We start from the raw sequence: 52,744 nt of genomic DNA, 5'->3' as shown, positions 1-52,744 counted from the left end.
GCTTGGATGGAGCGTTGTCAAATTCTGGTTAAGAACTTTGAACCAACCCTCGCTGGTGCCACTGCCAAACTCAACCTCTGCTTCATCAGGTTAATCATTAAAAGGCTTGCAGTCCCTTCCTAAGATGTCTAATGGGTTCTATAAGGCTAAAAAGATTTTTTCAGTTTAAGTAAGTTCAAATAAAACACGAGGTAATCCTGACTGACGAATGATAGATCGCAAAGTACCGATGCGTAACTCTTCGTAATTAGGGACAGGAACAGTAATTGTTGAGTCTTCGGTTTGCATCTGCATAATAATGTGACTACCACGCTGGCGCACTTGTATAAAGCCGTTCTATTCTAGAATGCGGCAGACTTCTCTAGCAGAAAAAACACGCAGTTTACCCAATATTTACCTCTAAGCGTGTAACAAAAACTTCTGTGTGCAGCCTTTGCTGAATTTCAGAAGGATCTGCTGTCTCAAAGAATAATTCTAATGCCTCAATTAGGTTATTCCGTGCTTCTTCAATTGTGTCACCTTGGCTAGCGATATCGAGTTCGGGACAGAGGGATACATAGCCATCCCTTTCGCGCTCAATGATAGCAGTGAATTGTGTTGTTTGCTTCATTGTCTTTAGTACAGTAGGTCTATCAATCTTGATAGTAACTGCAATGCTTGTGGTTTTTGTTAGCCTACGTAACTTTGGACAGTATATTGTCGAAAACCTTTCTTTCGAGTGGGTATTATGGGGATAACGATCGCTAGATTTTTGGATAATATAGGGTTGCCTCGTTTACCAGAGTGGGAATGGAGTGAGTGGAGTAAGTTAGTATCTTTCAATTGGGAATTTTTAAGTATATTTTACACATAGTCCTACGTTTTATTACATAGATAAATCAACTGCATTTGCCAGAAAGGGAGCGATCGCTCATAAAACCTCTAAAATCTAAGTTAAATAGCTTTGATATAGTTATGGCAGTCACTCTATGCTAGGGACCGTTTATTTAAACAACCTAAACTCTAACTAGTGCGATCGCTCACCTTATTTGGGACAGCAGCACGATAAAATTCTAAAACCATAATCGTACTAAAAGGTCTAAATGGCAGAAACACTATTCTTCAACGCCTTACGGGAAGCCATTGATGAAGAAATGGCGCGTGACTCCAGCGTATTCGTTCTCGGTGAAGATGTCGGGCACTACGGCGGTTCCTATAAAGTTACCAAAGACCTGTACCAAAAATATGGCGAACTCCGCATTCTAGACACCCCTATCGCTGAAAATAGCTTTACTGGGATGGCTGTCGGAGCCGCAATGACTGGGTTGCGTCCGATCATTGAAGGCATGAACATGGGCTTTTTACTGCTCGCCTTCAATCAAATATCCAACAACGCTGGGATGCTGCGCTATACTTCTGGCGGTAATTTTAAAATTCCGATGGTAATTCGTGGCCCTGGAGGTGTAGGACGGCAGCTAGGCGCAGAACATTCCCAGCGACTAGAAACCTACTTTCAAGCTGTGCCGGGGTTGAAGATTGTTGCCTGCTCCACACCAAGAAACGCTAAAGGACTACTGAAATCTGCTATCCGCGATGATAATCCAGTGTTGTTCTTTGAACACGTTCTGCTTTACAACTTGAAAGAAGATTTACCAGAAGAAGAATACCTACTCCCCTTAGATAAAGCAGAAATTGTGCGTCCTGGTAAAGACGTAACAATTATTACTTATTCGCGTATGCGCCATCACGTAGTGCAAGCTCTAAAAACTCTTGAAAAACAAGGATATGATCCAGAAGTTATCGATTTAATATCCCTCAAACCATTAGATTTTGATACCATTGGTGCATCAATACGTAAAACTCATAAAGTCATTGTTGTGGAAGAATCGATGCGAACTGCGGGTATTGGAGCAGAAGTCATCGCCTCAATAAACGATCGCTTATTCGATGAATTAGATGCGCCAGTACTACGACTTTCTTCCCAAGATATCCCCACACCTTACAACGGCAATCTGGAACGACTGACAATCATCCAACCAGAGCAAATAGTAGAAGCTGTGGAAAAAATGATGGCGTTGCGAGTCTAGGGACTGAAGACTGACAAGGCAGAGGGGCAGAGGGGCAAAAAGGGCAAGAGAAGAATAACGATGCCCAATGCCCCATCCCCAAACTCCTAACTCATAACTCCTCAAAAGAGCGCTATTATAGCGTTTGTCAGTTGCGAGTTATGGTATGCAAAGACAGCGATCGCTATTAATTTTGATTTTAGTCCTGATAATCGCCGCTATTACGGTGATTGCTACAATTCCGATACCTCTTGGGCTGGACTTGCGCGGAGGTTCACAGCTCACAATTCAGGTAAAACCATCAGCAGAAATTCCCAAAATCACCGACCGAGAATTGGAAGGTGTAAAGAAAGTTGTCGAAGGTCGGATTAATGGTCTAGGTGTTTCTGAGCCAGTGATCCAAACAGTCAGCTCAGATAAAATCTTGGTGCAACTACCAGGAGTCAACGATCCAGAACAAGCTGAACGGGTGTTAGGGGGTACGGCGCAGTTAGAATTTCGTACCCAAAAGCCGAATACAGAAACTCAACTGCTTGCTTTTCAAGCATCAAGAGCCGAATTGAAATTCAAGCAAGAAGAGTTGCGAAAGAGTACCGACAAAGCGGCAATTGTCAAGAACCAAGAAGATTTACAGAAAAATAATCAAGTGATCGCACAATTGTTTGAAAGTACTAATCCACCGCTCATTGGCAAATACCTCAAGGATGCCTATGGTGAACCCACTCAAGGTAACAACTGGAATGTTGCCATTCGCTTTGACCAAAAGGGTGGTGAACTGTTTGCCAATTTGACAAAAAATCTTGCTGGTACTGGACGTAGCATTGGTGTTTTTCTGGACAATGAGGTGATTAGTGCTCCTACTGTAGGTATAGAATTTGCCGCCACTGGTATTACTGGTGGCTCTGCTGTGATTACAGGACGGTTTACCGCCCAACAAGCCAATGACTTAGGCGTGCAACTACGCGGTGGAGCATTACCCGTACCAGTAGAAATAGTTGAAAACCGTACCGTCGGGGCAAGTTTAGGTAAAGATAGTATTCAACGCAGTATTTACGCTGGTATTGGCGGATTACTGTTAGTATTAATTTTCATGTTAGTTTACTACCGACTACCAGGATTAATTGCCGACTTTTCTTTAATTATCTATGCGCTATTGACCTATGCTACCTTCGCTTTGCTAGGCGTCACATTAACTCTCCCCGGTATTGCTGGGTTTATTCTCAGTATTGGTATGGCAGTTGATGCTAACGTATTGATTTTTGAGCGCACCCGTGAAGAACTACGTGGTGGTAAAAGTTTATACCGTTCGGTAGAATCAGGATTCTACCGAGCTTGGTCTAGCATTTTAGATAGTCATGTCACATCATTAATTTCTTGTGCAGCACTGTTTTGGTTAGGAGCAGGTTTAGTTAAAGGCTTTGCTTTGACATTGGCGCTAGGGTTAGGGGTGAATTTGTTTACTGCTATTACTTGTAGTCGCACACTACTGTTCCTAACATTGGGATTTCCCAACTTGCGTAAGCCAGAATTGTTTTGTCCCAATCTCTCAACGTCAATTAAGTCTGGTGCGGAGGTACAGTCATGAAATTTAGTGTCATCAAACGTCGGAGACTTTGGTGGACAATTTCTGCCACCCTGATGATCGTTAGCATCGTGGTGATGGTGATTTCTTGGCAACAACTAGGCGCACCACTACGTCCCAGTTTAGATTTCGTTGGTGGTACGCGACTACAATTTGAACGCGATTGTACACAACCAAACAGCTGTACTCAACCGATTGAAACTTCTGATGTTAGGGAAGTAGTTGACGCCGAGAAGCTAAACAATAGTAGCATCCAAGTTGTTGGTCAAAAACAACAGGGAATATCCATTCGCACAAAGACATTAAATGTCGAGCAACGCACCCAGTTGCAAACAGCTTTGAGTGAAAAAATTGGAGTCTTTAACCCGAAAGCTACTCAAATTGACATCGTTGGCCCAACACTTGGTCGTCAGCTATTTTCTCAAGGGTTATTAGCTCTGGTTGTCTCCTTTGCTGGGATCGTTATTTATTTAAGTGTGCGTTTTCAGCTGGACTATGCCGTAATCGCAATTCTTGCCTTGTTCCATGATGTTTTGATTACGCTGGGTGTTTTCTCCATCTTAGGATTAGTAGTAGGTATTGAAGTTGATAGCCTTTTTGTGGTTGCTATTTTGACTATTACTGGTTTCTCAGTAACAGATACCGTGGTCATCTACGATCGCATTCGGGAAATACTGAATCAACATCCTAATGATCGCATTGACAAAGTTGTTAATGACGCAACCAATCAAACTTTAACGCGATCGATTAATACCACGTTAACCGTTTTGCTAACATTATTTTCCCTATTCCTATTTGGCGGCGAAACTCTAAGAAACTTCGCCCTTGCCTTGATTATTGGATTTACAATGGGTGCATATTCAAGTATTTTCATCGCCAGTACTCTCCTAGCTTGGTGGCGAGAGCGCAGGAGTCAATCCCAGATACTAGACAACACAGAGCCGATTGATACATCTGCCAGCTCCCAGGATAGTTAAACTTGTGTATATTTACACAATTGGTTGAAAGCATTTTGAATTCTCACCCACGCCTTGCAATCTTATACCAATTTGAAAAAAGAATGCGACAGATACATACGGACATACCTTTGTTCTGTCTGGCTTTCTTAATGCATGAATTTTGTTAGCGCAGCGTTAGCGAGTCCGCGTACTCTGTAAGAGTTGCAAGCTACGCTTTTAGCGTCTCGTAGAGAGCGTCATTTTGAATTTTGAATTGGTATTATTCCCCTATGGATCAACCGGAAGAACCATTAAATACTGTCCCAGATTTTGAGAAATCTGACCCATCATTTGCTCAACAAGTACAAAGACTACATCAGTTGACAGTATATGGCAGGTGGCTGTTTGTCGGTTGTTTATGGCTGACCATTGCGCCTGTCTCCTTGTGGGGTCTACGTGCAGAAATTGCTCTATGGCAACAATATTTTACCTGGGTGGCAGTGAAATTTGGATTATTCTACCATCCACTGTCTACCTTCGGTCTCGCCTTTTGTCTGGGGATGACTGCTGCTGTTTTAGTTTGGCAAAGTCGGAATATTCTACTGGGACTGCCACCGCAAGAAAAACAACGTTTAGAAAAACAAGTTTATCGGATACGTCAACAGGGAGCAACTCATCCTCTATGGAAGTGGGTTTGTCATTAAATTTTCTTTCTCAACACGTACAGCAATTTATAGCAAAATATGACTTAACCTTACAAAGAAAGGCAGGAGTTAGGAGGCAGGAGGGAATGAGTATTAATTAAAACTTGCAAATGCAAAGGGTTTAAAGCCCAGTTTAAACTAATAATTATACCGAGACTGCTTGCAGCAAAGTGGTATAAAACGTCCTTGTTTCAATCCCACCTCTTTAAGGTTGGGTTCCTCCTGCCTTCTGCCTTCTGCCTCCTGAATAGACATCTACTGAAAAAGAATGTAGAGACTTAGCAGTGCTACGTCTCTACAAGATTTCTGGATAATACATATTTAATTTCACCAAATGTCTGCTCAAAGATACTGCCAAAAGTGGATGCCATACATGAACCATCTTCAGATTAAATTTAGCGATCGCAAGTCTGAAATTGACCTTTACCAACTCCAAGAACTGTTAAACGTTTCCGCTTTCTGGGCAAAGGGACGCAGTATTGAGGATTTAGGTATAGCTACTGCCAATAGTGAGCCAGTGATTTCTGTTTGCGATCGCGATCGGCTCATTGGTTTTGCAAGAGCAACATCTGATGGCATCTATCGCGCCACTATTTGGGATGTTGTAATTCATCCAGAGTATCAACATAATGGGTTGGGAAGCAATTTAATAGAAACTGTTTTGAGACATCCCCGCATGAGGTCGGTTGAGCGCGTTTTTCTGATGACTACTTACCAACAGGGTTTCTACGAAAAGATTGGTTTTCAACCCAACATTACCACTACGATGGTACTACATAACCAAGCTAACCGTACTTTCCTTGCTGCTACAGAAGTTCAGCTTCAGGAATCACCGAAACAGTTCCGAGCAATGAGTGCTGAGTACTGAGTGCTGAGTATAAGAACTGTTGTAGCAGTAGGGTGGTCAAGAAGCAAGATTTCCTCTCTACTACTTAGGACTCAGTACTACTTACTAGGGGGATAGAGATTTGTAGTCTGGTAAGCTGCTGAAGTGGTTCCTTCATAGTGGTCAAGGGCAAGATTTCTAACTTTCCTCCCATAACTTCCAGCAGAGTCTGGTTAATTAACAGCCTCATTCCTGGGGAAAGAGTAGTCTTCTTTTGGTTAATCTGAGTCAACTGATTTTCAATTTTGAGCAAATCAATCGGCTCACTCCAGGTCATAGCATGGGTTGGGATATCTAGCCAAATGTTTACAAAATTGTTTGTAGGTAGGGTGCTACTGGAAATATAAATACTGCCTTCCTCCATCTGAGTAATGGCAGTGTCTATTAAACTTATCAATACTTGGCGGAGCCAGAGGTAATCTGTCAAAACATAAATTTCTGAGTCGGCAGGTAATAACTGTAAGGGAAAATTGCGATTTGCCGCCAACATATAAGTTAAGTCATGAACCTCATCTAAAATTTGGGCTAAGGGTCTAGGCTGAATATCTAATTTATTGGTGCCGTGTTCAGTTCTAGCAACATTGAGAATTTCATCCATTAGCTTCAGCAACTTCAGCGTTCGCTCGTGAGCTTGGGCAATAAATTCTCGCTCTTCAGCTGGATTTTCACACAAATCTGACAAAATTAATTGATGTAAGCCAATCAAACCATTAAAAGGCGATCGCAATTCATGAGTAGTCCGCGCCAAAAAACCAGCTTTAAACTGGCTCATCTCCCTGGCCATCAGGTATGCCAGCTGCGTTTGCTGTAGCTGTTGCGATATTGATGGCATATCCTGTTCAGCTAATGGCGCTACTGGGGATGAGCTAGATGAAACATTTGACGAGCGCCCAAATAACTGACGGAAAACCATACCTAGTGCTATTCCTACTCCTATATATATCCAGTTGCTCCAATTCATATCTGGCAATTATTAACTTGCTAATTAAGTACAACAGTGCAAACTAAAGTTTCAGATTTCTCTGTTGTTAAAACACGAAAACAACATTATAGCTACCTATACTTGGTTATCACTCGATAAATCTAACTCAATTGCACCTTGCCGCAAAATCTGCCAATTTATCCCTGTCCATTTAACAACGGTGGAAGGTATACCCATCCCCAACATTTCACCCTGGTATTCTGTCGTTGCTAAAGTCAGAACCTTGGGAAACTGATTCTCAATTTCTGCCATTTTTTGCAAAGGCGGCTGACCAGAAAAATTGGCGCTAGTGGTGGCAAGAGGGCCTGTTTGAGCCAAAATAGTTTGAGCGATCGCACTGTTTGGTACTCGAATGCCAATTGTTGTTGGATCGATGGGATTCATGACTTTGGGCAGGCGATCTGAAGATGGTAAAACTAATGTCAGCCCTCCTGGCCAATATTTATCTGCTACTTTTTGCCAAACTTTATACTCATCGTCACTACCTTTAACATACAGCCACAAATCTTTAGCACTAGCAGCCATCAAAATCAAAGGTTTGTCTTGACTACGTTGCTTCGCCGCAAAAATTAATCCTGCTTTTTCTGGTACTACTGCAAGTGCCGGAACAGTATCAGTCGGAAAGCTCACCAAAAGACCAGCACGTGCGCCAGCTATTAAATTTGTTAGAGAAACTTGTGTCATTTTTATAGGGTTTGGCATGGGACATTTTTCCTATTCCCTATGCCCCATGCCCTATTTTTTAACTTTTATAAGCAAGGGCAAAGCGTTCAATTCCAGCTAAATCAGCGTGAATTTGAATTTTATAATAGCTACCTTGATTTTGCAAAAGTTCTTGCACTGTATCTGCCTGTCCTGCCATCATCTCAATTAGCCACACACCACCTGGTTGCAAATAACTGGGGGAGATTTCGATCAAATGGCGAATCCAATCTAAGCCATCAGCGCCACCATCCAAAGCTAGATGCGGTTCATGGTTAACTACTTCTGGTTGCAAAGTAGCTAAGGTGCTGGTGGGTATGTAAGGAGGATTCGACACCATACCACTGAACTGACCTTTTAAGAATGCCAGTGGCTCCCACCAGGAACCTTGATAAAATCGTATGCGGTTAGCAAGACCCAAATTATCGGCGTTGGCTTGGGCGATCGCCAGAGCTTCTAAACTGTAATCAACTGCATGAATTGTTGCTTTTGGCAAGACATCTGCTAATCCGATGGCGATCGCTCCACTCCCAGTACCCAAATCTGCCCAGTGTCCTGAGGCATTGCTAGCAGATGCTAAAGCTAAATCAATTAAACACTCTGTCTCTGGTCTAGGAATCAAAACTGCATTAGACACCCCAATTTTAAACTGACGCCAGGGTGTAACTCCCACAATATACTGCACTGGTAAGCGGTCATTTAATCGCCTTTGCCACAGATGTTCTAACTCTTCTAGCGGCAATTGCAGCTGGATTTGCGGCCAGTTTTTAAAAGACTCCAAACGCAGTGCCAAGCGGTCTAACCCAGCAACTTCTAAAAGCAGCCAATCTACCTCCATTGATGGGACATCAGTGGCGATCGCTGCTTTCAGAGCTACATTCCGCCACTGCCAAAGTTGTAAACCAGAGACTATTAAATGTTTCTCCCCCATACCTCAACCTTGGAGCGCATATCCGTTATTTTTTCGGAGCGGGGGCAGCTGGCTTGGCAGCTGGTGATTGATTTGGTACAAGGGAGCGAATAAAATTGATCGACTCGCGTGATGGATACAGAATAATTTTATTGATACTAGGATCGGTGCTGCTATTGAGAGCCTCCATAACACCGTACAAATCCACCACTTGAATTTCAGTGTTGTTTGCTTCCTTTGGCACGGCTTTTTTGAATTCGTCTAACAAAGCCACTGCTTGTTCTTTCTCAAAAAAGAAAGGAATGTATCGTTCATTACCTTTAGCAAGGGGAATAGTCAGATAGCTATTATCTTTCTTAAATTTGGGTACAAATAAGGGAATACCATTGAATTGCTCTACCTTTTTACCATTTTGATTGAGCATACTTGTTGCCGAGGCTACTTGCTGTTGCGTCGGAACCAAAGTATAAATTACAGAATCTGATTTCTTTTTACTTTCTTGGACTATTTTATAGTAGTCTGCCAAGGACAAAGGTCTAACCTGTAGAGTGCCTGCCAACTGGGGATTTTCTTTTTTGAGTCGATTGTCAAGAAATCTTTGAGCATCTTGCTTGCTAATAAAAAACCCTACTTGTGAGATCGTCTTTGATGCATTGTTTCTCGAAAGAACTACGAATTCGCCTTTAGGATTTGTGAGCGTGAATACAGGTACTTCTTGGAGCTTTTTCACGACTTGATCTTGTGGTAAAGCGATCGCCTCTAGATTGCCCATTCCTGGTATATTGCCTATTCCTGAAAGCCCTGCTAAAAATACACTGCCAGCTATACCCAATGTTGCGCCCAAGCGAATAAATGATTTCATGACTGCTCCTCGCATCAATAGTCCAATTAAATTAAACAAATGGTTGGATTTGCACAGCACCAACTAGCTTTAGTTATATAGCAATTCATTTTAGTTTTGAAAAATTCATTGTGCGCGTTGAAGTTGAGTGTTAAGCGTCAACGGTCAAAATCCAATGTTCCCTAACTATTTAGAGTTGCTATAGTATCGTTTTCACAAATTGGCTGTGTTAACGTTGTGTTTTTCCAGGTTTCGCTTCGCTATTGACCGCGAAATGCCGTAGATGCTTATTATATGTCTTCTCAAACAGCAAAAAGTCTCTCGATCTCTCCAACGTTGGAGATAATAAATGCCATTTTATCGGCTTTATCTAAAATTGGTTGACGCTATTACTTAATCAACGTTCCATCTGCGATTGATTTAATATCTTCTCAAATCTATACAAAGTTTAGTGTCAAAAATAACCTTACTACCTAATGACAAAATTTGCCTGTTAGGCTTCAACAGCAGAACACCCTATTAGTCTTCTCCGTAAAAATATCCAATTAAATTGCAGATTTAGCAAATCAAACCTAGCTAACTATCTTAACTGTTAACTAGATTAGTTAAATCGGGATGACAGGATTTGAACCTGCGGCATCCTGCTCCCAAAGCAGGCGCGCTACCAAGCTGCGCTACATCCCGTTATACTTAATCTACTTTTTGGGTTTGGTTTTAGTTTCCCATCAAAGCGATCGTACTTCACAAAAGCGTTAAGCCAATCATATCACATAACACCTCTCATGCCTAATATATTTATATCTTCTACAAATTCGAGCTAAATTAAATAATTACACTGATAAAGGTTTGTCTGCCGACTTCGTTTTACAAGAGATATTACTTGTGCGTTCGTCGGCTAAACCTTGTCAAACCAAATTAAAATAATAGATTTGTACTACTATACCTGATTTTATTGCGCGAATCGGGTTTTATTTGGATTGAGCATTAATGAGGATACCAGAACATACCTTTGATGCCTTCTGGATCTGCCATAAACCCCATAGTTCGGTAGAAATCTACAACATGGGGGTCGGCAAAGAGAGTGACATTACTAATTTCTTCACTCCTAAGTTTTTTGAGAACATATTTCATCAGCGCTTTACCCAGTCCTTGACTTTGAAAATCCGGGTGAACTACTACATCCCAGATAGTGGCATTAAACGCATGATCTGAAGTAGCACGGGCAAAACCAATGAGCCGCTTTTGGTTTCCTCTTACTTGCCACATTGAGGCAACGAGAAAACTATGCTCAATAGCTTTTTTCACTTTTCTTAGAGGACGACGCGACCAACCTACTGCATCACAGAGTTCTTCTAGCTCATATAGGTCAATATCTCGTTCCGTGCTGAACACGATCCGAGCCTCCTTTGAAGAAGCTTCGCTAATACTACTGGGGCTAGAGTTGCCCGCAGTTTCCGCTGTATGCTCTTCAAAGAGGTTTGTCCTAGTTGTCCCTACAGATTCAGGAGTACTAAACCAAGTTTTCCAAAAACCCATGCCAACGAGGTTCGGGTAGTATAACTGAATTGGTTTCCACTCTCAGGAGTGTTGATTCACTTTTAACATCGCTACCCCATTTACTATCCTTTACACTCAAAATTTTTCGTTTGTTTTAGGGATTTGCAATGGTAACAGCCAGTTAGAGCGTGTTTCACACCAATCATTTTCAACTTTAGCATTTTGTTGTAAAGGCTAGGAGAAATTCACCAAAAGGGAAGGATATAACTAATTCAAAATTCAAAATTCAAAATTCAAAATTCAAAATTCAAAAACCTAATCCTGGCAATTGCTCGTATAGAGCTTAAATGCACGTTAGCTTAGGAGTGTATTGTATATAAGGGATTGGGCATGAGGCATGAGACATTGGACATTGGGTATCGAGAACACTCTTCTCTTGTCCCCCTTGTCCCCCTTCGGGTTCGCCAGTCCCCCATCGTGACGGAGACCGCCAAGACGGGGGACTGGCGAACCTTGTCCCCTTATCCTCAGTCCCCAATCCTCAGTCCGCAATCCCCAACACCCATCCCCCAGATGACGAAAGCAAGCGAGTTTTACCCTTAACAATGGCTTCTGGTTTAAAATCTTCGACACTGGAACTCCTAAAGCGCTTTAACCGAGCGTTTCCCCAGTTTTATGAGCAATTCGTCAGTAGTGAAATTCAACTGCAAAATTTGCGGCTAGCCTACCGTCTCTATAAAACTAGACGCGCTGTAATTGAACTGAAACCGGAAGGTAGCAAAAGTGCCCTGCATTTTGCTTACCGCAACCAGTCTTTTCTCCTCAGCGATATTTTTGGTGTACTAGCAGCTTATGGGTTGACTATCCACGGTCTGAGTCTATATGGTCAGATCCGTCCGCCAATGTTAGTTTTTATCAAACTGTTGGTATCTCGTGGTAGTAAAGCCTTGACCGAGAAAACCGCAGAAAATGTCTGTCGCGCCATTCGCGAGGCTTTAGGAGGTCGGTTTGAGGTAGAAGAGATGCTGGCAGTAGAATTTAATCTTGACACTGGCTTAGAGCAGGTACAAACTGAGTTTTATGTCGATCCGGTATTTCATCTCCCTGCTCTAGTGATTGAAGCTGATAATCAACCAGGATTATTCTACAAAGTGATGTACGCTATCTGGCAGGAAGACCTTTTGGTAGTCAATGCCAATTTACTGGTTTGGCGCGGACGTACACGGCTAATTCTCTACTTGTTAGGGCCGAATGAAAGCCTCATTCCTGAATATCTGGGTCACAAAATTGCTGAAGGAGTGCGACAGAGGTTGCTGGGTAAATAAAAAAAGTGAGAAGTTATGAGTTATGAGCTAAAAATTCCTCACTCCTAACTTCTAACTCTTTCCACTTTGGTATTTAGTCGCACCCGTCCTTAAGGGTACGATATAAGTATGGCAACTATCGAAATCTTGGGCGTTCTACACGCATACGAGCTAACGGCTCCCACTTCCTGCCCCCATGCTTTAGTATTTATCCACGGTTGGCTCAATAGCCGTGGATATTGGCAACCTGTAATTTCCCGCCTATCAGATGATTTGCAGTGTTTGTCCTATGATTTGCGGGGTTTTGGTGAATCCCAGTCCCAGGTAAAAACCGATTTTAGTCGAGCACAAACGTCTTTGAGTCTGATGCCCATCTCTAGTAGTACGGTTAACTCATCTTTCGATTCTCTTTATACTCCTGCTGCATATACTCAGGATTTAGCAGCTCTTTTAAAACAGCTAAATATTACGAGTGCTTGGCTAATTGGTCACTCATTAGGCGGGACGATCGCTCTTTGGGGAGCAGATCAAATGCCTGAGTGTGTTAAGGGAGTTATCTGTATCAACGCTGGTGGTGGTATTTACCTCAAAGAAGCCTTTGAGCAGTTTCGCTCGGCAGGTCAGAAATTTTTGCAAGTTCGTCCGCGCTGGCTCTCCCAAGTGCCTTTGATTGATTTGCTGTTTACTAGAGCTAGTGTGGCTCGCCCTTTGGAGCGCTATTGGGCACGTCAGCGGGTAATAGATTTCGTTGTGGCTGATCCAGAAGCGGCTCTGGGAACTCTGTTAGACTCTACAACTGAAGAAGAAATCAATCGTTTACCTAAGCTTGTATCCCAATTAAAGCAGCCAGTTTATTTTTTGGCTGGCGCAGAAGACAAGGTTATGGAACCCAAGTATGTGCGCCATTTAGCTAGCTTTCACAGACTTTTTCAATATTGTGGTGAAAATGTCCTGGAAATTCCTAATTGCGGACATTTAGCTATGTTAGAACAGCCGGATGCAGTGGCCGATCATATCCGAGCGATAGTCAATAGTTATAGGGTATAGGGCATTGGGCATTGGGCATTGGGGAGCCAGTGCGTTGGGCGGGCAATGCCCGACTTGAAGCAACTGGCGTCATTGGGTATTGGTAGTTACAAATGACGAATGACAAATGACTACTCAATAGGTTGATACAACTTCATCACCTGAGTAAGCCCTAGCCTAGATTCAACGCCTAGTGTCAGGGGAGATGTATGACCACGGGATAGATGGTCAGCAGCGGCACAGCCAATCATGGCGGCGTTATCGGTACAGAATTTTAGAGGTGGAAATAAGACACGTAGGTTATGTTTAACCACAGCGGCTTCGAGGTTTTTTCTCAAGCCGCTGTTTGCAGCTACACCGCCACCAATGGCAATTGTGTCTAGACCATAGTCAAGGGCACAGGCGATCGCTCTTTTGGTTAGCGATCGCGCTACCGCGTCCTGAAAGCTAGCTGCTACATCTGCCACTGGTACTTGTTTACTATCTTTCTCTAACTGCTGCACTAAACGTAATACAGCCGTTTTTAACCCACTAAAACTCGCATCATAACGATGAAACCCCCCACCGGGTAGAGAAACTCTTCCTTCTGGTAGAGCAAAGGCTTGAGGATTCCCTTCTTGTGCCAACTTGTCAATCACTGGCCCACCGGGATAACCCAGCTTTAACAATCGCGCCACTTTATCAAAGGCTTCACCCGCAGCATCATCACGGGTTTGTCCCAGGGTTTCGTAAAAACCACAATCTTTAACATAAATCAAGCTTGTATGTCCGCCTGAAACCAGTAAGCTAAGGAAAGGGGGATTTAAAGTTGATTCGCTCAAGTAAGTTGCGTAAATGTGACCTTCGAGGTGATGAACTCCCAAAAATGGCTTGTTGTGTACCATTGCCAAGGTTTTGGCAGCAGTTAACCCCACTAATAGTGCTCCTACGAGTCCAGGCGCACAAGTGGCGGCAATTGCGTCGATTTTTCCCCAGTTCAATTGGGCTTGCTCTAAGGCTTGGGTGATCGCTTCATTGATTGTTTCCAAGTGCTGGCGAGACGCTACTTCTGGTACTACCCCGCCATACTGCTGATGGACTGGAATTTGCGAGGCTACAATACTGCTGCAAACTTTACGATTGTTAACAATTGCGACGGCTGTTTCATCACAACTGGTTTCTATTGCTAAAACGGTTGCCATTGAGGGTGCTGAGTTTCTGAGTGCTGAGTGCTGAGTACTAAGTTCTGAGTTCTGAGTTCTGAGTCCTGAATAGTAGAGAGAAAATCTTGCTTCTTTACTACCCTACAACAACAATTCTTATACTCAGCACTCGTTACTCAATACTCAGCACTAATTTTGGTTGAGAAGCTTTAACTTTTATTTACTTAAACTTTACTCGGTTCCCACCCAAGAGTATGATGACTTCGTAGTTATGCAAATAAACAACTGTACAAGCCGCTTCGTTTTGTACATGAAACTTTTTGTTTTGTAATAAAAGGAAACAACTCTATGCGACGATTGTTTGCTTTGATTTTAGCGATTAGTCTTTGGTTTAACTTTGCCCCCCCAGCACAAGCTTTAGGGGCAAATTTGACACCGTGCAAAGACAATCCCGCTTTTCAACAGCTAGCAGCTAATGCCCGTAATACCACCGCTGACCCTCAATCAGGGAAAAAGCGGTTTGAGCGTTATTCTCAGGAGCTGTGCGGCCCTGAAGGATACCCCCACTTGATTGTTGATGGTAGTCTAAATCATGCTGGTGACTTTTTGATCCCTAGCATTTTGTTTCTATATATTACTGGTTGGATTGGTTGGGTAGGTCGTGCCTATCTGCAAGCAATTAAAAAGGAATCTGACACTGAACTAAAAGAAATCCAAATCGATTTTGGTTTGGCACTACCAATCATAATTTCAGGCTTTGCTTGGCCAGCAGCAGCAGTCCAAGAATTGCTCTCTGCAAGATTAGCAGCCAAGGATGCAGAAATCCCCATTTCTCCACGCTAAATCAGTTTAATTAATTCATTCATTTTGGAGACTAAATTCATGGCAGACAAAGGCAACCAATCATCTTATTTGATTAAATTCATTTCCACAGCGCCCGTAGCAACTACCATCTGGCTGTTCATCACAGCAGGTATTTTGATTGAATTCAACCGCTTTTTCCCCGACTTACTTTTCCACCCACTACCATAAGTGTCAAATGGAATTTAGGACAGTTGAATCAATGTCTTGTTTTTTGCTTAATATTGTGTAGTTGATGTATTCAGCTTAGTTAGGCAGAATTATCACCAAAATAGACAGCAAAAATAGTTTTTTGAAACTCGTGATCCTGTTGACAGATCGCGAGTTTCACAGTTTGAAAACAAGCTAAATTAATTTTTCTAAACTTATTAAACAAAATGCTTCTTTAGCTACAATTATTATTAATATAAAAATGCCACCATTTTAATTTTAGAGGCGAACATAAAATATGGCACAAGCAGTAGATGCATCAAAGAATCTTCCTAGCGATCCTAGAAATCGGGAAGTTGTTTTTCCCGCATACGGTGATCCACAGCAAGGCAACCTAGAGACCCCGATTAATTCTTCTTCCTTTAGCAAGTGGTTCATTAATAATTTACCTGCCTATCGCCCAGGTCTGGCTCCTGCTAGACGCGGTTTGGAAGTTGGTATGGCTCATGGTTACTGGCTATTTGGCCCCTTTGCCAAATTGGGTCCACTGCGGGACACAAATGATGCTAATTTAGCTGGATTACTAGGAGCTATCGGGCTGGTTGTAGTTCTCACAGGCGCTCTGTCGCTGTATGCCAATAGCAATCCACCCAAAGCACTTCCTAGTGTTACCGTACCCAAGCTTCCAGCAGATGCTTTTAACTCTAAAGAAAGCTGGAATAACTTCGCCAGTTCTTTCTTGATTGGTGGTATTGGTGGTGCAGTAGTTGCTTACTTTTTGACTAGTAATTTGGCACTAATTCAAGGTCTATTCGGTTAATCACTAGGAGTTAGGAGTTAGGAGTTTAAATAATTCATAACTTCTAACTCTTAACTCTTAATTTCTTTAAACAAAACTGCTTCAATATCATTTAAAGCAGTTTCAAAATCGTCATTAACGATTTGAATATCAAATTCATCTGCAGCTTGAATTTCTTCTTGGGCGCGAAGTAGACGGCGGGCGATCGCTTCTTGGGAGTCTTGGGCACGAGAGCGTATTCGTTTCTCTAATTCATCAAAGGAAGGCGGTAAAATAAAAATGCTAAAGCTACTGGGAAAGGAAGCACGAATTTGTCTTGCCCCTTCTAGTTCAATTTCCAGCACCACCAACTTACCAGAATTAATTTGGTTAAGTACAGCTTCACGGGGAGTGCCGTAATAGTTACCAGCAAATTCTGCCCATTCTAATAATTTACCTTCAGCAACTAATTGTTCAAACTTACTGTGGCTGATGAAGTAATAACTTTTGCCCTCGATTTCCCCTGGACGGGGAGAACGAGTTGTTACAGATACAGAATAATAGAGTTTTGGATGACGCTCTAGGAGCGATCGCATTAAAGTGCCTTTACCGACCCCACTGGGGCCAGTTAAAACAATTAACCTGCCTAAATGTAAGCATTCTTCGGTAGTCGCACTACTGTGGATGGGTAAAACTGGCATCATCCCTTCAACCTGTGAATCAATCAATACATATTATTCATTAGTCTTGTGTTCTTGATCTAGTCCACTAGTGACTAAAGAATTTGTAGCAAGAGTGACATAAAATTTGTCTAATTCACATGGTACTACCGATCCGGTACAAAGAGGAGTGGGAAAAATCCACTGCTAGTCAATTATCTACAGTTTGATGATCGCGAGAAATTACAAAGCGATTTGCTACCGTTTCCGGCTGAATTGCTGACAGAATTACGTGGCTGGAATCGGTGATAATTACAGCTCTAGTGCGACGACCGTAAGTTGCATCAATCAGTTGACCTCTATCCCGTGCATCGGTAATAATCCGCTTAATCGGGGCAGACTCTGGACTGACAATGGCAACTACTCGGTTGGCAGACACGATGTTACCAAAGCCGATGTTGATTAACTGAATATCCATAAAAAAAATTGACGATAAACGCGGTTTGATAAAGTTTGAAATAAACTTCTTTCCATGTTATCGCCAAAAAAGAGAGTTACAACGCTTAAATCCAAGCCAATTTGCATTTTTAAATAATCTCTGCTTCTTTTAGCTATTTATTAGCTATTTTTTCTAAAAATATTCCTAAAGATACAGGCAAAATCATACTAATACGAGCTAATTAGATGATGTATATTCTATGAAAATAACTAGTACCGCAAGAGGCGAATTCAAAATTCACAATGACGTTTACGGACTTGCGAACAAAATTCTAAATGAATACAGCGTAAGCATTTTACTGATTTAAAATGGGTAGTTTATTTACGCCGTGCTGTAAAAAGTTAGCTTATTTTTAACAAGGGACTATACCGCGCCAGAGCATTTCAAAGGAAGTAAATAAGTTTCAAACTTGTATTATTGTTCATTATCCAATCTTTCAATCTCCTCAATCAAATGATCATAATTAAGATGTTCTAAATCTCGTTATAGCAATTATTTCAATGTAGTTTCTAACCACAAGTGATAATCCTATTTATAAATAATTTGAGTAAGTGTTTTTAGACATTACTTAATATTTTTATAATTTAACGTGAGTTCGACAGGTTGAAAAAGGAGCAAAAAAAAGCTGAGACTGGAATAAGAAGAAAAATTCAAGGGTGTCTGAGTTATGTCCACAATTGTATCTCGCCTAGATGTAACCCTATTGATATTCACCCTAAAGACCTACCAGCGCTGCCTCCTGCTCTTTTTTAGTTCTGTCGAACTCACGTTAAATCACGAAGGATTTCTGGCGATCAGATCAGGAGGTGCTGAGTGTGGACTAGTGCGCCAAGCCCACGCCGTAAGCACAACACCAATCAAAGCCGGGAGAGTGACACCAAGAAAGTCGCGTGGAATGGCTGCTGGAGAGGAGATACCGACTGCAACTTCCCATACATGGAAACTGGCATGGGCGATCAGCCATGACGTTGCAGCAGCCCACAAATCAAAGCGGCGCGCCGGTTGAATCATCCCGATGCCGAAAGCGGCACCGAGGAACATCTGAATCATCCCAATATCGCGGATGAAGTGCTGGTTAAAGGAACCAGTGTCGGTCACGCCAGGGACGAAGTAGTACCACGTCGTTGGAGCGACGAGCATAAACAATCCGTTGCCAAACAGGAAGAAGCCGTTGAGCGCTGTCAGTATGAATCCCACAACCAAAATAGTCCGAGTACTTGCAGTTGTTTTCATGATTTATTGCCTTGTAATGCAGGAAATGGGTCAAGGCTCTTAGGCTGCCTCCCGCCCATCATCTTCGTCACAACGGGCAGGAAGCAAACGTTAAAGAGTCATGAAATGAACGAGTGTGGGCTATGCCACGTTACGTTGGCGCGAGCCACAGATCGAAATTCGTCGAGCCAATGCGCGGCTTGTCGCCAGGGGTGAGGGATCGATCGTTTAGCTCTACGCCGGAATAGCGTGCATGGATGTCTGTGATCACTTTGCGTGCGTCCTGGTTTGCGCTCAAGAATCGTCGAATAAGTTCGTCGAGACGGAACTTTTCGGGACCGGCCACCTCCACCGTACCGTTTACTGGTGCCCCGACTGTAATGTCGGTCAGTGCGGCGGCAACGTCATCCGCCGCGACGGGCTGCACAAGGGCAGGTGACAAGCAAACTGTTTGCCCGTCGGTGCTCAATTTGGCGATGCCGCTCAGGAACTCGAAGAACTGCGTTGCGCGGAGGATCGTATAGGGAATCTTGGAGGACTTGATTAGATTCTCTTGGGCCATTTTCGCGCGGAAGTAGCCACCCTCGAGCAGGCGATCAGTGCCGACAACCGACAGCGCAATGTGATGTCCCACGCCAGCAGCTGCTTCTGCAGCAAGGAGATTACGACCTGATGTCTCGAAGAATTCCAGCGCTGCCTTGTCCTCGAACGAAGGCGAGTTCGCTACATCGACAACAACCTGAGCGCCCGCCAGCGCTTCTGCCAGTCCCTCACCCGTGATGGTATTGACGCCCGATGAGGGTGATGCCGCCACGACCTCATGACCAAGCTGACGAAGATTGTTCACGAGCTTTTTTCCGATCAGCCCGCTGCCACCAATAACTACTATCTTCATACCGAACCTCTGTTTGTTGTTTTGAGTGAATCCGTTGCAGCAGAAACTTAGCCTGTTGTCTGGGTTGGGGTCATAAGGCTGGATGACTGCTAGAAATCGGGAAATTGTGAAGGTTGTTAAGCGGTTAGGAGTTAGTGGTTTGCTAATTCCTTTTTTTTGCGCCTTTGAACCTGATATCACTACAGTAGGGGGGTTTTTTGAGTTTGTCGTTACCTATAAATTCACTACTTTGAAGTCAATTTGATGAGTCTGAATACTTAAGGATAGGTGAACTTTTTCGTCATCAATTTTGCTTTAATTGGCTGTATTCTCTTGCTTGCGTCAGTTCTAGCCTGGTCATACTCGAAATGAAAAGTTCACCTTGCCTCAGATAAAATCAAGTCACTACCGTTAATGGAGTAAAAGACAATGGATTTAGAGCACGCCTTGCAAGTTGCTAATTCCGTAGTCTTTGCCAAAGTGGGTAGACGGCTCAATGAAGTAGAAACCACCATTCTACTGGGAGCCTTGCAAGAGCTGACCTACGAGCAAATTGCTGAGGTATCTGGCTACTCGCTCAGCTATATCAAGCGCAACGTTGGTCCCAAACTCTGGAGCCTACTGGGGCAAGCCTTCGGGGAGCACGTCAGTAAAACTAACTTTCGAGCGGCGTTAGAACATCAGTGGCATCAGTCGCTGATTAGTGCTACCCAAACCCAGGCTCTAGCAGTTGAGAAACCGAATGCCCAAGCAAAGCCGCCAGATTGGGGGAGTGCCATTGATACCTCGACCTTTTGCGGACGTAGTGAAGAACTGTTGTGTCTTAAACAGTGGGTGCTAGAAGAACAGTGCCGCCTCGTGCTGCTGCTGGGGATTGGTGGGATCGGCAAAAGCACCTTAGCCGCCAAACTAGTGCAGCAAATTCAAACTGAGTTTGAGGTGGTGGTGTGGCGATCGCTGCAAAATGCCCCACCGTTTGAAGAGTGGTTAGAGACGGTGTTGCCTATTCTATTGCGGGCACAGGGAGAGGACATCGCGCTTGCGAGTACCCTGGATGGGAGGCTGCTAAAGCTGATAGAGGGGTTGCGTCAAAAGCGTTGTTTGCTGATCCTGGACAATGTCGAGACGATCCTGAGTGCAGGGCAACCTGCACAGTATCGAGCAGGCTATGAGGGCTATGGTCAGCTATTCAAAGAGATTGGGGGAGTACCCCATCAGAGTTGCTTGCTGCTCACCAGTCGCGAAAAGCCTAGAGAGATTGTGCCTTTGGAAGGGAAGCAGCAATCAGTAAGAACACTCCTGCTGAAAGGACTGAACTCAGAAGCCGGACGAGAACTATTTTTCTATAAAGGGGCATTTGTGGGGACAGATTCAGAATGGGAGAGATTAGTTACCCATTACAGCGGCAACCCCTTGGCGCTGAAGATGCTGGCAGCCACAACCCAAGACCTCTTTAGTGGCAGGATTGCTGAAATATTGAACTATGTGCAGCAGGGGTTAGCGGTCTTTGAGGATATTCGAGACTTGCTCCAGCACCAGTTTGATCGCTTGTCAGAAGTTGAGCAAGAAATGCTCTTTTGGTTAGCAATTAATCGGGAACCAGTCTCGCTTTTCGAGTTGAGTGGGGATCTTGCAACCAAGGCTTCCAAGCGCAGATTACCGGACGCGATTCAGTCGTTGTTGCGGCGATCGCTGATTGAAAAGGAGGGTGAGCAGTTCTTTCTCCAGCCTGTGGTACTGGAGTATGCGACCGATCAGTTTGTGCAGTGTCTTTCTGGGGAAATTGCCAGCCAAACGCCAGAGCGCCTCATAACCCATGCACTGCTCAAAGCCCAGGCAAAAGACTATGTTCGAGAGATGCAGAAGCGGTTGATTGTTGAGCCAATCTCTGAACAATTGCTGCTCCGGTTTGGCAATTCACAAGCCCTTGAACAGCAGTTGAAAACCATGTTGGAGCAGCAACAACAACAAGCACCTCAGCCCAACTATCTTGCTGGTAATCTCCTCAACCTGCTGGTGCATCTGCAAAGTAATTTACGAGGCTGTGATTTGTCAGAACTAACCGTATGGCAAGCCGACTTACGGCAGGTCAACCTGGCAGGGGTTAATTTTCGCAACGCTAATTTAGCCACATCTGTGTTTGCAGAGACCTTAAGTAGCGTTATGTCAGTCAGCTTTAACCCAGATGGTAGTTTGCTGGCAATCGGCGATTTGGACGGTAAGATTTGCCTGTGGCGAGCGATCAATGGTCAACAGATTTTGACATTGCAAGGACATACGGGTTGGATCTGGGCAGTCACCTTCAGTCCCGACGGAAAAACTCTAGCCAGTTGCAGTCATGACTCGTTGATTCGGTTGTGGGATGTGCAAAACACCGATTTTGAGCAGTCCAATCCTGCAAACCTGGCTGAAGCGAGTGATTCGGGCCATCTCCCAGTCACCTGTCTCAAAACACTGCAGGGTCATCTCAGCCGGGTTTGGACGATCGCGTTCAGCCCCGATGGTCAAATGCTGGCGAGTGGCAGTGATGACCAAACGATTCGGCTCTGGAATGCACATGATAGCACCTGCCTGACGGTTTTACAAGGTCACACGGGTGGGGTTACTTCAGTCCGCTTTAGTCCCAATGGACAGATTCTGGCGAGTGCCAGCGAAGACTCTTCAATTCGATTGTGGAGTGTTGCTCACAGAACCTACCTCAAAACTTTCCAAGGACATACCCGTTGGGTGAGGACAGTTGCCTTCAGCCCCGATGGTCAAACCCTCGCCAGCGGTAGTGACGATTGCACCATTCGACTATGGGAGGTAAAGACAGGCACCTGCCGCCAAATACTGCAAGGGCATACAGGTTGGGTCACCTCACTCAGCTTCAGTCCCAATGGTCAAATGCTTGCCAGTGGTAGTGAGGATGCCTCAGTGCGGTTGTGGAGTGTGCAGGATGGAACGTGCTTCAAACTGCTGCAAGGTCACAGCAGTTGTGTTTGGGAAGTTGCCTTCAATCCGGATGGTCAAACCCTCGCGAGTGGCAGTGCAGACCGTTCAGCTCGATTGTGGGATGTCCAGGATGGCACCTGCCTCAAGACGTTTCAGGGGCAAACCAGTGGGGTCACTTCAGTCAGCTTTAGTCCGGATGGCTCCACTTTTGCCAGTGGCAGTTATGATGCTCTCGTGCGGCTATGGGATGTGCAGCAAGAAACTTGCTTTAAGGATTTGCCAGGACACACAAGTTGGATCTGGGCAGTGGCATCTCACCCAAATGCTCAAATGGTTGCGAGTGGGAGCAACGATCAAACCGTGCGGCTATGGGATGTGCGAAATGGTACCTGCCTCAGAACCCTACAAGGACATACGGGTTGGGTTTTATCCGTTGCGTTTAGTCCCAATGAACACATTCTTGCAAGTGGCAGCAATGATCAAACTGTACGGCTATGGGATGTACGAGATGGCACCTACCTCAGAACCCTACAGGGACATACGGGTTGGGTTTGGGCAGTCGCGTTTAGCCCCGATGGACACACCCTTGCGAGTGGCAGCAATGATCGAACTGTACGGCTATGGGATGTGCGAGATGGTTCCTGTCTCAGAACACTGCAAGGACACACGGGTTGGGTTTTGTCCGTTGCCTTCAACCCCGATGGTCAGACTCTAGCGACGAGTAGCCTTGACTGCTCAGTTCGATTTTGGCATGTGCAAGACGGAACGTGCTTGACAATGTTACACGACCATACCAATGGTGTTCGCTCCGTTGCCTTCAGCCCCAATGGTCGTATCCTAGCCAGTGGCAGTGACGATCAAACTATCCGGCTATGGGATGTCCGAGACGGTACCTGCCAGAAAGTACTGCAAGGGCACGCCAGTCGGGTCTGTTCTGTTCAGTTTAGTCCAGTTGACATTAGCCTGCCATCCGGTGCAAATCCGATTTTGATCAGTGGTAGTCAGGATGAAACCATTAAGCTGTGGAATTTGACAACAGGAGATTGCTTCAAAACGCTGAGAGTTGATCGTCTGTACGAAGGCATGAATATTCGAGGCGCTCAAGGATTAACAGCCGCACAGCAAGCCACGCTGAGAACATTGGGAGCGATGGAATGTTAAAGGGGAATTACTGACTTGACCTCTCATATCAAAGTTTACTGAAAAAGGAAGCACCCGACGGCTGCCGCTTCCTTTATTGTGGGGTTTTTGTTGTCTTTTTGCAAATTAGCCCTCCCTTTTAGCCAAAAATTTGTAGTGAGGTAATGACAATCACGATTGCATTTCATGGCTCTACGTAAACGTGCAGTTATCGAGTCGGTTAACGACCACCTCAAAAATCTGTGTTCTATCTAACACTCCAGACATCGTAGTATTTTCAATTTTTTAGTCAATTTGATGGCTGGCTTGGTTGCTTACACATATTTGCCTACAAGACCCTCACTTGATATTTACTCCAAAGATTTGCCGGCTCTGCCTCCTGCTGTTTTTTAGTTCGTCGAACTCACGTCACGTTAATTTACGAAGATTGGGAATTAGGTTTTATTGACGTAAACTTCCAGCTTCACAATCGCGCAACCAAGCTTTAACCCCTTGGGCAACAGTACCGTTACTACTATCTCGTGGTGGAGATAGTGGCTGCTGTTGTGAATGGGAACCAGTTTGAGAAAACATCATCACTAGTTGCCAACCACTTTTAGTTTTAGTCAATAACAGCCAGTGAAATTCTTGCAATTCTACAACTTTCTGATCTATGTACTGCCGCTCCAAGGTAGTAAAGAAAACTTGCTCAACTCCTGATGTAGCACTTTTAGATGCATCTACACTATATTCTTCAAGGTTAAGGGGCAGAGGAGTAAATTCAGGTCTTCCTGCCACTAACATATAACTGTAAACCTGACTGCTTCTACTGAGGCGGCGAGCGCGTTGACTAGCACGATTGGTATAACTAGGTAATTTTTGCAGTAGCTGTATAGTTAATGTTTCTAAATTTTGCTCAGAGCACAAAGACCTGGCATCACTGTTGACATTTTCCCTTTCTGCTAGCGCCGAGGGTTTAGGGGTAGGGTTGATCGAGAAGGCAGGGTAAGTAAAGCTATTTGAAACTACAACCCAGAAGCCACAAGCAAACAGGAAACTATAATTTTTCTGACTGAGCGAAGAGGCAAGATTGTTCTCCCCTACACCCTGCACTCTGAGTTTCTCACTGACTCTTAGCTTCATGCCACCGTGATTAACTCCTCAGAAATCCTCTTCCAGGCTAACTCAGGCTCAGTAGCAGCGGTGATGGGACGACCAATCACTAGATAATCTGCACCAGCTTTAATGGCTTGTACTGGAGTGAGCGATCGCTTTTGATCGCCTTTATCTGCCCAAGTTGGTCTAACCCCCGGACAAACAAGTAAAAAGTCATTTCCACAAGTTTGTCGTAGCTGTGCCACTTCTTGAGGCGAACAAACTACCCCATCCAAACTAGATTCTTGAGCCAGCAGTGCCATTTTTAGAGCATATTCTGGCAATTCTAGGGGTATTTTTAAATCAAATGCCAACTGCCGAGCAGAAATGCTCGTTAACAGGGTAATAGCAATTAACTTTGGTGGCTGTACATCTGCTTTTGCAGCCCCTTCCTGTGCCGCCTCAGTTGCGGCTTTGAGGGCATCTCTACCAGCAGTAGCATGAATTGTCAGTAAATCCACTCCGTATCTAGCTGCACTCCGGCAAGCACCAGCAACGGTATTGGGAATATCATCAAACTTTAAATCCAAGAAAATGCGCTTTTGCCGAGACTTTAACACTTCCAGAATTTTCGGGCCAGTGCTAGTAAACAACTCTAAACCAACTTTCCAGAAACTAACTTGCGGTAGCCGATCTATAAGAGCGATCGCACTTTGTTCATCTGGCACATCCAAAGCCACAATTATTTTGTCATTGGTCATTGGTCATTTGTCATTAGTTTTTTCATTCTCACTCCCAATTTAGGGTACTAAGCGCACAAACTTATTTTTTCCAACTTGTAAAACTTTACCTTGTAATTCACTAGGAGCATCAAAAGTGGTATCAGCATCAGTGATGCGATCGCCATCTAGGCGCACTCCACCTTCTTGAATTTTTCGCTTTCCTTCCCCGGTACTTTTGCACAAGCCAGTGACATTGAGAATATACGCTAACTTAGTAGGAAATTGCTGTACGCCAGCTGCTAGAGAAAATTCTGGAACTGCACCTTCCTTACCGCCACTTTGGGCTGCTTCTTTCGCCTCTTGGGCTGCGGTTTCACCGTGGTACTGTTTCACAACTTCCCATGCTAAGAGTGTTTGGCGATCGCGGGGATTTTCTGGCAGTTGATCCAAAGGTAAATCCGTCAACAGTTCAAAATACTCTGACAGCAGATGATCGGGAACTCCTTGCAACTTTTGATACTTTTGTCCTGGGTGTTCTGATAATCCGATATAATTACCTAAAGACTTAGACATTTTTTGCACGCCATCCGTGCCAATCAAAATTGGCAACAGCATACCAAATTGGGGCTTTTGACCAAAATGGCGCTGTAAATCTCTGCCGACAGCAATGTTAAATTTCTGGTCAGTGCCACCTAATTCCACATCTGACTCAACGGCAACCGAATCAAAACCTTGCATTAACGGGTACAGGAACTCATGGATAAAAATCGGATTCTCTTTTTTATAGCGATCGGCAAATCCTTCCTTCGCTAACATCTGTCCCACCGTCATCGTGGAGAGTAACTCCAAAATTTTCTCTAAGTTTAAACCAGAGAGCCATTCGGAGTTATAACGCACCTCTAACCTTCCAGGTGTGTCAAAATCCAAGATAGGACGTACTTGATCTAAATAAGTCTGAGCATTTTTAGCTACATCTGCTTCTGTAAGCTGACGACGCACTTCAGATTTACCAGTTGGATCGCCAATACGTGCTGTAAAATCACCAATAATTAAAACTGCTGTATGACCTGCATCTTGAAATCCTCGCAGTTTTCGTACTGGTATGCTATGACCAAGATGAATATCAGTACCTGTAGGGTCAATCCCTAATTTGATCCTTAAAGGTTGTTGTGTAGTTAGCAAAAGCCTTTCTAAACTTTCGCTGTTAACATCATCTGATTGTGGGAATACTTCTACTACACCACGACGCAACCAATTCATATCTTGCGTCATCCGAAGAGATTGGTTATTAGCTATGTTTTGCACACTCGAAGTTAAGTTGGTTATATTCACTGGCAATTTATCCACTTTCTCATCTGCCAAACTACTATAATTGCAAAAAACTAACCGCCTTGCTTCACCCAATCAATTACAGTTAAATTTACAAGTGAGGAAGTGAAATAGCCGTGTCGTCGTCTAGGACTTTTGAAGATAAACAGCCACAGCGTCGGGCTTCATCAGGTTTTGAGTTTTTGAAAGGAGTTGGTCAGGTAACTGGCGGTACTCTCCTCTCAATCACCATGCTGGCAAGTTCCATTGTAGCCGGAGGACTAGTTGGTTTAGCCATCAGTTTCCGTAATTTGCCAGATGTGAGACAGCTACGTAACTTCTTTCCCTCAGAAACAACTTACATTTATGACGTTAAGGGTAAACTCTTAGCCAGTGTCCACGGAGAAGCCAACCGGGAAGTCGTACCTCTAGATAGAATTTCCCCAAACTTAAAACGGGCAGTGTTGGCAAGTGAAGATAGTCACTTCTACGATCACCACGGTATTAACCCCGTCGGCGTCGGACGTGCTGTAGTAGTTAATGCAGCAGCAGGTGGAGTCCGAGAGGGTGGCTCTACTGTCACCATGCAATTGGTAAAAAACCTATTTTTGTCTCGCAAGCGTGCCTTTACCCGCAAATTAGCAGAAGCTGTGCTAGCAATCCGGTTAGAGCAAATTCTCACTAAAGACCAAATATTAGAAATGTACCTCAATCAAGTTTATTGGGGTCATAACAATTATGGTGTACAAACGGCAGCCCGCAGTTACTTTAATAAGTCATCAGAATATTTAAGCTTGGGTGAGTCAGCAATGATGGCGGGTTTAATCCAAGCGCCAGAAGAATTCAGCCCCTTTGTGAACATGAAGCTGGCAAAACAGAAACAAAAAGAAGTGCTAGGACGGATGCTGGAATTGAACTGGATCAGCCAGTCAGAATACGACAATGCCCTCAAGCAAGAAATCAAACTTGGAAAAATCAAATCCTTTCAAGGTAGTGCCCTACCCTATGTAACTAATACAGTAGCGCAGGAGTTAGCTAAAAAGTTTGGGCGTGAGACACTACTTAAAGGTGGAATGCGGGTGCAAACTACAGTCGACGCCAACTTTCAAGTCATGGCGGAGGAAACTGTTAGTAAGTGGCATAAAACACTTCTGGGGCAAGGATTATCTAAGAATCAAATGGCTCTGGTGGCAATTGATCCGCGCACACATTTTATCAAAGCACTAGTGGGTGGTATAGATCCTAAGACTAGTGAATTCAATCGTGCAACTCAATCTCAACGGCAGCCCGGATCTTCTTTTAAACCATTTGTATACTATACTGCTTTTGCTAGTGGTAAGTATGCGCCAGATTCAACGGTCGTCGATGCCCCAGTTAGCTATCGAGATGGTAACGGTTGGTACTTTCCAAGAAATTATGATGGCGGTTTTAGGGGAGCGATGCCAATCCGCACAGCTTTAGCCCAATCGCGAAATATTCCCGTCATCAAGATTGGTAAAGCTGTGGGGATGAATAGAGTCATAGAAACGTGTCGTACCTTGGGGATTACAAGTCCGATGGAACCTGTGACTTCCTTACCACTTGGGGCAATTGGTGTCACACCTCTGGAAATGGCTAGTGCATACGCTACTTTTGCTAATTATGGCTGGCAATCTCCACCAACTGTAATTGCCCGTGTCACCGATAGTAGTGGTAACGTGTTGCTAGATAACACCCCTAAACCACAGCTAGTCCTCGATCAGTGGGCATCAGCAGCAATTATCGATGTAATGCGATCGGTAATCACTGAAGGTACAGGTAAAGGTGCTGCTATCGGTCGCCCAGCCGCCGGAAAAACCGGAACAACATCATCAGAAAAAGATATTTGGTTTGTTGGTACTGTGCCACAGTTGACAACTGCTGTCTGGGTAGGGAGAGATGACAACAGACAATTAGCTGACCATGCCACAGGTGGTGTTATGGTCGCTCCCATTTGGAAAGATTTTATGGATAAGGCACTCAAGAACGTACCAGTAGAAAACTTCAAGCCACCTTCGCAGTTTTCTCGTCCCAAGTCACAATAATTTAATTTTAGATTTTGAATTTTGGATTGCTAATGAATCCAAAATCTGTCTTGGAAAGTTGGAGTGCCGACTTCCGGCGATCTGACTTTCCGCAAAATCTAAACTTGACTAGTACAGCACGGCGTAAATAAACATACCATTTCAAATGGTGTAAAAGCCCGAAATACAATTCTTTTGACTTTTGTTTGAACGCCAGTTGCTTCAAGTCGGCAGAGCCGCCCAACGCACTGGCTCCTTTTGACTTCCGCCTTGCAGTACTAGGGCTGTTTTTCTAGCTCGGCTTTCATCCGTTCTAAAGTTAGGTGCATTTGGTCAAACATTTGTTGCGGGGTGACACCGAACTGACCTAATTGTGTTTTCAGTTGTTCTACTGTCATTTGTGCCATGAAATCTTCTGATAACTCGAAGCGCTTCATAAAGATGCGGTATCGATCCATCATGGCTTCCATTTGCTCAATAAACAGCTTTTTGCCATCGCGGTCAAATTTGCCGTAGCTGTTGCCAAGCTTGATCAGCGCTTGATAATCCTCAAACAGCTGTTTTGCTTCTTGCTGAACTATTTCAGAATCGAAGAATCCCATATTGCTTATATTAAACTGAGCGCCCAGACTCAGTAGCTTAATAGTTTTACTTCTATTTATTATTTTAGTCTAGGGGAGTAATCTAGTCACGAAGCTTCGGTTTTAGTACGGTTTGTTACCGAAATTTCAACACTTGACTTGAGAACGTTTCCCCTTGTTAAATCGACTTAATAAAGCCGCAATACTCAGAGCTTTAGCCATTGATTTAGGATTGGTATTTTCACCCTGTTCAATTTTCAATCTGGTAGCGTATTTCAGAGCTAGTGAATCTTGCGGGTTAAGTTTTAATGCTTGACGGATGTAAACCCTGGCCATCCCAATAAATTTCTGTTTTAGATGTACTAAACCTAATAAGGCATAATAGTCGCTGTTATTTGGCTCTAGTTTGATAGCATCTCGCAGTTCTTGCACGGCTAGGGCCCAATTGGCTAGCTTGGCGTAATCAATAGCTCGCTGGTAGTGACGTTGAGCGTAGTTTGTCAAAACTGGTTTGACATTGGTTTTTTCATTTAATGTCAATTCAACTGGCTTGACTTCTACTTCAGGGATGATGCAAACGGGTTTTTGCGGGAGAAATAGGTCAGGTTTATGCAACTGTAAATAAACTAAGTTCAGTATACTAATTTGTTGCGTAACTTGATAAAACTGATGGAGTGATTTGTATTGAGCTTCTGCATAGCAGGCGATCGCTTCTTCATAAAACAATTCTGCTTGGGGTGCAGACATTTCTATAATTTCCTTAGCTATGGCACTTTGTTCACACAAAGCTTGCTGCTGTAATACTTTTGCGTCTGATCGCAGCATGGCTATAGCAATCAAGCGTTTGTGTCGATTTTTGAGTTGTTCATAAGCTGGATTGATTAAATAGCTAAGTATTGCAGTTGCTAATTCTCGGTCTGGATTGCAGCTTTTAGCATAGCGATCAGGATGTAGCAGTTTCGCTAAAGTGTGATAGCGTTTAAAAATCTGGCGATCGTCAGCACTCACAGAAATTCCTAGCACAGCGTAAGGATCACAAAGCTGTTTAAACCATTCTGGCGGTTGGAAGGTCTGTGACATCGTAGTAATCTAAATCTATTAAAAACTTAAAATTAGCATCAAAGCTGAATGCACAGTCATGTGAAACTTACTCAAATTTCTTCAAGTATTTATTAAATTGTGGGACTTACCACTCAAAAGTCTGAAAGTCCGAAGGGCAAGACAGAGTAGTTGACTAAAATGAATTTATATGGTGACTAGTCATTATAAATTTGGCAATATAGCCAGGATGTTTACTAAATTACTTTTCTTCTCTACGAAACGCTACGCGAACTTATGGAATTTTAAATGATTAAGTTTTGAATTGTTTCTGTGCCTTTTGGCTGTCTTATTGTCGGAACTGTGGGATTCGTATATTTATTAGAAATATGTTGACTAAGCGCAAAAGTCGAAGTGTTGCCGCTGTTTTAGCTTTTTCTGGCACGCTGACAATTTCAGGATTACATAAATTCTATCTGGGACAGCCGTTGTGGGGTGTTTTATATGTGTTGCTTTCCTGGACGCCTATTCCCAAGGTAGCTAGTGCGATTGAGGGAGTTTGGTATTTAGCCCAAGACGAAGAAGCTTTTGATCGTAACTTTAATCTAGGGAAGTCAGCAGCAAGGAACTCACAAAAGGCGATTAATCAGGTAGGAGCGATCGCTGATGCAATGCGAGAATTAGATGCTCTGCGCCAAGATGGACTAATTTCAGAGTATGAATTTGAACAAAAGCGCCGCCAATTGCTAGACCAGATTTCTTGAGGTAAGCGACATGAACAACTGGCTACCTTTAAACTCTAGACTGCAAAAACTCCGCGCCAAGCTCCTCAACGATCCCTACTATCGTCTACAATCTGGGGAAGAAATTCAGATAGCGGCTAAATTAGGTATCCGCATTGATGCTAATCAAGCGACTGTAGATGATTGGTTACGCCTACCAGGTTTGTCAATTCACCAAGCGCGATCGCTTGTGGAACTTTCACATTCGGGTGTGAAATTTTACTGTATTGAAGATATCGCTGCGGCTTTGGGTATGCCAGCGCCACGCCTAGAGCCATTAAAGCCTCTACTGAATTTTATTTACTATGACCACGAATCATTAGAAAATCCTACGCATTTAATTAACCCGAACACAGCAACCGTTGAAAAATTAGCACAAATTCCATTCATAGATTTATCTTTGGCGCAAGCAGTGGTGCAAAATCGCCAATCAGCCGGGCCTTACCGTAACCTGGCTGATTTCCAGCGGCGGTTAGAGTTAACTGGTGATGCGATCGCTCAACTGATGTATTTTCTCCGTTTTTAAAAGGTTATTTAATCTCTTTGATTTCAGCTGTTTTCAGAGTTCAACTACACTGTCACAAATTCTCAGTTGTAGCTGGAACCTTGAGACGTGAAAAGGCTTTTTGCAATATGCTGGGTTTCACACTTAGCCAAACTTGTTTACGGTCATCTTCTGTGTAGCCAACAACAACTGCCTCTATCGTTGAACCGATATTAGGATACATCTCTGGGGTCATATATCCTGTATCTACAAAATCTGTAATCTGGATAATGCCTCTTACATTTTCATCACTAATATCAATGAAGATCCCAAATGGAGCGTGATACTCAACCTTTCCCTCAATGAGTTCTCCAAGGCGATACTTAGACTTTACTTGGTTCCAAAAATCATTTGTCGTCATAAGTGTAGTGTGAGTGACACCAGTGAAAATGAGAACGTTAGAGAAAAACCCGTATTGTGAGTGTGATTTAGGAGACAAGAGATTAACCCAACGAGCAGTATCGATTGCAGATGCTATTGGTGTAAAATACGCTAAGCCATTGTCAACAGTATTTAAAAGTGCTAGCGATCTCAAACGTAGTTACGAATTTTTCTCTAACCCCAAAACAACGTTTGAAAAGTTGACTCAACCCTCGTTTAAACAAACAGCGCTTCAAATAAATGGCATGCCAGTTGTGCTAGCGGCAGGGGATACGAGTTTTCTTGATTACAAAAAAATCTTAGATAAGCGTCAGAATTATGGTCCAATTGGAAATAGTGGAAATGGACTAATTCTACACACATCTCTAGCATTAGACCCGGATTTTGGTCAGCCATTGGGGCTACTATGGCAGAAGTTATGGCATCGAGAAAAAAGCCAAAAAACACCTTTATCTGAAGAACCGGAACACAAAAAACAGCGTACGCAAGAAAAACAACCATGAGCAATCCATCCACTCCACAGCGCCCCAGCGACATCATCAGCCCGATCGCCGACGGCGTTCTACCCAACAAAACCTCCGCCGACGAGGCCCGCAAAGCTGGCCGCTACGCCCACGACAAGCCCACGCCGGACAACAGTATCATGTTGCTGGTCGATCACCAGATCGGCCTCATGGTCGGCGTGCGTGACTTCGTGTCCCTGTCCGAGTACAAGAGCAACGTGGTCGGTCTGGCGCGCACCGCCAAGACACTCAACATCCCGACCCTCATCACCTCTTCCAACGCCCAGTGGCAAAACGGCGATACGCTGCCCGAGATCAAGGAACTCTTCCCCGACCAGCCGATCTACCGGCGCACCGGCATCATCAACTGCTACGAGGACCCAACCTTCCGCCAGGCGTTGGAGGGCATCGTGGAAAGCACGGGCCGCCGGCACATCATCATCGCCGCCGTGACGATCGGCACCTGCTGTGCCTTCCCGACGCTCTCCATGCTCAACGACGGCTACAAGGTGTTCCCGGTCGTAGACGCCTGCGGGGCCTGGAACCGCTACGAGACGGAAGCCGCCATGTCGCGCATGAGCAACGCGGGGGCCGAGTTGGTCACCACCTTCGCCCTGGCCTGTGAGTTGCAGGCCGACTGGAAGCTGCCTACTGCCAACGCCATGCTCGACCCATTCAATCAGAACCTGCCGGAGTATGCCTTTGTGATCGGGAACTTCTGGAATAACGCCAACCAACACGCGGTTTCTGATCCGTTTGGGATGGTGAAGTAAGCAACCCAGCATCTACGACGGCTGTGTTGCAAAAACAGGAGCAACAGGTGGTAGGGTGAGGGATTGTGACCGTTCGTACCATACCCTCCAACTAAGACATTAGGCAAGCTTTCTAAATACAAACATCTAGGTAAAGCTGGTAGTCTTGCGTACTTGGAAGCTCTTGAGCAAATCACTGTCAGAGCTAAAATTGAAGCCTTAGCCCGTTCCATTGAAACTCTTAACCAGGGTTTGAAAGATTTACTTAAGGAAACCTCTAAATACAAAAAATGAGCCGGACTGGTTCGCGATGCCGCGTGGCGAACCAATTCTCCTTTTCCACATCCCGTGAAAAGTCAGAATTACTCCAGCTTTAAAAATCTAGGAAATTGGTTCAAAATCAAAAATAATTTGTGGCAAGATTCCTGCTGCTCGGAGCAGCAAAATAACATTTTCCATCAGTATTGGGAGGATTGTATGGGAAATCAGGAGGATGAAAACCATCCTTGAGAAATTTTTGCCCTTTTCCCTTCTGAGGAGCTTTATAAATTATTACTGTTTGCACGAGTTCAAAAAATTCCGCAGGAATCAAAAAATAATCCCGTACCTTCACTATCTATTTCAATCCAAAATCATATAAACCCAATGCGATCAAGAGGCCAAAAGCGAAATGTTGCCCGACCGATGACATTTTTTCTGGGTAAAAAGCCCCAATAACGAGAATCATTACTATCGTTGCGATTATCTCCCATAACGAAAAATTCGTTTTCTGGGACTTTCACTGGTCGATATGGCTGGTTTGGAGGTTCAGCGATGTAGTCTTCTGTCAAGGGTTGACCGTTGAGGTAGACTTTGCCAGAAGCAACACTAATTACCTCACCAGGCTGGCCAATAACTCGCTTGATGAATGCTTGGTCTTTGGGATATCCTCGACGTTGTAGTTCTGCGGGTGGCTGAAAAACAATAATATCTCCAGTTATGGGAGGGTGAAAATAATAGGAGATTTTTTCAACTACCAAGCGATCGCCAGTATGTAAGGTGGGTAACATCGAGTCAGAAGGTATATAGCGGGGTTCGGCGATAAAAGTCCTGATTAGGAATGCCAAACCCAGTGCGATCGCAATTAAAATCAGATTTTCTTGCCAACTACGCCATACTTTTAACGACGCACGCTCTTCTTTTGCATCACTTTCGTGAGGAATCATAAAAGTTTCTAGCCAGTTTTAGAAGTGAGACAAATACCTTGATTATTTTGACTCAAAAGGTATATTAATAGGAAAACAGGATTTAGGGTCAACCTATACAGACATTAAATAATACACTTATTCCTTGACAAAAGGTAAGCAAAAGTACTGTAAATAAACTATGACTTGTTTAAGGTAATATAAGCTAATAATTAGAATTGCTAAATAGATAATTAAAAATAAAAATTCTAATTACTGTAATTATAAGGCAAGTTATGAGATAATCATAAGCTTTGCTTATTCCTGCAAAACAAGCTAGTTATAGACTGCTAAAGCGATACAACCAGTAGGTTTTTTAAGCAGCAAATTGGTCGTAAAATTGCAAAATATTCTACCCCTTGTTTGACAAAATCTACCTCACTCTACTGAAAAAAGGCAGAGGGCTGTCTTGTTGGAGGTTGAGTTGCAATAAAATATATTTTGATGTGTCTTATTAAGTGATATTACGTAAAGCTGCATTTAATAATGTATTTTTAAATACAAAAATATGGTTAAATAAGCGTTTTTAGTAAAAAATACTACTTTTAAAGATGAGTATAGACTTTATTGCTTCAATGGATAAATACCATACTATTGTGATTTTAATCACTTGCCTATATATACGACGAAATCAATTTCCGTAATTACACGGTGACAGTGCATATTAAACTGTACTATTAATTAAGATATAAACATACTTAATTATCGAAAAAAACATTCACAGACAGAAAGCTACCAGCAATTTCGGCTAAAGTATCAGCATCCGAAAGAGAAGTAAGCTGCTGATAGGATTATTTTTGCTGAATGGGTCAAAGGTGACTAGATTTAAAGAATAAATGCCCCTTGGCAGTGAGAAACTATATTGAATCAATTTTCGTCTGGTCTATTTCATAGAAAGTACAAAGTAACATTCTGTCAGTTAAAAATTTAACTTTTTCTTAAAAAGGAAACAATGACAACAGGCAGTAAAATATATTCTATCAAAAATAGAGCTAATAGTTTACCAGACTCTTTTTTTAAAGACAACCCGCCCTTGTAAGTAGTTTTGTATGTTAATCAAACAATTCACTTAAGTTATAAGTTATACAGTTTTACTGTCAAAAAGTCTGGCTAAAAAAACTTCAGTCTGCTAAAAGTGCAAATTGTAGGTATGACAGCTTAGTTCATCTTATTTGAAAATCTATAAAACTTGAAAGGATAATGCTGCCTTAGCGGTGAATTAAAAAACAGCGACTAATTCAGAACTCCTATTTAAGAGGATTTTGGAGTGTGGTTAATTATCTGATTGTGTTCCTCTCCTTCTTAGATTTAGCGGTAAGAATGTGGAAGCGCAGAGCTTACCTTTTATGACTAAGTTGAAATTAAACAGTACCAAGTATTGTATATTCAACGCTGTCCAAATCTAGAGCATATAGATTTCAGTTAAAGCAATATAGTCTGTCTTATCAATTCTAAATTCTCGTTAGTACCAATTCCAATTTTTATGATTACCAGAAAGCAACTGGTATCTAAATATCTAATAAAAATGTGCTATAACGTACCGTCATAACCGTGGTGATGGTTCGATCTTTGAAGGAGCTTTGAGGTGGAAAATAATAAGTCGTTTCTGTGGCCAGAAGGAATATTAATTGCGCTACTTGCTTTAGGTGGTGTTTTTAGTCTTGCTTTTATGATGCTTCTAAGGCCGAATACTTCGGAGGCTCAGAGTAGATCAAGTATAAATATCAAGGATGTATCTGCAAACGTAGGAACTCAGCAGCGCATTGAGAAATTAAAGGCGACGATGCTTACAAGTTGGCAGCAAGAAGCACAAACAAAAGGTCTAGCCTACCCTGTACCATCAAGTTTTCAGGGGGCAATAATTAACGCTGCAAAACTCACTCAGGGTGAGAAAGTGATTGCTCTCACCTTTGATGATGGTCCTTGGCCTCAGACTACAGAGCAAGTGCTAAGTATTCTGAAATCAAATAATATCAAAGGAACGTTTTTTGTAATCGGGCAGAACCTAAAAAATTATCCAGAGTTAGGAAGACAGATTGTCGCTCAAGGTCACGTCATTGCTAACCATACTTGGCATCACTGGTATCACTTCTTTAATCAACAAGCAGCTGCGTTTGAAATTGATCGCACAACAGACTTAATTTATCAAGTTACAGGTGTCAAAACAAATCTGTTCCGACCGCCTGGTGGCATCCTACACAATGGATTAGCTGGTTATGCTAAAGGACAAAAGTACACTGTGGTGATCTGGTCGGCTGACTCCACTGACTACAAGTTACCTACTGTACCAAAGTTAATCAATAACGTGATTAAAGATTCAAAACCTGGCGGGATTGTGCTAATGCATGATGGTGGTGGTAATCGTTCCAGAACTGTGCAAGCTTTACCAGTAATTATTAGCAACTTTAAAAAGCAAGGCTATCGCTTTGTGACTATTCCAGAACTTTTAGAAATCCAAGATACAGACCAAAAGTTACTTGCTAACAAAAAGTAATTATTTTTCTCTCGTTGTCTGAAAGCACCATGCCTAAAAGCAAGCGAGTTATCCATTATTCACATTTTTATTAACAATCTTGAAAAACTTGTTTTATAAGTATCTTGAATACTGAAGTTTCAGATATACTTGGCGAACTAGCTATTAGTCTTATCGCTAAAATTAGATTTTTATTGAGAATAAATAACGAATGAATAAGGTTTAGAAAAAACACAAGCGATCGCTCTTGCAAATGTTAAGAAAGATCCGGGTAATAGATCAGGATTTACGCAAAAATAACGTAATTTCGTCATTACGAGCGATAGCGAAGTAATCCCTCCTGACGCTGGGATTGCTCCGTTTCGGTCGCAATGACAATATCGGCGTTGCGTAAGTCCTATAGATAAGCAAGCGAGGAAAAAGTGGGGTTATTATACCTAATTCAACCGAGAAACATTATAAAATAAAGCTTAAATATACATATTGCTTACTTATTTTTAATCGGAAAATATTAAAAAAGAAACTTTTATTTTTTGTTTCCAAATAAAAAGTCAATTTTGCCGGGGAGAATGAATGACTGTTTAAGAATAAAGTTTATATTCTTACAGCTATTTTTAGATAAATACACCACGCGGTAAGGGTACAGCAGTGCTGTGCCCTGACTACAGATGTGGTTCAAATACATGAAAATTGCTATAAACAATTATGCTTACACCTCAAGGGTATTTATTTTCCTTGGGGTATTATTATTCGGGGTACAAGAACCATTGTCACAGAAAACAGAGTTTAACGTTATTACATAAATACTACAAAAGTTTTTTGGCGCTAAAAACCTTGTTTTATTGAAAGGCAGGTCGAAAAGCCCGCCTCACAAGATTAGATAATTGATTTGTTGTCAGTCTCTTAATGACTGCTTACTAAACTGAACTCAGTTGTTTTTTCAGGATTGGCTTCTGGACTATCAACTTCAGAAGGCGGAACTAACTGCCAGAATTTCGGCAAAAATTCTTGCCAGTTTTGCAGAATTTTCTTCGCTTTTGGTGAACCAGTGCGTTCTGCATGAGTTTGGATTAATTCTTGCAGTTGCTTTGCACCTACTTCTGTAATCACCCGCTGAATTTTGACAATTTCTGGGTTGACTAACTCACGAAATGAGTCGTCTTCATCCAAAAAGTATGCCAGTCCACCAGTCATTCCCGCTGCTACATTACGTCCTACTTTGCCGAGGACGACAATCACGCCACCAGTCATGTATTCACAGCAATGATCCCCAGCGCCTTCAATCACTGCTATGCCTTTGGAATTTCTCACAGCAAAGCGTTCTCCTGCTAGGCCATTGGCAAATAATATGCCTCCAGTAGCACCATAGAGGCAGGTATTGCCAACTATCACGTTTTGTGATGCGTTATAGGTAGCATCAGTTGGAGGTTTGATGATGATTTCACCACCATGCATCCCTTTACCTACATAATCGTTTGCCTCTCCTTCTAGATTCAGAATTATGCCTGGGAGGTTAAAAGCGCCAAAGCTTTGCCCAACACTACCTGTAAAGTTGAGATTAATTTGTCCTTCAAAGCCGCTGTCACCGTATTGAGAAGCGATCGCACCCGCTAATCTTGTGCCCACTGTTCTGTCAGTATTGATAATTGGGTAAGTCTTGGTGACAGTAGATTGATCCCTAATGGCAGCCTGAATTTCGGGATCGGCAAGGAACTTGTCATCTAAAACCACGCCGTTGCTATGAACTTCTTCATGCACCAACCAGCTACGATTGTCTCTGCTATCTGGTAGCTGAAGTAAACAGTCAAGATTCAGCGATCGCGTTTTAGTGAGTTTTGCCTCTGGGCGCAGTTTTAACAAATCTGCACGTCCAATGATTTCTGACAAAGAACGGTAGCCAAGTCGGGCTAACAAACTACGCACTTCTTCGGCAATGAAGTAGAAGAAGTTGACAACTTGTTCCGGCATTCCCGTAAACCGCTTGCGAAGTTCTTCTTTTTGAGTAGCAACACCCACAGGACAGGTATTCATGTGGCAAACTCGCGCCATAATACAGCCTTCAGCAATCATGGCGATGGAACCGAAACCAAATTCTTCACCACCCATTAATGCACCTATTACCACATCCCAGCCACTCTTGAGACCGCCATCTACGCGTAAAATTACGCGATCGCGCAAACCATTTTCCATTAAGACGCGATGCACTTCACTTAAACCGAGTTCCCACGGTGAACCAGCGTGTTTAATCGAACTTAGTGGCGATGCACCTGTACCACCATCATGACCAGAAATCTGGATGATATCAGCGTTTGCCTTGGCTACACCAGCCGCGATCGTGCCAATGCCAACTTCTGCAACTAGTTTCACCGACACCTTTGCTTTGGGATTAATTTGGTGCAGATCAAAAATCAGTTGTGCTAGGTCTTCAATAGAATAAATATCGTGGTGCGGTGGTGGCGAAATCAGCGTCACACCTGGCTTGGAGCGCCTTAACATTGCAATGTATTGGCTCACCTTCGGCCCTGGCAGTTGCCCACCTTCCCCAGGCTTGGCACCTTGGGCAATTTTGATTTCAATTTGTTTGGCGTTGACTAGGTACTCTGGGGTGACACCAAAGCGTCCCGATGCAACTTGCTTAATGGCACTATAAGCTCGATCGCCATTTCGTAATCCTTTTAAATGAGGTAGGGTTGGCGAGTTACCAGACTCGTCTACATCATCTAGAACTGTGTAGCGCACTGGATCTTCGCCGCCTTCTCCAGAATTTGATTTACCGCCAATGCGATTCATGGCGATCGCTAAAGTTTCATGAGCTTCTCTTGACAAAGCGCCTAAAGACATGCCACCTGTGCAGAAGCGCTTGACAATCTCATATACCGACTCGACTTCTTCTAGAGGAACCGAAGGGCGATTGCCTTGGAAATCTAGCAAATCCCGCAAGGCTGTTACTGGTCTGCCTTGGAGGTGCTTTTTATAAACTTCGTAGTGGTCGTAGTTTTTACCATCTAAAGCCTTATGCAGCGCCTTAACCATTTCTGGGCTATTCATGTGGTACTCGCCGCCAGGACGGTACTGTACAAAGCCCAGGTTTTCTAACTTCTTGGTCGTTAGTTCTGGGAAAGCTTTGACGTGGAAGGAAAGCACTTCATCAGCGAGTTCGGTAACACTCAAACCACCGATGCGGGAAGTCGTACCACGAAATCCCAATTCGATTAAATCTCCACCAATGCCAATCGCTTCAAAGATTTGGGCTGCTTGATAACTGGAGAGCAGAGAAATTCCCATTTTGGAGAGAATTTTTAGCAAACCTGACTCTACTGCTTTGCGATAATTTCCTAAAGCTTGTTCTAGGGTGAGGGTAGGAATTTTTTGCACACCCATTAACTTTTGAGTTTTGGGATCGGACCACCAATCACGCACCGTATCTAAAGCCATGTACGGGCAAACTGCGCCAGCACCATAGCCAATCAGACAAGCAAAGTGATGGGTACTCCAGCATTGAGCAGTATTCACAATCAGGGATGTTTTCATTCGCAACCCTTCGCGAATCAGATGGTGATGCACCGCACCCACTGCTAATAGGGGAGGAATGTAGGTATATTCTGTGTTGATAGTGTCATTGACCCGATCTTGATCGGTTAATATTAAAATCTTTGCACCTGCCCGAACTGACTTAGCGGCTTGTGCTTGCAAAGACTGCACTGCGGTTTTCAATCCTTCTGGGCCATTAGCGATCGCAAACAGGGTTGACAACTCAGCCGTGGCAAATCCTGACAGCTTAATCGCCTCTAATTCACCATCCGTCAACACTGGCGATTCGAGTTTTAATCTGCGAGCATATTCTGGCTTAGGTTCTAATAAGTTACCCCGTTCACCTAGTTCGACTTTCAAAGACATTACTAGCTTTTCCCGCAAGGGATCGATCGCTGGGTTCGTCACTTGAGCAAAGCGTTGTTTGAAATAGTCATAAAGCAGATGGGGCTTTTGTGATAGCACGGCTAAGGGAATATCATCACCCATGCAGAAAGTCGGCTCAGAACCGACGATCGCCATTGGATGAATCACCATTTCCACATCTTCTGTGGTGTAGCCAAAGGCAGTTTGATGCTGAAGTAAGGTTTGCTTGTCAATAGTCGATTGTCTTTGCTCATTTGTCAATTGTCCTTTGCCATTGCCATTTGCTAATGACGGATGACTAATGACTAATGACTTTAATTCTTGACGGTACTGTTGCAGCCATTTTCCATAAGGGTGCTGCTTGGCGATGCGCCCCTTTATATCCCAATTCTTCAGCACTTCATGATTTTCTAAATCCACGGCGATCATTTGCCCTGGGCCGAGTCTACCTTTCTCGACAATATCAGCTTCTGGGAAGTCCACCACACCAGCTTCGGAAGCTACAACAATGTAATCATCCTTGGTGATCGCGTAACGAGCAGGTCTTAAACCATTACGATCTAGTGTTGCACCAACTTTTTTGCCATCGCTGAATACTAAAAGTGCTGGCCCATCCCACGCTTCTTGCAGACCACTGTAATATTCGTAGAAATCAACAATTTCTGGAAATTTATGTAAAGAAGGCTGATTTTGGTAAGCCTCTGGAACCATAATCATTAAAGCTTCCAAGGGGCTGCGTCCAGAGCGCACCAGTAATTCTACTACGTTGTCTAAGGTGGCTGAGTCACTGTTATCAATATGAACTAATGGCTTGAGTTCCTCGATGCGATCATTCCATACAGGATGATTTAGGCTAGCATCTCGTGCCATCATCCAGTTGATGTTACCCAATAAAGTATTGATTTCGCCGTTGTGACCCAAAAGCCGCATCGGTTGCGCTAGGGGCCACTTGGGCATGGTATTGGTACTAAAGCGGCGGTGATAAACAGCAAAGGCGCTTTTGTAAGCTGGATTTTTTAAATCGTCGTAAAAGCTGCCCAAGACAGCGGAACGCACCATGCCTTTGTAGACAATTGTGCGACTTGACAACGAACAGATATAAAATTCTTCTGAGATGTTAGTTGCAGCTTTACTAATTCGGCGGCGGGTAATGTACAACTGCCGTTCTAATTCATCACCGCTTTTGTCAACGGAAGTTAACAAAACTTGTTCAATCTGGGGCTGATTTTCTCTTGCTTGTACCCCCAGCAAATCAGATTGCACTGGCACTACTCGCCAACCCAATACAATTAGTTTCTCTTCAGCAGCTACTTGCTCAACAGTCATCCTAGCTTTTTGTGCAGCTTGCTGATCTTGTGGTAGAAATATCATCCCCACAGCTGTGCGATCGCTAGATAGAAATTCCTTTCCCCTTTGGGCAAAATCTTGTTGGAACAACTCCCAAGGTATTGCTGTCAATACTCCAGCACCATCTCCAGAATCGCGATCGGCGCTACAACCTCCCCGATGTTCTAAGCAGGTTAAAGCAGCTAAGGCTTTTTCGACAATTTTGTGGCTGGTATGATTCTGTCGATGAACAATAAAACCTACACCACAGGCATCTCGTTCTTCCACTAACCACTTTTGCCCCTGATAAGTATCTCTTGAGTTGATATCCGCTGTGATTTTCTGGTTTTGATTCATCGATTTATTATTCATACCCTGTTCCTGAAGTATTGAGTTACCAATTTTGCCATTACATTGTGGGGAAAAATTTTTAGTTTCAGCGATGGAAAAATATATAAGCACCGAAATTTAGGGAAAAAAAATTTTAACTTCGGTTTTACTTTATCAGTTCCTCCGTGTTAAAATGATTGCGTGTTTTTTATGTATTTATGCGGTGTTATACAAGTTACCTGCGCCAAGACATTATTTTTGCCCTGACAGTTTCTTTTTTATATTTTGAAGTTAAGTATTTTCTCAATCCCTTTTTCCAGATGCACGCTAGCTACTTACTGAGCCTTTTTTTGGCTCACCTAAAACAAAACTAAAATTAAACGCTGTACTATGTTCTAAAGCCAAAATCATCCTGATCTAGCAATAAAATCAGCGTATTACAATAGATACCCATTTGACAATTCCTAAATATTTTTGTTATCTAGAATTTTGCCGCTTACCTGTTGCCGCATGTATTACTATTAACTAGACATTACTGAAGTAATCATATTAGCAACATTTAGCTAGGATTAAATATTTTAATCCAGTTTTGATAACCAAAACTACCGTATATGGTGTGGTTAGAATTAGTGGGAGTTAAAAAACTTGATTGCAGTGGCTTTAGCGTCTAAATAAATCAATGTGTGTTTAAAAGAGATAACTAGCCAAAATATAGATTACCATATTTATTCAAAAATAAAGTCATGCTTTCTTTATATTTCCAAATAATTGGTTAGTTTATACCTTGGGTGGTAGTTTTCAAAAGTACCTTAGTAAATTATGGTAAAAATGCCGAATTGTTGCCAATCAGTGATTAGCGATGGCTCTGTCAACGCTAAGGGCGAACGTAAATTTTTTCAGGCTACTGTGTCACCAATACTTTTGACAGTACTGTGCTTAATTACTACCTATCCTATTAATGCCCAAGAGTCCCTAAAAACCACCAAATCAACACTTAAGTTAATCTCACAGTCACCTGTACCTTCTTTGACAGGCGCGGCATTTTCTGGTAATCAAATTTCCCTCAATGGTCGTACTTTACCAGGAACTTGGTTACAACAGCCTGGAAAATCTGGCCAGATGACAATCAATATCAGTGATGGAGCATTTAGGCAATTAATTGGAGTAAATTTTTTAAACAGTAGTAATTCCGCGAAGCAGCCAATACAGTGGTTTTCGTCGTTGACACAGCCATTAGTATTAGCTACCAAGCTAGTAGGGGCATATCGCTATCTGGATATCGCTAATTTTGCTCAAACGTCTGGATGGCAAATTCAAGCTAATGGCAACACTTTGCTGATTTCTACCCCAAAAACACAAATCACAAATATTGTTCAGAGTCAGGAACCTCCAGAAGCGAGTGCTCCTTTGCAACAGGCTCGGATTCTTGTCGATTTAGATCATCCCACTCCGTGGCAAGTTGCACAAGGGTCAGCGATCGCCAAACTGCAAACTCCATCTTCCGATCCAGATACGCCAACTCTCAAATCCACTGTACCACCAAATCGAGAGTGGACAGTTACCCTGGATGGAATAGCCGATCCTGTTTTAATACAACGCTATACTCCCCAGCCACCAGCAGCACCACCAACATTGCTGCCAAACCTGCTCAAACAATTATCACCAGCTATACCACCAACACAACCAATACCACCAGCCCCTGAACCGCTGATTCAAAAAGTGGAGGTGGTAAAAAACCAAACGATTATTAGTCTGAGCGTTCCTTTTGGTCTATTACCTCAAGTTAGTACTGTTCCTAACCCCAATCGTCTGATTATCGATATTCGACCCGATCCTTTAGAAGAGCGGGATATTACTTGGGCCCCAGGATTGCGCTGGCGACAGCATTATGTCAACTTAGGCACAGAACGTTTTCCAGTAGTCTGGTTAGAAGTTAATCCGCGCAAATTTGGACTAACATTGAAACCTATGTGGGCTAGTCCTGATGGACTTGCGGGTACTGCTCGCTTAATTCAAACAGCACAACGCTACTTAGCAGTAGCTGGAATTAATGGTGGTTATTTTAACCGTAATAACAGATTGCCATTAGGTGCAATTCGTCGGGATAGTCAGTGGTTATCAGGCCCAATTCTTAACCGGGGTGCGATCGCTTGGAATGATTCAGGCCAATTTTACTTTAATCGTCTCACCTTGGAAGAAACTTTAATTACAGCAAATGACCAGCGCCTACCAATTCTATTTCTCAACAGTGGTTACGTCCAGAGTGGCATTGCTCGTTACACTCCAGCTTGGGGATCAACTTACACACCCCTAACAGATAACGAAATTATCCTAGTGGTGCAAAAAGACCAAATTACCAATCAGTTACCAGGCGGCAAAGTTGGTGCGATAGCGGTTCCAATTCCCCAGGATGGCTACCTGCTAACTTTACGCGCTAACGCTGCTAGTGCTGCCTCTGGGCTACCTATTGGAAGCGCAGTAAGTATTTCCAGCGCTACTACTCCAGCTGATTTTAGTCGTTATCCCTACATTATCGGTGCTGGTCCGCTATTAGTCCAAAATCGTCAAATTGTCCTTGATGCCAAAGGCGAAAAATTCAGCAATGCCTTTATTGCCGAAAAGGCTATTCGTAGCGGTATTTGCACAACGACAACAGGCACACTGATAATTACTGCCACACATAATCGTATCGGCGGTTATGGGCCTAATTTGGCAGAACACGCCCAATTGATGCAACTCATGGGCTGTGTGGATGCTCTAAATTTGGATGGAGGTAGTTCCACCAGCCTTTATTTAGGAGGGCAACTACTTGATCGATTGCCCAGTACCGCTGCTCGTGTTCATAACGGAATTGGTATTTTCCTGCAACCACGATCATCAGGGAATAGGGAATAGAGAAAAAACTCAATTATATAACAATCCTCAATCCCCAATCACTTTTTAAAGTTTAGAACAAGCTGTCATTTTGCTTGATGAAGACTTGGTGTAGACATCAGAATTTTAGTAGTGATAGTTTACACCATAAGGTTTGATTCTGCTATGTTTATCAAAGTGCGACAAAATTGCTGATTTTTAAGGTTGCAAGATAGCGCCAGATTTTTTATCAATAGTTAAGAATATCAACGGTTTGTTATGTCTTCAAATGAGGTAACTATGGCTCGATATCAAGAAACTACACAGACTGAAACTCTACACCTCCCTCCAAACATAACTTCCAAGAGCGTTGCTGCAACTGAATTACGTCCTTGGGGTGCTTTTACAGTTTTGGAAGAAGGGCGCGGATACAAAATTAAACGCATTGAAGTTAAGCCTGGACACCGCCTCAGTCTACAAATGCACCATCACCGCAGCGAACATTGGATTGTCGTCTCTGGTACAGCTAGAGTAGTTTGTGGCGAGAAAGAAGTTTTACTGAGTAATAATGAGTCAACCTATGTACCCCAATGTACATCTCATCGTTTAGAGAATCCTGGCGTGATCCCCTTGGTATTGATTGAAGTCCAAAATGGCGAATACTTGGGAGAAGATGACATTATCCGCTATCAAGATGACTATGCCCGTACCAAAGATTAAAACCAAAAGAACGTTAATAGATCTGTGATGCCAAAGCTGAATACATTTTTGTGTAAACCGTTTTTGTAAAAACGAACTATTACACCCCAGAAGTCCCTACCTTGTTAAGGTGGGGACTGAAGCATGTTAGTGTTATAAATGTAGTAATAGCGATCGCGCTCATGCTTTTGGTGATTTGGAATTTTGCACAAGCAAGGGTCAGCCCCTTTGGGGAAGTCAAAAGGAGCCAGTGCGTTGGGCGGCTCTGCCGACTTGAAGCAACTGGCGTTCAAAAGTCAAAAGTTAAAAGTAAGAACCACCAAAATAAATTTCGGGGCTTGAGTTAGAGAATCGGAGGCGGAGCGGCTCCGGCTTTGCGCTGTATTTCTTACACTACGGTCTCGAAACACATTTTTTTATTTTCCATAAATAAATTTAGGGGCTTGTACCTTTTTCTTTCTGGTCAACCCATCTGTAAAATAAAAGATGGGGTATTCAATTGCAAAAAACAAGTTCCATGATTCATCTGAGTCAAGCAGCCATAAGTGAGATTGGGCGAATTAAGTCCAAGCAGCCAAATGTCTTGTTTCGATTGGCAGTAAAACCAGGTGGTTGTTCTGGATTCTATTATGATATGTCCTTCGATGAAGCAATAAAAGTTGGCGACCAGGTTTTCGAGTTGGATGAGATTCAAATGGTCATAGATAAAGCAAGCTTAAATTACCTCAACGGTTTAAGGGTGGATTATTCAGAAGACTTAATGGGTGGTGGTTTTCGCTTCCACAATCCCCAGGCGATCGCTACCTGTGGTTGTGGCAATTCATTCTCCTTGAGTCATTAGTGATTGAACAATTAGTCAAAAAACAGATGCTCAATCACTAAGGAAAAATAACAATTGACATAAAACCGTAAAAAAAGATATAATCAGGATTTGTTAAAACTTAGACCATAAGCAGCTTTACGCGCTGTAACTCATGCCAACAATACAGCAGCTAATACGAAATGAACGCGAACAAGCGCGTCAGAAAACTAAGTCCCCTGCTCTGAAACAATGTCCCCAACGTCGGGGAGTTTGTACCAGAGTATATACAACTACACCAAAAAAGCCTAACTCAGCTTTACGCAAAGTAGCAAGAGTCAGACTTACTTCTGGATTTGAAGTTACAGCTTACATTCCAGGCATTGGTCACAACTTACAAGAACACTCAGTTGTGATGATTCGTGGCGGTCGGGTTAAGGATCTACCGGGCGTAAGATACCACATTATCCGTGGCACCCTAGATACAGCCGGAGTCAAAGACCGCAAGCAAGGCCGTTCCAAGTATGGAACTAAGCGTCCTAAAGAAGCGAAAAAATAGAATTAGACGATTAATCGCATTTAACACGATTAATCGTCTACCTTAAAAACGCTGAAGGGCAAAAGAAGGAGCGCCGTCTTTATTCTAATAGTAGTTATGAAGACTGCTAAAGTCTGTTTCAAGAAATCAAGCAAGCTACATCTACACTAAGCGAGCAAGTGTAGAAGTTCTAAGGAGGAAAATACTGTAATCTACAGTTAATTTCTCATCTGAACATTAAAGTTTATAATCTTGTCGCCTTGAGTATTTCGTTGCAGGTAGCAAGTCAAACAAACAATTTTAGATTCTTAGATTTGCGATAGCGTAGCGTTAGCGAGTTATCGAGCATCTTTTGGATTGGTCGATCCCACAAGGGAATTAGGCTTACAAACTTTTGATTTGTTCAGATCCTTGGGATCGGAATATATACCGAAAACTTTTAATCCAAAATTCAAAATCCAAAATCAAAAATTGGCATTAAATTAAGTCAGCCTTGCTGCAACGGTCGAAAAAAATAGAGGAAGTCTGAGGGTTGGGTTCTACCACTTTTAGTTTCCGGTGTCTGATAGCATATAATTTCGTTGCCAATTCCGAATTAAAGGTGAAGTATGTCTCGTCGTGGTGTTATTCAAAGGCGCCCAGTTCCGTCTGACTCTGTATATAACAGTCGCCTTGTGAGCATGATTATCAGACGGATCATGCGTCATGGCAAAAAATCACTTGCCGCACGCATTGTTTATGATGCATTAAAAACTATTGAAGAACGCACTGGTACTGGTGCTTTGGAAACTTTTGAAAGAGCAGTGCGAAATGCCACGCCTTTAGTAGAAGTAAAAGCTCGGCGAGTTGGTGGAGCAACCTACCAAGTACCAATGGAAGTGCGTACAGAACGGGGTACTACCCTAGCACTGCGTTGGTTAGTGCAATATTCCCGGTCTAGACCAGGCCGGACAATGGCAAGCAAATTGGCAAATGAGTTAATGGATGCTGCCAACGAAACTGGCAATGCCATTCGCAAACGCGAAGAAACGCACCGGATGGCGGAAGCTAACAAAGCATTCGCACATTATCGTTACTAAGTAAAAAAGCGATATATCGCCTTGCCGAAGCGGTATATCGTGGATTTACATAAAAAGACGGTTTTCCGTAAAAGTATAGAATCTTAACAAAGAGTAATATACAAGATATCATGAGGCAAAAACTATAGGAGGTAACTGTGGCACGCACGATCCCGCTAGAGAAAGTACGCAACATTGGTATTGCGGCGCATATAGATGCGGGCAAAACAACAACAACAGAGAGAATATTATTTTACTCTGGGATAATTCATAAAATTGGCGAAGTTCATGAAGGAACTGCCGTCACAGACTGGATGGCGCAGGAGCGGGAACGGGGAATTACCATTACTGCCGCTGCGATCAGTACCAGTTGGAAAGATCATCAAATTAACATTATCGATACTCCGGGTCACGTAGACTTCACAATTGAAGTTGAGCGTTCCATGCGCGTGTTGGATGGTGTGATCGCAGTATTTTGTTCTGTGGGCGGCGTGCAACCGCAGTCTGAGACAGTGTGGCGGCAAGCAGAACGCTACAAAGTTCCTCGGATAGTCTTTATCAACAAGATGGATCGCACCGGAGCGAACTTTTATAAAGTTCACGATCAAATCCGCGATCGCCTGCGGGCAAATGCGATCGCCATTCAACTACCAATCGGTAGTGAAAATGACTTCCAAGGTATCGTTGACCTTGTACGAATGCGTGCGTATATTTACGCGAATGACCAAGGAACTGATATCCAGGAAACTGATATTCCGGAAGCATTGCAAGCGCAGGTAGACGAATATCGCACCAAGTTAATAGAAGCTGCGGCAGAAACTGATGATGCTCTGATGACTAAGTACTTCGAGGGTGAAGAACTTACAGAAGAGGAACTTCGGACTGCCCTGCGTACAGGCACAATCGCGGGGACAATTGTACCAGTACTTTGCGGCTCAGCATTCAAAAATAAAGGCGTACAGTTGATGCTGGATGCCGTTGTTGATTACCTGCCAGCGCCAAGTGAAGTACCACCAATTCAAGGTTTACTGCCGAATGGCGATACTGTTGAGCGGCGGGCTGATGACAACGAACCCTTAGCAGCTCTGGCATTCAAGATTATGGCTGACCCTTACGGTCGCCTGACATTTGTTCGTGTTTATTCTGGTGTCCTGAAAAAGGGCAGCTACGTTCTCAACGCTAGTAAGAATAAAAAAGAACGGATTTCCCGCTTAGTTCTAATGAAGGCAGATGAACGGCAAGATGTCGATGAACTGCGAGCGGGTGATTTGGGAGCAGCTTTGGGATTGAAAGACACCTTGACAGGTGACACGCTCTGTGATGAAGGAGCGCCAGTAATTCTGGAGTCTCTATTCATTCCTGAGCCTGTGATCTCGGTAGCGGTTGAACCCAAAACTAAGAACGACATGGACAAGCTGTCCAAGGCTCTGCAATCTCTCTCAGAAGAAGATCCCACCTTCCGTGTCCGCGTCGATCCGGAAACAAACCAAACCGTGATCGCGGGGATGGGAGAGCTACACCTAGAAATTCTAGTAGACCGGATGTTACGAGAATTCAAGGTGGAAGCGAATGTAGGCGCACCGCAAGTAGCTTACCGAGAAACAATTCGGAAAGCTGTGAGCAGAATTGAAGGTAAATTTATCCGCCAAAGTGGTGGAAAAGGTCAATACGGTCACGTTGTGATCAATTTGGAGCCTGGAGACGCTGGTACTGGCTTTGAATTCGTCTCCAAAATTGTCGGCGGTTCAGTACCAAAAGAGTACGTTGGCCCCGCAGAACAAGGAATGAAAGAAAGCTGTGAATCAGGTGTTCTAGCTGGATATCCATTGATTGACGTTAAAGCAACGCTAATCGATGGGTCATACCACGATGTAGACTCCTCAGAAATGGCTTTCAAAATCGCTGGTTCAATGGCGATGAAAGAGGCTGTGCTGAAAGCTTCACCCGTCCTCTTAGAGCCTATGATGAAAGTTGAGGTTGAAGTTCCTGAAGACTATATCGGGAACGTCATTGGTGACCTCATCGCCCGCCGAGGGCAAATTGAAAGTCAAAGTACCGAACAGGGACTTGCTAAGGTCGCATCCAAAGTTCCACTGGCGACCATGTTTGGCTACGCCACTGATATCCGGTCAAAGACGCAAGGTCGGGGTATCTTCACGATGGAGTTCAGCCACTACGAAGAGGTGCCTCGCAGCGTAGCTGAAACTATCATTGCAAAAAGCAAAGGGAACGCTTAGTTAAAATAAGGAAATGAGTATTCATGGCACGCGCAAAGTTTGAAAGGAATAAACCCCACATCAATATCGGTACAGTTGGCCACGTTGACCACGGTAAAACTACCTTGACAGCAGCCATCACCATGACCTTGGCAGCTATGGGTCAGGCTGTAGCTAAGGGCTACGACCAAATTGATAATGCTCCAGAAGAAAAGGCACGGGGTATTACCATCAATACCGCTCACGTAGAGTATGAAACCGCAAATCGACACTATGCTCACGTAGACTGTCCAGGACACGCTGACTATGTGAAGAACATGATCACTGGTGCTGCACAGATGGACGGAGGTATCCTTGTAGTTGCTGCTACAGATGGTCCTATGCCTCAAACCCGCGAACACATTCTGTTGGCAAAACAGGTTGGCGTTCCTAGTTTGGTTGTCTTCTTGAACAAAGAAGACTTGATGGATGACCCAGAACTCCTGGAACTAGTGGAACTAGAACTGAGAGAGCTGTTAAGCAGTTATGATTTCCCTGGCGATGATATCCCTATTATCAAAGGCTCTGGTCTGCAAGCTCTGGAAGCAATGACCAAGAATCCCAAGACCCAACGAGGAGAAAATCCTTGGGTAGACAAAATCTATGAACTGATGGATGCTGTAGATTCTTACATTCCCACTCCTGAGCGAGATGTTGATAAACCCTTCCTGATGGCTGTAGAAGACGTGTTCTCAATCACAGGTCGTGGTACTGTAGCCACTGGTCGGATTGAACGGGGTGTAGTCAAAGTTGGCGATAACGTTGAACTAGTGGGTATCAGAGATACCCGCGCTACTACCGTAACTGGTATTGAAATGTTCAAGAAGAGTCTTGAGCAAGGTATGGCTGGAGATAACGCTGGCGTACTACTCCGGGGTATCCAGAAGGCTGATATTGAACGGGGTATGGTAATTGCCAAACCAGGTTCAATTAAACCTCATAATGAATTTGAAGGTGAAGTGTACGTCCTAACAGAAAAAGAAGGTGGTCGTAAGACTCCATTTTTCGCTGGTTACCGTCCCCAGTTCTACGTGCGGACAACCGATGTAACTGGTACTATCAAAGCCTACACCTCCGATGAAGGCAAAGAAGTAGAAATGGTGATGCCAGGCGATCGCATCAAAATGACAGTAGAATTGATCAACGCGATCGCTATTGAACAAGGAATGCGCTTCGCTATCCGCGAAGGTGGTCGCACCATCGGTGCTGGTGTCGTCTCCAAAATTATCAAGTAGCACCTTTTTGCTCATAACAAAGGAGTAGAGATGGTATTTATTTTGCCTCTCTGCTCCTTTCTCTTCCCTCTATAAGATAAGGTAATAGGTTACAGGAGACAGGTAATAGTTTTCTGTAACCTTTACCCTGTAACCTATTACCTGTAAATACTCCCCTAATTACGCAGAACCTGGAAAATTAAAGATGGCAACTCTACAGCAGCAGAAGATTAGAATTCGCTTACAAGCCTTTGATAGGCGGTTATTAGATACATCTTGCGAGAAGATTGTAGACACGGCTAACCGCACCAACGCTACAGCCATAGGCCCAATTCCTTTACCAACAAAACGCCGGATCTATTGTGTGCTGCGATCGCCCCACGTAGATAAAGATTCACGGGAGCACTTTGAAACCCGTACTCATCGCCGGATTATTGACATTTACCAGCCCTCTTCTAAGACTATTGATGCCCTGATGAAATTAGATCTACCATCAGGTGTAGATATCGAAGTCAAACTTTAATTGAGTCATTAGTCATTGGTTATTTGTCATTAGCAAAGGACAAATGATACTAGTATGAATATTTACACAGCCCTGAGATATATTTCTTTAGGGCTTTTATTTAGCTAGGAAACAAATGATAGAATGTAGATAAAGTACGGGAAAAGCAGAGAAAAAGAAATTT

At 43.3% G+C, this 52,744-nt stretch carries 45 protein-coding genes, 1 tRNA gene and 1 pseudogene; 26 read left to right on the top strand and 21 right to left on the bottom strand.

The window, feature by feature from the left end; genetic code table 11:
• Positions 1 to 165: 165 nt before the first annotated feature.
• Both V7K56_RS33115 and V7K56_RS33110 read right to left on the bottom strand, forming a co-directional pair.
• Positions 166 to 327 (bottom strand): type II toxin-antitoxin system HicA family toxin, encoded by a 162-nt coding sequence (locus V7K56_RS33115; RefSeq protein WP_334917755.1) that lies wholly within the window; start codon positions 325 to 327, stop codon positions 166 to 168.
• A 55-nt stretch (positions 328 to 382) separates the two neighbouring features.
• Positions 383 to 610, bottom strand: a complete 228-nt coding sequence (locus V7K56_RS33110) for a type II toxin-antitoxin system HicB family antitoxin (RefSeq protein ID WP_334816955.1) — start codon at positions 608 to 610, stop codon at positions 383 to 385.
• A gap of 472 nt (positions 611 to 1,082) precedes the next feature.
• Between V7K56_RS33110 and V7K56_RS33105 the strand changes: the two genes are divergently transcribed.
• The 5 genes from V7K56_RS33105 (at position 1,083) to V7K56_RS33085 (ending at position 6,137) form a co-directional block, all read left to right on the top strand.
• On the top strand, positions 1,083 to 2,066 hold the full coding sequence (locus tag V7K56_RS33105) for an alpha-ketoacid dehydrogenase subunit beta (protein ID WP_334917732.1): 984 nt from the start codon (positions 1,083 to 1,085) through the stop codon (positions 2,064 to 2,066).
• Positions 2,067 to 2,211: 145 nt separating this feature from the next.
• Entirely contained in the window at positions 2,212 to 3,630 is a 1,419-nt protein-coding gene (gene secD / locus V7K56_RS33100) for a protein translocase subunit SecD (protein ID WP_334917753.1), read from the top strand.
• The gene (gene secF / locus V7K56_RS33095; protein WP_334917730.1) at positions 3,627 to 4,604 is read left to right on the top strand and encodes a protein translocase subunit SecF; all 978 of its coding nucleotides are present in this window, start codon (positions 3,627 to 3,629) and stop codon (positions 4,602 to 4,604) included. Before secD ends, secF begins: the two co-directional genes overlap by 4 nt.
• A 251-nt stretch (positions 4,605 to 4,855) precedes the next feature.
• Positions 4,856 to 5,269 carry a hypothetical protein gene (locus tag V7K56_RS33090; RefSeq protein WP_334917728.1) on the top strand — a complete coding sequence of 138 codons (414 nt, stop codon included), beginning with the start codon at positions 4,856 to 4,858 and terminating at the stop codon, positions 5,267 to 5,269.
• A 373-nt stretch (positions 5,270 to 5,642) separates the two neighbouring features.
• Positions 5,643 to 6,137, top strand: coding sequence for a GNAT family N-acetyltransferase (locus tag V7K56_RS33085; protein WP_334917726.1), 495 nt, complete (start codon positions 5,643 to 5,645; stop codon positions 6,135 to 6,137).
• A 64-nt stretch (positions 6,138 to 6,201) separates the two neighbouring features.
• Here the strand turns inward: V7K56_RS33085 and V7K56_RS33080 are convergent, their stop codons facing one another.
• From V7K56_RS33080 to V7K56_RS33055, 6 genes are all read right to left on the bottom strand, one after another.
• Entirely contained in the window at positions 6,202 to 7,116 is a 915-nt protein-coding gene (locus tag V7K56_RS33080) for a sensor histidine kinase (RefSeq protein ID WP_334917724.1), read from the bottom strand.
• Positions 7,117 to 7,212: 96 nt separating this feature from the next.
• The gene (locus V7K56_RS33075; protein WP_334917751.1) at positions 7,213 to 7,821 is read right to left on the bottom strand and encodes an L-threonylcarbamoyladenylate synthase; all 609 of its coding nucleotides are present in this window, start codon (positions 7,819 to 7,821) and stop codon (positions 7,213 to 7,215) included.
• A gap of 58 nt (positions 7,822 to 7,879) precedes the next feature.
• Positions 7,880 to 8,770, bottom strand: coding sequence for a peptide chain release factor N(5)-glutamine methyltransferase (prmC, locus tag V7K56_RS33070; protein WP_334917722.1), 891 nt, complete (start codon positions 8,768 to 8,770; stop codon positions 7,880 to 7,882).
• A 25-nt stretch (positions 8,771 to 8,795) separates the two neighbouring features.
• The gene (locus V7K56_RS33065) at positions 8,796 to 9,611 is read right to left on the bottom strand and encodes a Tic22 family protein (protein ID WP_334917720.1); all 816 of its coding nucleotides are present in this window, start codon (positions 9,609 to 9,611) and stop codon (positions 8,796 to 8,798) included.
• A gap of 589 nt (positions 9,612 to 10,200) precedes the next feature.
• Positions 10,201 to 10,274, bottom strand: a tRNA-Pro gene (locus V7K56_RS33060).
• A gap of 300 nt (positions 10,275 to 10,574) precedes the next feature.
• On the bottom strand, positions 10,575 to 11,126 hold the full coding sequence (locus V7K56_RS33055; RefSeq protein WP_334845940.1) for a GNAT family N-acetyltransferase: 552 nt from the start codon (positions 11,124 to 11,126) through the stop codon (positions 10,575 to 10,577).
• A gap of 566 nt (positions 11,127 to 11,692) precedes the next feature.
• Between V7K56_RS33055 and V7K56_RS33050 the strand changes: the two genes are divergently transcribed.
• Both V7K56_RS33050 and V7K56_RS33045 read left to right on the top strand, forming a co-directional pair.
• Entirely contained in the window at positions 11,693 to 12,412 is a 720-nt protein-coding gene (locus tag V7K56_RS33050; protein ID WP_012410214.1) for a hypothetical protein, read from the top strand.
• Between the two features lie 108 nt (positions 12,413 to 12,520).
• The gene (locus V7K56_RS33045; RefSeq protein WP_334917718.1) at positions 12,521 to 13,438 is read left to right on the top strand and encodes an alpha/beta fold hydrolase; all 918 of its coding nucleotides are present in this window, start codon (positions 12,521 to 12,523) and stop codon (positions 13,436 to 13,438) included.
• A 110-nt stretch (positions 13,439 to 13,548) separates the two neighbouring features.
• Here the strand turns inward: V7K56_RS33045 and tsaD are convergent, their stop codons facing one another.
• Positions 13,549 to 14,598, bottom strand: coding sequence for a tRNA (adenosine(37)-N6)-threonylcarbamoyltransferase complex transferase subunit TsaD (tsaD, locus tag V7K56_RS33040; RefSeq protein ID WP_334917716.1), 1,050 nt, complete (start codon positions 14,596 to 14,598; stop codon positions 13,549 to 13,551).
• Positions 14,599 to 14,907: 309 nt separating this feature from the next.
• Here tsaD and V7K56_RS33035 point away from each other — a divergent pair, with 309 nt between their 5' ends.
• From V7K56_RS33035 to V7K56_RS33025, 3 genes are all read left to right on the top strand, one after another.
• Positions 14,908 to 15,402: a Photosystem I reaction center subunit III gene (locus V7K56_RS33035; protein ID WP_334917714.1), complete on the top strand. Its 495-nt coding sequence runs from the start codon at positions 14,908 to 14,910 to the stop codon at positions 15,400 to 15,402.
• 39 nt (positions 15,403 to 15,441) lie between these two features.
• On the top strand, positions 15,442 to 15,591 hold the full coding sequence (gene psaJ, locus V7K56_RS33030) for a photosystem I reaction center subunit IX (protein WP_334917712.1): 150 nt from the start codon (positions 15,442 to 15,444) through the stop codon (positions 15,589 to 15,591).
• 277 nt (positions 15,592 to 15,868) lie between these two features.
• Positions 15,869 to 16,390, top strand: a complete 522-nt coding sequence (locus V7K56_RS33025; protein ID WP_334917710.1) for a photosystem I reaction center protein subunit XI — start codon at positions 15,869 to 15,871, stop codon at positions 16,388 to 16,390.
• A 50-nt stretch (positions 16,391 to 16,440) separates the two neighbouring features.
• On the opposite strand, the gene gmk is transcribed toward V7K56_RS33025, so the two are convergent.
• From gmk to V7K56_RS33005, 4 genes are all read right to left on the bottom strand, one after another.
• The gene (gmk, locus tag V7K56_RS33020) at positions 16,441 to 17,052 is read right to left on the bottom strand and encodes a guanylate kinase (protein WP_334917749.1); all 612 of its coding nucleotides are present in this window, start codon (positions 17,050 to 17,052) and stop codon (positions 16,441 to 16,443) included.
• A 166-nt stretch (positions 17,053 to 17,218) separates the two neighbouring features.
• Positions 17,219 to 17,485: an extracellular matrix/biofilm regulator RemA gene (gene remA, locus V7K56_RS33015; protein WP_073639751.1), complete on the bottom strand. Its 267-nt coding sequence runs from the start codon at positions 17,483 to 17,485 to the stop codon at positions 17,219 to 17,221.
• Positions 17,486 to 18,280: 795 nt separating this feature from the next.
• Complete coding sequence (locus V7K56_RS33010) at positions 18,281 to 18,739, bottom strand: hypothetical protein (RefSeq protein WP_334917708.1); 459 nt, start codon at positions 18,737 to 18,739, stop codon at positions 18,281 to 18,283.
• 130 nt (positions 18,740 to 18,869) lie between these two features.
• On the bottom strand, positions 18,870 to 19,613 hold the full coding sequence (locus tag V7K56_RS33005) for an SDR family oxidoreductase (RefSeq protein ID WP_334917706.1): 744 nt from the start codon (positions 19,611 to 19,613) through the stop codon (positions 18,870 to 18,872).
• 408 nt (positions 19,614 to 20,021) lie between these two features.
• Between V7K56_RS33005 and V7K56_RS33000 the strand changes: the two genes are divergently transcribed.
• Together V7K56_RS33000 and V7K56_RS37350 are read left to right on the top strand one after the other, a co-directional pair.
• The gene (locus tag V7K56_RS33000) at positions 20,022 to 23,687 is read left to right on the top strand and encodes an NB-ARC domain-containing protein (protein ID WP_334917704.1); all 3,666 of its coding nucleotides are present in this window, start codon (positions 20,022 to 20,024) and stop codon (positions 23,685 to 23,687) included.
• Positions 23,688 to 23,858: 171 nt separating this feature from the next.
• Positions 23,859 to 24,059, top strand: a pseudogene (locus V7K56_RS37350) (transposase); the annotation flags it as partial.
• Positions 24,060 to 24,107: 48 nt separating this feature from the next.
• On the opposite strand, the gene V7K56_RS32995 reads toward V7K56_RS37350, so the two are convergent.
• The 3 genes from V7K56_RS32995 to tyrS are packed head-to-tail and all read right to left on the bottom strand — an operon-like array spanning position 24,108 to position 26,734.
• The gene (locus V7K56_RS32995) at positions 24,108 to 24,788 is read right to left on the bottom strand and encodes a hypothetical protein (protein WP_334917703.1); all 681 of its coding nucleotides are present in this window, start codon (positions 24,786 to 24,788) and stop codon (positions 24,108 to 24,110) included.
• Positions 24,785 to 25,501 carry an orotidine-5'-phosphate decarboxylase gene (pyrF, locus tag V7K56_RS32990; RefSeq protein WP_334917701.1) on the bottom strand — a complete coding sequence of 239 codons (717 nt, stop codon included), beginning with the start codon at positions 25,499 to 25,501 and terminating at the stop codon, positions 24,785 to 24,787. Before pyrF ends, V7K56_RS32995 begins: the two co-directional genes overlap by 4 nt.
• A gap of 39 nt (positions 25,502 to 25,540) precedes the next feature.
• Entirely contained in the window at positions 25,541 to 26,734 is a 1,194-nt protein-coding gene (gene tyrS, locus V7K56_RS32985) for a tyrosine--tRNA ligase (protein WP_334917747.1), read from the bottom strand.
• Between the two features lie 173 nt (positions 26,735 to 26,907).
• Between tyrS and V7K56_RS32980 the strand changes: the two genes are divergently transcribed.
• Positions 26,908 to 28,833, top strand: coding sequence for a transglycosylase domain-containing protein (locus V7K56_RS32980; protein WP_334917699.1), 1,926 nt, complete (start codon positions 26,908 to 26,910; stop codon positions 28,831 to 28,833).
• A 257-nt stretch (positions 28,834 to 29,090) separates the two neighbouring features.
• Here the strand turns inward: V7K56_RS32980 and V7K56_RS32975 are convergent, their stop codons facing one another.
• Positions 29,091 to 29,414: a DUF1825 family protein gene (locus V7K56_RS32975; protein ID WP_104907522.1), complete on the bottom strand. Its 324-nt coding sequence runs from the start codon at positions 29,412 to 29,414 to the stop codon at positions 29,091 to 29,093.
• A gap of 126 nt (positions 29,415 to 29,540) precedes the next feature.
• Positions 29,541 to 30,473: a J domain-containing protein gene (locus V7K56_RS32970; RefSeq protein WP_334917697.1), complete on the bottom strand. Its 933-nt coding sequence runs from the start codon at positions 30,471 to 30,473 to the stop codon at positions 29,541 to 29,543.
• 347 nt (positions 30,474 to 30,820) lie between these two features.
• Here V7K56_RS32970 and V7K56_RS32965 point away from each other — a divergent pair, with 347 nt between their 5' ends.
• Entirely contained in the window at positions 30,821 to 31,195 is a 375-nt protein-coding gene (locus tag V7K56_RS32965) for an NINE protein (protein ID WP_194042368.1), read from the top strand.
• A gap of 10 nt (positions 31,196 to 31,205) precedes the next feature.
• The gene (locus V7K56_RS32960; protein WP_334917695.1) at positions 31,206 to 31,739 is read left to right on the top strand and encodes a ComEA family DNA-binding protein; all 534 of its coding nucleotides are present in this window, start codon (positions 31,206 to 31,208) and stop codon (positions 31,737 to 31,739) included.
• Between the two features lie 52 nt (positions 31,740 to 31,791).
• On the opposite strand, the gene V7K56_RS32955 is transcribed toward V7K56_RS32960, so the two are convergent.
• Complete coding sequence (locus tag V7K56_RS32955) at positions 31,792 to 32,118, bottom strand: S1 RNA-binding domain-containing protein (protein ID WP_334917693.1); 327 nt, start codon at positions 32,116 to 32,118, stop codon at positions 31,792 to 31,794.
• Positions 32,119 to 32,146: 28 nt separating this feature from the next.
• Between V7K56_RS32955 and V7K56_RS37345 the strand changes: the two genes are divergently transcribed.
• Together V7K56_RS37345 and V7K56_RS32940 are read left to right on the top strand one after the other, a co-directional pair.
• A complete protein-coding gene (locus tag V7K56_RS37345; RefSeq protein ID WP_442940360.1) occupies positions 32,147 to 32,641 on the top strand; it encodes an IS4/Tn5 family transposase DNA-binding protein in 495 nt (164 codons plus the stop codon).
• Complete coding sequence (locus V7K56_RS32940) at positions 32,638 to 33,414, top strand: isochorismatase family protein (protein ID WP_334917691.1); 777 nt, start codon at positions 32,638 to 32,640, stop codon at positions 33,412 to 33,414. The genes V7K56_RS37345 and V7K56_RS32940 overlap by 4 nt, the downstream gene beginning before the upstream one ends.
• A 611-nt stretch (positions 33,415 to 34,025) precedes the next feature.
• Here V7K56_RS32940 and lepB read toward each other — a convergent pair.
• Positions 34,026 to 34,598, bottom strand: coding sequence for a signal peptidase I (lepB, locus tag V7K56_RS32935; RefSeq protein ID WP_334917689.1), 573 nt, complete (start codon positions 34,596 to 34,598; stop codon positions 34,026 to 34,028).
• 1,603 nt (positions 34,599 to 36,201) lie between these two features.
• Between lepB and V7K56_RS32930 the strand changes: the two genes are divergently transcribed.
• Positions 36,202 to 37,110, top strand: a complete 909-nt coding sequence (locus tag V7K56_RS32930) for a polysaccharide deacetylase family protein (protein WP_334917687.1) — start codon at positions 36,202 to 36,204, stop codon at positions 37,108 to 37,110.
• Positions 37,111 to 37,992: 882 nt separating this feature from the next.
• Here V7K56_RS32930 and gltB read toward each other — a convergent pair.
• A complete protein-coding gene (gene gltB / locus V7K56_RS32925; RefSeq protein WP_334917685.1) occupies positions 37,993 to 42,684 on the bottom strand; it encodes a glutamate synthase large subunit in 4,692 nt (1,563 codons plus the stop codon).
• Positions 42,685 to 43,461: 777 nt separating this feature from the next.
• Here gltB and V7K56_RS32920 point away from each other — a divergent pair.
• From V7K56_RS32920 to rpsJ, 8 genes are all read left to right on the top strand, one after another.
• A complete protein-coding gene (locus tag V7K56_RS32920; protein WP_442940359.1) occupies positions 43,462 to 45,537 on the top strand; it encodes a phosphodiester glycosidase family protein in 2,076 nt (691 codons plus the stop codon).
• Between the two features lie 258 nt (positions 45,538 to 45,795).
• A complete protein-coding gene (locus V7K56_RS32915; RefSeq protein ID WP_334917681.1) occupies positions 45,796 to 46,215 on the top strand; it encodes a cupin domain-containing protein in 420 nt (139 codons plus the stop codon).
• A gap of 496 nt (positions 46,216 to 46,711) precedes the next feature.
• Complete coding sequence (locus V7K56_RS32910; RefSeq protein WP_334917745.1) at positions 46,712 to 47,035, top strand: HesB/IscA family protein; 324 nt, start codon at positions 46,712 to 46,714, stop codon at positions 47,033 to 47,035.
• Positions 47,036 to 47,168: 133 nt separating this feature from the next.
• Complete coding sequence (rpsL, locus tag V7K56_RS32905) at positions 47,169 to 47,552, top strand: 30S ribosomal protein S12 (protein WP_012410236.1); 384 nt, start codon at positions 47,169 to 47,171, stop codon at positions 47,550 to 47,552.
• Between the two features lie 587 nt (positions 47,553 to 48,139).
• Positions 48,140 to 48,610, top strand: a complete 471-nt coding sequence (gene rpsG / locus V7K56_RS32900; protein ID WP_322695583.1) for a 30S ribosomal protein S7 — start codon at positions 48,140 to 48,142, stop codon at positions 48,608 to 48,610.
• A 137-nt stretch (positions 48,611 to 48,747) separates the two neighbouring features.
• A complete protein-coding gene (gene fusA / locus V7K56_RS32895; protein WP_334917677.1) occupies positions 48,748 to 50,826 on the top strand; it encodes an elongation factor G in 2,079 nt (692 codons plus the stop codon).
• 23 nt (positions 50,827 to 50,849) lie between these two features.
• Entirely contained in the window at positions 50,850 to 52,079 is a 1,230-nt protein-coding gene (tuf, locus tag V7K56_RS32890; RefSeq protein WP_069070114.1) for an elongation factor Tu, read from the top strand.
• 184 nt (positions 52,080 to 52,263) lie between these two features.
• Positions 52,264 to 52,581 (top strand): 30S ribosomal protein S10, encoded by a 318-nt coding sequence (gene rpsJ / locus V7K56_RS32885; RefSeq protein ID WP_008232935.1) that lies wholly within the window; start codon positions 52,264 to 52,266, stop codon positions 52,579 to 52,581.
• The last annotated feature ends 163 nt before the right edge of the window (positions 52,582 to 52,744 follow it).

Source organism: Nostoc sp., from assembly GCF_036917535.1.
Classification (GTDB): Bacteria; Cyanobacteriota; Cyanobacteriia; order Cyanobacteriales; family Nostocaceae; genus Nostoc.
This window is presented reverse-complemented; position numbering and strand designations above follow the sequence as displayed.

Bases quoted from the DNA above. Each gene is read 5' to 3' on its own strand.
- V7K56_RS33005 (WP_334917706.1), bottom strand. From the start codon at position 19,613: ATGAAGATAGTAGTTATTGGTGGCAGCGGGCTGATCGGAAAAAAGCTC.
- V7K56_RS32910 (WP_334917745.1), top strand. From the start codon at position 46,712: ATGATTCATCTGAGTCAAGCAGCCATAAGTGAGATTGGGCGAATTAAG.
- secD (WP_334917753.1), top strand. From the start codon at position 2,212: ATGCAAAGACAGCGATCGCTATTAATTTTGATTTTAGTCCTGATAATC.
- V7K56_RS32960 (WP_334917695.1), top strand. From the start codon at position 31,206: ATGAACAACTGGCTACCTTTAAACTCTAGACTGCAAAAACTCCGCGCC.
- V7K56_RS33110 (WP_334816955.1), bottom strand. From the start codon at position 610: ATGAAGCAAACAACACAATTCACTGCTATCATTGAGCGCGAAAGGGAT.
- V7K56_RS33035 (WP_334917714.1), top strand. From the start codon at position 14,908: ATGCGACGATTGTTTGCTTTGATTTTAGCGATTAGTCTTTGGTTTAAC.
- pyrF (WP_334917701.1), bottom strand. From the start codon at position 25,501: ATGACCAATGACAAAATAATTGTGGCTTTGGATGTGCCAGATGAACAA.
- rpsG (WP_322695583.1), top strand. From the start codon at position 48,140: ATGTCTCGTCGTGGTGTTATTCAAAGGCGCCCAGTTCCGTCTGACTCT.
- tuf (WP_069070114.1), top strand. From the start codon at position 50,850: ATGGCACGCGCAAAGTTTGAAAGGAATAAACCCCACATCAATATCGGT.
- V7K56_RS33080 (WP_334917724.1), bottom strand. From the start codon at position 7,116: ATGAATTGGAGCAACTGGATATATATAGGAGTAGGAATAGCACTAGGT.
- tyrS (WP_334917747.1), bottom strand. From the start codon at position 26,734: ATGACGCAAGATATGAATTGGTTGCGTCGTGGTGTAGTAGAAGTATTC.
- psaJ (WP_334917712.1), top strand. From the start codon at position 15,442: ATGGCAGACAAAGGCAACCAATCATCTTATTTGATTAAATTCATTTCC.
- V7K56_RS33050 (WP_012410214.1), top strand. From the start codon at position 11,693: ATGGCTTCTGGTTTAAAATCTTCGACACTGGAACTCCTAAAGCGCTTT.
- V7K56_RS33000 (WP_334917704.1), top strand. From the start codon at position 20,022: ATGGATTTAGAGCACGCCTTGCAAGTTGCTAATTCCGTAGTCTTTGCC.
- V7K56_RS32915 (WP_334917681.1), top strand. From the start codon at position 45,796: ATGGCTCGATATCAAGAAACTACACAGACTGAAACTCTACACCTCCCT.
- gltB (WP_334917685.1), bottom strand. From the start codon at position 42,684: ATGAATAATAAATCGATGAATCAAAACCAGAAAATCACAGCGGATATC.
- V7K56_RS33075 (WP_334917751.1), bottom strand. From the start codon at position 7,821: ATGACACAAGTTTCTCTAACAAATTTAATAGCTGGCGCACGTGCTGGT.
- V7K56_RS32975 (WP_104907522.1), bottom strand. From the start codon at position 29,414: ATGGGATTCTTCGATTCTGAAATAGTTCAGCAAGAAGCAAAACAGCTG.
- V7K56_RS32920 (WP_442940359.1), top strand. From the start codon at position 43,462: ATGGTAAAAATGCCGAATTGTTGCCAATCAGTGATTAGCGATGGCTCT.
- V7K56_RS33055 (WP_334845940.1), bottom strand. From the start codon at position 11,126: ATGGGTTTTTGGAAAACTTGGTTTAGTACTCCTGAATCTGTAGGGACA.
- V7K56_RS33045 (WP_334917718.1), top strand. From the start codon at position 12,521: ATGGCAACTATCGAAATCTTGGGCGTTCTACACGCATACGAGCTAACG.
- V7K56_RS32995 (WP_334917703.1), bottom strand. From the start codon at position 24,788: ATGAAGCTAAGAGTCAGTGAGAAACTCAGAGTGCAGGGTGTAGGGGAG.
- gmk (WP_334917749.1), bottom strand. From the start codon at position 17,052: ATGATGCCAGTTTTACCCATCCACAGTAGTGCGACTACCGAAGAATGC.
- V7K56_RS32970 (WP_334917697.1), bottom strand. From the start codon at position 30,473: ATGTCACAGACCTTCCAACCGCCAGAATGGTTTAAACAGCTTTGTGAT.
- V7K56_RS33065 (WP_334917720.1), bottom strand. From the start codon at position 9,611: ATGAAATCATTTATTCGCTTGGGCGCAACATTGGGTATAGCTGGCAGT.
- V7K56_RS33090 (WP_334917728.1), top strand. From the start codon at position 4,856: ATGGATCAACCGGAAGAACCATTAAATACTGTCCCAGATTTTGAGAAA.
- V7K56_RS33025 (WP_334917710.1), top strand. From the start codon at position 15,869: ATGGCACAAGCAGTAGATGCATCAAAGAATCTTCCTAGCGATCCTAGA.
- prmC (WP_334917722.1), bottom strand. From the start codon at position 8,770: ATGGGGGAGAAACATTTAATAGTCTCTGGTTTACAACTTTGGCAGTGG.
- lepB (WP_334917689.1), bottom strand. From the start codon at position 34,598: ATGATTCCTCACGAAAGTGATGCAAAAGAAGAGCGTGCGTCGTTAAAA.
- V7K56_RS32955 (WP_334917693.1), bottom strand. From the start codon at position 32,118: ATGACGACAAATGATTTTTGGAACCAAGTAAAGTCTAAGTATCGCCTT.
- V7K56_RS33105 (WP_334917732.1), top strand. From the start codon at position 1,083: ATGGCAGAAACACTATTCTTCAACGCCTTACGGGAAGCCATTGATGAA.
- V7K56_RS33085 (WP_334917726.1), top strand. From the start codon at position 5,643: ATGAACCATCTTCAGATTAAATTTAGCGATCGCAAGTCTGAAATTGAC.
- rpsJ (WP_008232935.1), top strand. From the start codon at position 52,264: ATGGCAACTCTACAGCAGCAGAAGATTAGAATTCGCTTACAAGCCTTT.
- tsaD (WP_334917716.1), bottom strand. From the start codon at position 14,598: ATGGCAACCGTTTTAGCAATAGAAACCAGTTGTGATGAAACAGCCGTC.
- remA (WP_073639751.1), bottom strand. From the start codon at position 17,485: ATGGATATTCAGTTAATCAACATCGGCTTTGGTAACATCGTGTCTGCC.
- secF (WP_334917730.1), top strand. From the start codon at position 3,627: ATGAAATTTAGTGTCATCAAACGTCGGAGACTTTGGTGGACAATTTCT.
- V7K56_RS32965 (WP_194042368.1), top strand. From the start codon at position 30,821: ATGTTGACTAAGCGCAAAAGTCGAAGTGTTGCCGCTGTTTTAGCTTTT.
- rpsL (WP_012410236.1), top strand. From the start codon at position 47,169: ATGCCAACAATACAGCAGCTAATACGAAATGAACGCGAACAAGCGCGT.
- V7K56_RS33010 (WP_334917708.1), bottom strand. From the start codon at position 18,739: ATGAAAACAACTGCAAGTACTCGGACTATTTTGGTTGTGGGATTCATA.
- V7K56_RS32940 (WP_334917691.1), top strand. From the start codon at position 32,638: ATGAGCAATCCATCCACTCCACAGCGCCCCAGCGACATCATCAGCCCG.
- V7K56_RS37345 (WP_442940360.1), top strand. From the start codon at position 32,147: ATGAGAACGTTAGAGAAAAACCCGTATTGTGAGTGTGATTTAGGAGAC.